50 protein-coding genes (1 of these 50 cut by a window edge) are annotated in these 56,746 nt (G+C 58.2%); 24 read left to right on the top strand and 26 right to left on the bottom strand.

The annotated features are described in order from the left end of the window. The 6 genes from ACH2ED_RS22145 to ACH2ED_RS22120 all read right to left on the bottom strand — a co-directional run. Positions 1-178, bottom strand: partial view of a winged helix-turn-helix domain-containing protein gene (locus ACH2ED_RS22145; RefSeq protein ID WP_395094909.1) — the 5' portion only. Its footprint begins 470 nt before the window's first position; only the first 178 of its 648 coding nucleotides appear in the window; it begins with the start codon at positions 176-178; the stop codon falls past the left edge of the window. Between the two features lie 150 nt (positions 179-328). Next, a complete protein-coding gene (locus ACH2ED_RS22140) occupies positions 329-1,867 on the bottom strand; it encodes a sulfate adenylyltransferase subunit 1 (protein WP_395094908.1) in 1,539 nt (512 codons plus the stop codon). Next, a complete protein-coding gene (gene cysD, locus ACH2ED_RS22135; RefSeq protein ID WP_395094907.1) occupies positions 1,868-2,764 on the bottom strand; it encodes a sulfate adenylyltransferase subunit CysD in 897 nt (298 codons plus the stop codon). A gap of 38 nt (positions 2,765-2,802) precedes the next feature. Beyond that, a complete protein-coding gene (locus ACH2ED_RS22130) occupies positions 2,803-4,380 on the bottom strand; it encodes a nitrite/sulfite reductase (RefSeq protein WP_395094906.1) in 1,578 nt (525 codons plus the stop codon). Between the two features lie 50 nt (positions 4,381-4,430). Further along, complete coding sequence (locus ACH2ED_RS22125) at positions 4,431-5,132, bottom strand: phosphoadenylyl-sulfate reductase (RefSeq protein WP_395094905.1); 702 nt, start codon at positions 5,130-5,132, stop codon at positions 4,431-4,433. Continuing rightward, entirely contained in the window at positions 5,125-5,406 is a 282-nt protein-coding gene (locus tag ACH2ED_RS22120; RefSeq protein WP_395094904.1) for a PQ-loop repeat-containing protein, read from the bottom strand. The genes ACH2ED_RS22125 and ACH2ED_RS22120 overlap by 8 nt, the downstream gene beginning before the upstream one ends. Before the next feature lie 408 nt (positions 5,407-5,814). On the opposite strand from ACH2ED_RS22120, the gene ACH2ED_RS22115 reads away from it, so the two are divergent. Beyond that, positions 5,815-7,650, top strand: a complete 1,836-nt coding sequence (locus tag ACH2ED_RS22115; protein WP_395094903.1) for a sigma-70 family RNA polymerase sigma factor — start codon at positions 5,815-5,817, stop codon at positions 7,648-7,650. Here the strand turns inward: ACH2ED_RS22115 and ACH2ED_RS22110 are convergent. Genes ACH2ED_RS22110 through ACH2ED_RS22095 form a run of 4 tightly spaced genes read right to left on the bottom strand, consistent with a single transcriptional unit; the run spans position 7,616 to position 14,254 of the window. After that, positions 7,616-9,631, bottom strand: a complete 2,016-nt coding sequence (locus ACH2ED_RS22110; RefSeq protein ID WP_395094902.1) for a tetratricopeptide repeat protein — start codon at positions 9,629-9,631, stop codon at positions 7,616-7,618. The two genes, ACH2ED_RS22115 and ACH2ED_RS22110, sit on opposite strands and share 35 nt — an antisense overlap. Positions 9,632-9,644: 13 nt before the next feature. Then, entirely contained in the window at positions 9,645-12,128 is a 2,484-nt protein-coding gene (locus ACH2ED_RS22105) for a PDZ domain-containing protein (protein WP_395094901.1), read from the bottom strand. Positions 12,129-12,158: 30 nt separating this feature from the next. Next, positions 12,159-13,013, bottom strand: a complete 855-nt coding sequence (locus tag ACH2ED_RS22100; RefSeq protein WP_395094900.1) for a hypothetical protein — start codon at positions 13,011-13,013, stop codon at positions 12,159-12,161. Next, a complete protein-coding gene (locus ACH2ED_RS22095; RefSeq protein WP_395094899.1) occupies positions 13,010-14,254 on the bottom strand; it encodes a hypothetical protein in 1,245 nt (414 codons plus the stop codon). Before ACH2ED_RS22095 ends, ACH2ED_RS22100 begins: the two co-directional genes overlap by 4 nt. Before the next feature lie 95 nt (positions 14,255-14,349). Between ACH2ED_RS22095 and ACH2ED_RS22090 the strand changes: the two genes are divergently transcribed. Together ACH2ED_RS22090 and ACH2ED_RS22085 are read left to right on the top strand one after the other, a co-directional pair. Then, positions 14,350-15,093 carry an SDR family NAD(P)-dependent oxidoreductase gene (locus ACH2ED_RS22090; protein ID WP_395094898.1) on the top strand — a complete coding sequence of 248 codons (744 nt, stop codon included), beginning with the start codon at positions 14,350-14,352 and terminating at the stop codon, positions 15,091-15,093. A 42-nt stretch (positions 15,094-15,135) separates the two neighbouring features. Next, complete coding sequence (locus ACH2ED_RS22085) at positions 15,136-16,089, top strand: ribose-phosphate diphosphokinase (RefSeq protein ID WP_395094897.1); 954 nt, start codon at positions 15,136-15,138, stop codon at positions 16,087-16,089. On the opposite strand, the gene ACH2ED_RS22080 is transcribed toward ACH2ED_RS22085, so the two are convergent. The 3 genes from ACH2ED_RS22080 to ACH2ED_RS22070 all read right to left on the bottom strand — a co-directional run bounded on the left by ACH2ED_RS22080 (position 16,079) and on the right by ACH2ED_RS22070 (position 20,470). Further along, a complete protein-coding gene (locus tag ACH2ED_RS22080) occupies positions 16,079-17,410 on the bottom strand; it encodes an ATPase, T2SS/T4P/T4SS family (RefSeq protein WP_395094896.1) in 1,332 nt (443 codons plus the stop codon). The genes ACH2ED_RS22085 and ACH2ED_RS22080 overlap by 11 nt on opposite strands. Before the next feature lie 62 nt (positions 17,411-17,472). Beyond that, complete coding sequence (locus ACH2ED_RS22075; protein WP_395094895.1) at positions 17,473-18,063, bottom strand: cytochrome P460 family protein; 591 nt, start codon at positions 18,061-18,063, stop codon at positions 17,473-17,475. 19 nt (positions 18,064-18,082) lie between these two features. Further along, positions 18,083-20,470: an ATP-dependent RecD-like DNA helicase gene (locus ACH2ED_RS22070; protein WP_395094894.1), complete on the bottom strand. Its 2,388-nt coding sequence runs from the start codon at positions 20,468-20,470 to the stop codon at positions 18,083-18,085. A 70-nt stretch (positions 20,471-20,540) separates the two neighbouring features. On the opposite strand from ACH2ED_RS22070, the gene ACH2ED_RS22065 reads away from it, so the two are divergent. From ACH2ED_RS22065 to ACH2ED_RS22055, 3 genes are read left to right on the top strand one after another with little or no spacing between them, the layout of a single operon-like run. Beyond that, positions 20,541-21,296, top strand: a complete 756-nt coding sequence (locus ACH2ED_RS22065; protein WP_395094893.1) for a DUF4058 family protein — start codon at positions 20,541-20,543, stop codon at positions 21,294-21,296. 26 nt (positions 21,297-21,322) lie between these two features. Then, the gene (locus tag ACH2ED_RS22060; protein ID WP_395094892.1) at positions 21,323-22,264 is read left to right on the top strand and encodes a hypothetical protein; all 942 of its coding nucleotides are present in this window, start codon (positions 21,323-21,325) and stop codon (positions 22,262-22,264) included. A gap of 28 nt (positions 22,265-22,292) precedes the next feature. Continuing rightward, entirely contained in the window at positions 22,293-22,661 is a 369-nt protein-coding gene (locus ACH2ED_RS22055) for a hypothetical protein (RefSeq protein WP_395094891.1), read from the top strand. Here ACH2ED_RS22055 and ACH2ED_RS22050 read toward each other — a convergent pair. Together ACH2ED_RS22050 and ACH2ED_RS22045 are read right to left on the bottom strand one after the other, a co-directional pair. Beyond that, a complete protein-coding gene (locus tag ACH2ED_RS22050; protein ID WP_395094890.1) occupies positions 22,646-23,059 on the bottom strand; it encodes a DUF2721 domain-containing protein in 414 nt (137 codons plus the stop codon). The genes ACH2ED_RS22055 and ACH2ED_RS22050 overlap by 16 nt on opposite strands. A 4-nt stretch (positions 23,060-23,063) precedes the next feature. Further along, positions 23,064-24,974 carry a putative bifunctional diguanylate cyclase/phosphodiesterase gene (locus ACH2ED_RS22045; RefSeq protein ID WP_395094889.1) on the bottom strand — a complete coding sequence of 637 codons (1,911 nt, stop codon included), beginning with the start codon at positions 24,972-24,974 and terminating at the stop codon, positions 23,064-23,066. Positions 24,975-25,078: 104 nt separating this feature from the next. Between ACH2ED_RS22045 and ACH2ED_RS22040 the strand changes: the two genes are divergently transcribed. Together ACH2ED_RS22040 and ACH2ED_RS22035 are read left to right on the top strand one after the other, a co-directional pair. Beyond that, a complete protein-coding gene (locus tag ACH2ED_RS22040) occupies positions 25,079-25,417 on the top strand; it encodes a hypothetical protein (protein WP_395094888.1) in 339 nt (112 codons plus the stop codon). A gap of 27 nt (positions 25,418-25,444) precedes the next feature. Continuing rightward, positions 25,445-27,388 (top strand): DUF6785 family protein, encoded by a 1,944-nt coding sequence (locus tag ACH2ED_RS22035; protein ID WP_395094887.1) that lies wholly within the window; start codon positions 25,445-25,447, stop codon positions 27,386-27,388. Positions 27,389-27,411: 23 nt separating this feature from the next. Here the strand turns inward: ACH2ED_RS22035 and galB are convergent, their stop codons facing one another. The 3 genes from galB to ACH2ED_RS22020 form a co-directional block, all read right to left on the bottom strand. Continuing rightward, entirely contained in the window at positions 27,412-29,793 is a 2,382-nt protein-coding gene (galB, locus tag ACH2ED_RS22030; RefSeq protein ID WP_395094886.1) for a beta-galactosidase GalB, read from the bottom strand. A 50-nt stretch (positions 29,794-29,843) separates the two neighbouring features. Continuing rightward, entirely contained in the window at positions 29,844-31,880 is a 2,037-nt protein-coding gene (locus ACH2ED_RS22025; protein ID WP_395094885.1) for a serine hydrolase domain-containing protein, read from the bottom strand. 141 nt (positions 31,881-32,021) lie between these two features. Beyond that, positions 32,022-32,918 carry a universal stress protein gene (locus ACH2ED_RS22020; RefSeq protein WP_395094884.1) on the bottom strand — a complete coding sequence of 299 codons (897 nt, stop codon included), beginning with the start codon at positions 32,916-32,918 and terminating at the stop codon, positions 32,022-32,024. 69 nt (positions 32,919-32,987) lie between these two features. On the opposite strand from ACH2ED_RS22020, the gene ACH2ED_RS22015 reads away from it, so the two are divergent. From ACH2ED_RS22015 to ACH2ED_RS22000, 4 genes are read left to right on the top strand one after another with little or no spacing between them, the layout of a single operon-like run. Beyond that, positions 32,988-33,392, top strand: a complete 405-nt coding sequence (locus ACH2ED_RS22015; RefSeq protein WP_395094883.1) for an OsmC family protein — start codon at positions 32,988-32,990, stop codon at positions 33,390-33,392. Between the two features lie 51 nt (positions 33,393-33,443). Beyond that, positions 33,444-35,279, top strand: a complete 1,836-nt coding sequence (locus ACH2ED_RS22010; RefSeq protein WP_395094882.1) for a redoxin family protein — start codon at positions 33,444-33,446, stop codon at positions 35,277-35,279. 18 nt (positions 35,280-35,297) lie between these two features. After that, positions 35,298-35,795: a S26 family signal peptidase gene (locus ACH2ED_RS22005; protein WP_395094881.1), complete on the top strand. Its 498-nt coding sequence runs from the start codon at positions 35,298-35,300 to the stop codon at positions 35,793-35,795. Further along, positions 35,792-36,688: a phosphoribosylaminoimidazolesuccinocarboxamide synthase gene (locus ACH2ED_RS22000; protein WP_395094880.1), complete on the top strand. Its 897-nt coding sequence runs from the start codon at positions 35,792-35,794 to the stop codon at positions 36,686-36,688. Before ACH2ED_RS22005 ends, ACH2ED_RS22000 begins: the two co-directional genes overlap by 4 nt. A 72-nt stretch (positions 36,689-36,760) precedes the next feature. Here ACH2ED_RS22000 and ACH2ED_RS21995 read toward each other — a convergent pair whose 3' ends face one another. After that, positions 36,761-37,111 (bottom strand): hypothetical protein, encoded by a 351-nt coding sequence (locus ACH2ED_RS21995; protein ID WP_395094879.1) that lies wholly within the window; start codon positions 37,109-37,111, stop codon positions 36,761-36,763. Between the two features lie 110 nt (positions 37,112-37,221). After that, entirely contained in the window at positions 37,222-38,307 is a 1,086-nt protein-coding gene (gene tdh, locus ACH2ED_RS21990) for an L-threonine 3-dehydrogenase (protein WP_395094878.1), read from the bottom strand. 390 nt (positions 38,308-38,697) lie between these two features. Between tdh and ACH2ED_RS21985 the strand changes: the two genes are divergently transcribed. The 5 genes from ACH2ED_RS21985 to ACH2ED_RS21965 all read left to right on the top strand — a co-directional run bounded on the left by ACH2ED_RS21985 (position 38,698) and on the right by ACH2ED_RS21965 (position 41,923). After that, positions 38,698-39,045, top strand: coding sequence for a hypothetical protein (locus tag ACH2ED_RS21985; RefSeq protein ID WP_395094877.1), 348 nt, complete (start codon positions 38,698-38,700; stop codon positions 39,043-39,045). A gap of 63 nt (positions 39,046-39,108) precedes the next feature. Continuing rightward, positions 39,109-39,396, top strand: a complete 288-nt coding sequence (locus ACH2ED_RS21980; RefSeq protein WP_395094876.1) for a hypothetical protein — start codon at positions 39,109-39,111, stop codon at positions 39,394-39,396. Then, complete coding sequence (locus ACH2ED_RS21975; RefSeq protein ID WP_395094875.1) at positions 39,393-39,833, top strand: hypothetical protein; 441 nt, start codon at positions 39,393-39,395, stop codon at positions 39,831-39,833. The genes ACH2ED_RS21980 and ACH2ED_RS21975 overlap by 4 nt, the downstream gene beginning before the upstream one ends. 65 nt (positions 39,834-39,898) lie before the next feature. After that, positions 39,899-41,497 carry a pyridoxal phosphate-dependent decarboxylase family protein gene (locus ACH2ED_RS21970; protein ID WP_395094874.1) on the top strand — a complete coding sequence of 533 codons (1,599 nt, stop codon included), beginning with the start codon at positions 39,899-39,901 and terminating at the stop codon, positions 41,495-41,497. A gap of 138 nt (positions 41,498-41,635) precedes the next feature. Next, positions 41,636-41,923 (top strand): hypothetical protein, encoded by a 288-nt coding sequence (locus tag ACH2ED_RS21965; RefSeq protein ID WP_395094873.1) that lies wholly within the window; start codon positions 41,636-41,638, stop codon positions 41,921-41,923. A 4-nt stretch (positions 41,924-41,927) separates the two neighbouring features. Here ACH2ED_RS21965 and ACH2ED_RS21960 read toward each other — a convergent pair whose 3' ends face one another. Further along, positions 41,928-44,639, bottom strand: coding sequence for a glycoside hydrolase (locus tag ACH2ED_RS21960; RefSeq protein WP_395094872.1), 2,712 nt, complete (start codon positions 44,637-44,639; stop codon positions 41,928-41,930). 29 nt (positions 44,640-44,668) lie between these two features. Between ACH2ED_RS21960 and ACH2ED_RS21955 the strand changes: the two genes are divergently transcribed. The 6 genes from ACH2ED_RS21955 (at position 44,669) to ACH2ED_RS21930 (ending at position 50,143) form a co-directional block, all read left to right on the top strand. Then, positions 44,669-45,418, top strand: a complete 750-nt coding sequence (locus ACH2ED_RS21955; RefSeq protein ID WP_395094871.1) for a hypothetical protein — start codon at positions 44,669-44,671, stop codon at positions 45,416-45,418. Positions 45,419-45,743: 325 nt separating this feature from the next. Further along, entirely contained in the window at positions 45,744-45,974 is a 231-nt protein-coding gene (locus ACH2ED_RS21950) for a hypothetical protein (protein ID WP_395094870.1), read from the top strand. A 34-nt stretch (positions 45,975-46,008) separates the two neighbouring features. Beyond that, entirely contained in the window at positions 46,009-46,746 is a 738-nt protein-coding gene (locus ACH2ED_RS21945) for an FkbM family methyltransferase (protein WP_395094869.1), read from the top strand. A gap of 20 nt (positions 46,747-46,766) precedes the next feature. Continuing rightward, positions 46,767-47,591 (top strand): MBL fold metallo-hydrolase, encoded by an 825-nt coding sequence (locus ACH2ED_RS21940; RefSeq protein WP_395094868.1) that lies wholly within the window; start codon positions 46,767-46,769, stop codon positions 47,589-47,591. Between the two features lie 82 nt (positions 47,592-47,673). Beyond that, positions 47,674-48,552 (top strand): DUF1559 domain-containing protein, encoded by an 879-nt coding sequence (locus tag ACH2ED_RS21935; protein WP_395094867.1) that lies wholly within the window; start codon positions 47,674-47,676, stop codon positions 48,550-48,552. Positions 48,553-48,604: 52 nt separating this feature from the next. Beyond that, a complete protein-coding gene (locus ACH2ED_RS21930) occupies positions 48,605-50,143 on the top strand; it encodes an FAD-dependent oxidoreductase (protein ID WP_395094866.1) in 1,539 nt (512 codons plus the stop codon). Here the strand turns inward: ACH2ED_RS21930 and ACH2ED_RS21925 are convergent, their stop codons facing one another. The 3 genes from ACH2ED_RS21925 to ACH2ED_RS21915 all read right to left on the bottom strand — a co-directional run bounded on the left by ACH2ED_RS21925 (position 50,144) and on the right by ACH2ED_RS21915 (position 53,333). Continuing rightward, entirely contained in the window at positions 50,144-50,338 is a 195-nt protein-coding gene (locus ACH2ED_RS21925) for a hypothetical protein (RefSeq protein ID WP_309687845.1), read from the bottom strand. 30 nt (positions 50,339-50,368) lie between these two features. Continuing rightward, positions 50,369-51,499 carry a DNA-processing protein DprA gene (gene dprA / locus ACH2ED_RS21920; RefSeq protein WP_395094865.1) on the bottom strand — a complete coding sequence of 377 codons (1,131 nt, stop codon included), beginning with the start codon at positions 51,497-51,499 and terminating at the stop codon, positions 50,369-50,371. Positions 51,500-51,563: 64 nt separating this feature from the next. After that, entirely contained in the window at positions 51,564-53,333 is a 1,770-nt protein-coding gene (locus tag ACH2ED_RS21915; RefSeq protein WP_395094864.1) for a PQQ-binding-like beta-propeller repeat protein, read from the bottom strand. A gap of 88 nt (positions 53,334-53,421) precedes the next feature. Between ACH2ED_RS21915 and ACH2ED_RS21910 the strand changes: the two genes are divergently transcribed. Continuing rightward, positions 53,422-54,147 carry a hypothetical protein gene (locus tag ACH2ED_RS21910; RefSeq protein ID WP_395094863.1) on the top strand — a complete coding sequence of 242 codons (726 nt, stop codon included), beginning with the start codon at positions 53,422-53,424 and terminating at the stop codon, positions 54,145-54,147. A 15-nt stretch (positions 54,148-54,162) separates the two neighbouring features. On the opposite strand, the gene ACH2ED_RS21905 is transcribed toward ACH2ED_RS21910, so the two are convergent. Beyond that, a complete protein-coding gene (locus tag ACH2ED_RS21905) occupies positions 54,163-55,173 on the bottom strand; it encodes an agmatine/peptidylarginine deiminase (RefSeq protein WP_395094862.1) in 1,011 nt (336 codons plus the stop codon). Between the two features lie 10 nt (positions 55,174-55,183). Continuing rightward, complete coding sequence (uxaC, locus tag ACH2ED_RS21900) at positions 55,184-56,590, bottom strand: glucuronate isomerase (RefSeq protein WP_395094861.1); 1,407 nt, start codon at positions 56,588-56,590, stop codon at positions 55,184-55,186. Positions 56,591-56,746 lie beyond the last annotated feature (156 nt).

Genomic DNA, 56,746 nt, shown 5'->3' with positions numbered 1-56,746 from the left:
CACCCCAGGTATCTTTCATCACTTGGCGGTGATGACGGAGCGCGAAGAGATCCACCGAGCCGCCCATATCGGCGACAACCAGATCCGGCATCCCGTGCGGAAACGCCTGACAGAGCTCCGCTGCGGTGGCGTTGAAGGGCAAGGAACAGGTCATAAACCCGGCAGAGGTGAGGGGCACGCCGATATGAGCGGGAAGCAGTCCCTCCGCAGATCGGTATAAAATTAGTACGGACGGCACGTCTACTCTCCCTTCCCGGCAACCTAAACTTAGGGGCAGCAGCGCGTTAGGCTCAGGTTATCCGAGAATTGTTTCGTCCGTATTTCGGAATTAGATCCCCTCTGCAAAACCGATCATATCTGAGTTGGGGAGTCGCAGAGGATCAAGCTGTGCTTCCAGGGAGAGAGGTGGTTCACCAAGCATGAGGGCTATAATCCCATTCTCGACAAATGCATCAAGCAGCCCATTCTCGATACGCTCAATAAAAGCGGTGTGCCAGCCCTGCGCCGCCAGCCGTCGCTCAAGCGCCGCCGCCGCCGCTCGGTCTTGAACCACGATAACGCCACCACGGTGCCCGTGACGTTGCTCACGCTCCGCGCGGCTCCAGGGCTCGGCGGAAGTTTCATGGTTGGTCTCGGGCAGAACCTGGGTCACCATCCCCGCCGCAATCGGCACGCTGGTCGCCGGATCAAGAAGTAGGAAGCCTCCCAGCTCGCGGCTCTGGGAGTAGGGATCCAGAAAGAGTGGCTGCGAGAGCGCAATCGTCACCTGTCCGAGCTCGTTGAGCGCCAGCCGATGCGTCTCCTCTTTTTCGAGCGTTTCGACCGCCAGCCGGAAGTCTATTTTCTCGATGGTGGCGGCCGCCTGGCGCGTGGTCTGGATGGCGATGTAGGGCCGCCCCGGCGCAAGGCCTGCTTCACTGAGCACACAAACCGTCGCCGCAAAGCGCCGCGCGATCGCGGGGGGACTGTGGGGCGTGGTGAGCAAATCGCCCCGACTGATATCCAGCTCATCGGTGAGAGTCAGCACCACGGACTCACCCAAGCGTGCCTCGGGGAGCGTGCCGTCCGCCGTCACTATTTCCTTGACAACCGAGCACTTCCCCGACGGCAAAGCCAGAATCGGATCACCGGGGCGGATGCTCCCTTCAGCGATCTTACCCGCAAAGCCTCGGAAGTTCTGGTGGGGACGAATGACGCACTGAACCGGAAAGCGAAACGCCGCCGCTGCGCTGTGACCCTCCGCGAGGGGCAGACCCTCCAGCCACTCCAGCAGCGAGGGGCCCCTGTAAAATGGCGTGTTCTGACTGCGCTCCACCACATTGTCGCCCGCCAGCGCCGAGAGCGGAATCGCGGTTGCCGTGACCCCGAGCTTGGCTGCAAACGCCGCAAATTCTGCCTCAATTCTGCGGTAGATGCCTTCGTCGAAGCCGACCAAGTCCATTTTATTGATCGCCACGGCCAAGTGCGGCACGCGTAGTAGCGCCGAGAGCGCCGCGTGGCGGCGCGACTGCTCCAGCAATCCGTTGCGTGCATCTACCAGAATCACGGCAGCGTGCGCTGTCGAAGCCCCGGTGACCATGTTGCGCGTGTACTGGGCATGGCCCGGCGTGTCGGCGATGATAAACCGGCGGCGTGGCGTGGCAAAGTAGCGGTACGCCACATCTATCGTGATCTTCTGCTCCCGCTCCGCCCGTAGCCCATCGGTCAGAAGCGCGAGATCCACCGTGCCCGCATCGCCGCCACTGGCACGCTTTATCGCCTCGTACTGGTCGTCGGGGATGGCTTTGGAGTCAAAAAGTAGCCGCCCGATAAGCGTTGATTTGCCATCGTCCACGCTCCCCGCGGTCGAAAATCGTAGGAGTTCCATCTAAAAATACCCCGCGCGTTTGCGGTCTTCCATGGCGGCTTCAGAGCGCTTGTCGTCACCGCGCCCGCTGCGCTCGGTTACTCGGAACGTGCGTACTTCCTCAATAATCGCATCGAGTGAGCTGGCGTCGGAAAAGACCGCGCCGGTGACCGTGATGTCGCCCATCGTCCGAAAGCGCACTTGATGGGTTTCGATTTTTTCTCCAGGAAGGAGTGGGAGCAGCTCGGACTCCGCCAGCCACGTTCCCCGGCGGTTGAATACCCGGCGCTCGTGCGCAAAGTACAGCGACGGCAGGGCGATACGGCGCGCCTTGACGTAGCTCCAGATGTCCAGCTCGGTCCAGTTGGAGAGAGGAAAGATGCGGAAGTGCTCACCGGGCGTTTTTCGTCCGTTGTAGAGGTTCCACAGCTCAGGCCGCTGGTTTTTCGGGTCCCACTGTCCGTATCTGTCGCGGTGCGAGAAGAAGCGCTCTTTGGCCCGGGCTTTTTCCTCATCGCGCCGCGCTCCGCCAAGCGCGGCATCCGCGCGTAGCTCCTCCAGTGCATCTAGGAGCGTCCGGGTCTGGAGAGCGTTCCGTGTCCCTTCCGGGCCATGCTCTTCCGTCACGCGCCCCGCCTGGATGCTCTCCTCCACATAGCGTACGAGTAAGTCCGCACGGAGCTCTCGCGCTAGGTTGTCGCGGAACGTCAGTGTTTCTTCAAAGTTATGGCCGGTGTCAATGTGCAGCAGCTTAAACGGAATCCGAGCGGGCGCAAACGCACGTGCCGCCAGGTGCGCAAGCACGATGGAGTCCTTGCCGCCTGAGAAGAGCAGCACGGGACGCTCAAACTGTCCGAAGGTCTCCCGCAAGACGTAGATGGCTTCCGATTCAAGGGTAGCAAGTGCAGGTTCTAGCATGGTTGTTGTCTCGCTCCCATGAACCGGGGCGGTGCTTTCTACGCCGCTTCCACGAACGCGGTGCGCATCAGTGAGCCGAGTTCCTCGTCGCTGGCACGATCCACGAAGCTGGGAAAATCCTCGTCCTCGGCGCGCTCGTTGAGATAGCCATTGAGCAGATTCTCCAGCGCAATCGGAATATCCGTGGCAGGGACTTTGCGCCAGATCGGTCGCACGAACTTCGCATCGCGGCCGAGGCGACCGCCCAGCGAGATATCGTAGCCGTCCACTTTATCACCGCCGGGGAGCTTGACCACGCAGCCTTGGAGTCCAATATCGCCGATATGGTGCTGGCCGCAACCGTTGGGGCAGCCATTGAGGTTGATACGCAGTGGCTCATCCAGGGAGACGGTCTTATCTAAGTGCCGGACGATCTGCCACATCAGATTCTTAGTCTCGGTGAGCGCTAAGTTGCAGAACTCGCTGCCGGTGCAGGCCACGGCGGCGCGGCGAATCGGGGATGCCACAACCGGGAAGCCAATCGCCTCCAGCGCTGCCACAACCGTCGGGACATCCGCCTCTTTTATATTGGGAATGAGCAGATTTTGCTGATTGGTCGTGCGTGTGTCTCCGGTGCCAAACTCTTTGGCGAGCCGGGCCACTTCAAAGAGCTGCTCGCTGTTCATGCGGCCGGTGAGCACATTTGCGCCCACCCAGAACAGACCTGGCTGGCTCTGTGGATGCACCCCCACATGGTCGCGGAAGTTATTGGTCGGCTCGGGCCACTCTGTCTCAGTGAGCGCAGGGTCGGGAACCCAGCTCAGGCGCTTAAGCACTTCCTCTTCGTACTTGGCCGCGCCCCAGTCGGCGACCAAAAACTTAATGCGCGCCTTCTTTCTATTTTCTCGGTAGCCTGAGTCGCGGTAGACCTCGGTGACGGCGCGAAACGCATCTACCAGCTTGTCGGCGGGGATAAAGAAGTTGAGTTTTTGTGCTAAGAACGGACGTGTTGAGAGGCCGCCTCCCACACGAATATGAAAGCCACGCTCGCTGTTCTTAATCACGGCTGTTGCGGCAATATCATTGATCTCCGGCTGGGAGCAGTGCTCACAGCAGCCGGTGATGGAGATTTTATACTTGCGTGGCAGGTCCGCGAACTCCGGGTTGCCTAAAAAATACTCATGGATTGCCTGAGCGTAGGGCTGGGCATCAAATGTCTCGTTGGGATCAAGGCCCGCCACGGGGCAGCCGGTGACGTTGCGGGGGATATCACCACACGCCCCGAGCGTGCTGATGCCGACCGCACTAAAGATGTCGAAGATCGCTCGGAAATCAGCGGGAGCCATCCAGTGGAACTGAAAATTTTGGCGTGTGGTGATGTCGGCGATATTGCGGGCATAGTCGCGGGTGACTTCGGCCACGGCGATAAGCTGCTCATACGTAAGCTGGCCACCAGGCACTTTGATGCGGAGCATAAAATAGCCGTCTTTGGGTTTCTGCTCGTAGAGCCCCAGCCAGCGCAGGCGAAACATATCGTCCGCGTCAATTCCAGCGTAGCCTTCGATCGCGATGCGCTGAAGATCGTTCCATACCTCCAGACCGCCTTTTTCTTTTTTAAGTCGTTCAACGTCGTTCATAATTTTGTCTTTCGCCCCCGATAAACCGGGGCGGTTCTCCTCGCGGCGATCTACTTATGCAGACCGCACTCTTTCTGCTGTGGGTTTTCCCACCACCAGCGCCCGGCGCGTAGATCCTCGCCTGGCTGGGTGGCGCGGGTACAGGGGGCGCAGCCGATACTCGGGAAGCCCTTGTCGTGGAGCTGGTTGTAGGGGACGTGGTGGGTTTTGATATACTCCCACACCTGCGCCTCGGTCCAGTCGGCGAGGGGATTGAGCTTGGCGATATTGCCGTGCGTCGTGTCTGTTTCTCGCTTTGGCAAGCTCGCGCGGGTCACGGACTGCTCACGGCGCTGGCCGGTTACCCAGCCACTTGCACCTGCAAGTGCGCGAGCGAGCGGCTCCACCTTTCGCACGTAGCAGCACTCTCGTCGGTTCTCAATCGAGTAATAGAAACTTCCGGGGCCTTTGAGCTGAAGCAGCGCTTGGAGCGGCTCGGTCTGGGGCGTGTAGGCGGCAATCGGGATGCCATAGCGCTCCGTCAGCCGCTCCCAGAGGGTGTAGGTCTCTTGATGGAGGCGGCCTGTATCGAGCACAAACACTGAGATGGGAAGCTTAGATTGCCCTATCAGATCCAGTAGCACCACATCTTCTGCACCAAAGCTACAGGCGAGCTTCAGAGTGTTGCCATAGACGGCGACGGCTTCTTTCAGCACTGCGCCCGCATCAAGTGACTCCCAGTGGATATCAGGCATGCGAGAGCTTTCAGACATGCGAGAGCTTTCGGGAGCGGGAGCGGTAGTAGAGCACCTGCGAGAGGAGCAGCGCACGCACGACAATTCCCACCAGGAAGAACCCGGAGAAGACCGTGCTGTGCTGCAAGATCGCCGCGCTCAGGCCCGCCAGCCGCCCAATAAGATTGAGCAGCGGGAAGAGCAAGCTGAACTCGTCCGCATGTTTGAGCTGGTGGAGCCGCCAGAGCTGCGGGAGATAGGATCCCTCAACCAGCCCGGTGGCGAGGAGACCTAGAAGTACAGGCCAAGACATTATGAAAGTAGTGTACTGGCATTATTCTACTTTTGCAATCGGAAAAGTAGAAATTAAAGAAAGTATACATCTCGGAGCGGCACTAGGGCCGAAGGCCAGCTAGCTCCCGACCTCTACGTCTACGTCGGGAGGCCGGGAAAAAGCGTGCTGGCGTGGCAAAGTGCGCCTCCTGTCACTCTCCACCGGAGGCAAACATGCCGATGTGGGTGTGGTACGACCCGTGACCGTAGCCTTTGTTGGCATCTCCAAGTCCAGCACAAGTAACTTATTCTTTCCTTTTTTGAGCCAGCAGCCGGGCGGGAAGACATAGCCTGAATTATGCACCGCGCATGAAAACCGCCCACACGAACGCATCCGCCCACTAGGGGACACCATTTCATGGCTATGCCTGATAAAATTTGAAAGACAATGCCTGCCAACGATGCCAACTGGGACGAAGGGATACTCCTGCGCCGTGCCCATCAGGGCGATGCCACTGCGTTTGACCAGCTTTGGCAGCAACAGCTCCCTGCGCTCACCCGCTTCTGCCGGAGTCTACATCGCCCCTCTGGTAGTGATGCCACTTTCGATGCGGATGATCTGGTCGCCGAAACCTTTATCCGCGCTCTGCACCATCTCAACCGCTACCGCCCGGCGCTAGGTGGCCTGGATGCCTGGCTCCGGGAGATCGCACGAAATCTCTTTTTGAACCGCTGCACCCGTGAGCAGCGTCGTACTCGCTTGCTGGCGGTTCCTCTACGCAGTACACACACCGCTCTGGCCCACACGGATCCTACCTGGAGCCACGCGCTCTTGCAGAGTGCGATCCAGGAGATCAATGCGCTCCCTTCCCCGCTCCGTGCTGTCTTCCAGCTCCATCTAGACGAATTTTCCCATCAGGAGATTGCCCAAAGACTCCAGCTCAGCACCGGAAACGCCTCAAAACGTCTGGAGCGTGCCCGCCTTCGGCTCCGGCAGCGCCTCACGCTCCTACTCGATGAGCTCCCGTTGCTCGAAGATCAGCTCAGTGCTATTGTTCGCAACTTCCACGTGGTCGAGGTGAGGCTCGAAACGGGGGGAATTGTCCAGATATGCCTGAGTGCGCCCGCCTCACCCCGTACGCTCCCTTCGCGCCGAGGCGGGAACTCGTGGCTCCAGCGGGCTCATGCCCTCTACCAGCGAGGCGACTGGGAAGCTGCCGAGAGCGAATACCGCACTCTCCTCAAAAAACATCCCCCTACCATTGGAGCAATCCGTGCTCTCGTACCGATTCTACGTGAACAGCAGCGCCTTCCCGAGCTTCTCACCGCACTTCCAACCGAGATCCTTCCCGGCACTCCCCCAGCCCTCCAAACAGAGATCAGGGGCTATGCAGCCCTCGCTCGCGGGGACACGGATACAGCCCGTGCGGCTCTCTATGAGGCGATAGCGCTCGCCCCGGAGGACCCTGAGCTCCATGTGGCACTGGATCAGCTTCTCGCAGACCAAAGCCGCTACGAGGAGCAGCTTGCCAATCTAGCGGTTCTACGTCGTCTCCTGCCCCACGATAGCCGGGGCTACGTCGCTGTGGCTCATCCCTACGCTCGCCTTCAGCGGGATGCGGAAGCACTTCCGCTCCTCGAGCAGGCAGTGGTTCTGAATCCAAACTCTCCCGAAGCGATCAAGGAGCTTTTCCAGGTGCGGATGCGGATGAAACTCCACGATCACACCACTGAGTCTCTCGCCCGTCGGCTTGTCTATCTTGCCCCCGAGCTTCTGGATAGTTGGCACAGCCTCGCCTGGTTCTGGAGGGAGCAAGGACGGCCCGCACCGGGTGCTGCTCTGCTGACACGCTTTGTACAGGATCATCCCCATCACGCTCTGGCCCATGCAGCGCTTGCCTGGGCACAGCTTTACGCCAACTCTCCCCTCGCCTGCGCTCACCATGCCCGCTGTGCCTATCAGCTTGCTCCCCGTCGCCCGTATGTTGCCTGGACTATGGCGATGGCCTGTGGCTGCACACCAAGCGTGATCTCCGTGCAAGAAGCCCAGGCACACCTTACCGAGATTGCCAGAAACTTCCCCCGAGACTCTTTTCTTCAATTAGAGGTCGCCGAGCGTTTCGTAAGCCGTGGGCTACCCTTGAAAGCGCTTCGCTCAGCACGTCGCGCCTTTCGCCTCAACCCGAAAACGAATGAAGCGGCTCTGCTACAGTCGATCTACCAGGAGCTTGGCCACGACGGACGGCGGCTCAGAGTCCCAGCAACGAGTAGACCCAGTGATTAGCCAAGCCGAGACGCTTCGCTTCCCGCGCCGCAACGAGCGCCTCTGACTGCCGATTCTGCACCGACAGTGCGCCCGCAAGGTTCGCATGAAAGATTCCCTCGCTTGGGTTGAGCCGTACCGCTTCCCGGAAGTACTTCTCAGCTCCTGCACCGTCACTCTTTGCCAGTAAGCTCCCCCCGACGCCGTTGTGGCCCGCCGCCAGCTTCGGGTCAAGCCGAACGGATTCACGATAGGCAGACTCAGCCTCCCCCCACTTCCCTTGAAAGGCGAGGGCATCGCCCAGGAACTGGTGATGTGACGCCACGCTCGCCGCAGATCGAACGGCAATCCGGGCAGAGTCCTCTGCCTCCCGGAAGCGATTCAGCTGGAGCAGAACAAACGCAAGCCCACCGTGGTGGTTTCCTTGGCTGGGCTCCAGCCGTATTGCCTCGCGGTACTCCTTCTCCGCGAGGGAGAAATTGCGGAGCCAGGCATAACAGAGCCCTAGCGTCGCGCGAAAAGCTCCCTTCTTCGGCTGAAGTTCCACCGCCTTTGCCGCCTCACACTGCGCCTCATCAAAGCGACCTTGTGCGATGAGCGTCCCGGCTTGGGCAGCATGAGCGTTCGCGGTGGAAGGATTCGTGATAAGTGGAGGAGTAGGGATATTGGGAATCAGGGGTCTGTTTTCCGGTGGCGTGACACGACTCTCTCCACCCACGCCGTTGTCTAGGGGGGTCAGCCCTTTTGGTAGCTCGTCTATCGAGATGAAGCGGTCACGGGCAGATGTCTCCACAGCCCGTACATTCACCCGTCGCATCGCCTCCATCAATGCGTAGCTTTCCGTGAAGGGACCAGATGCCTGATCGTAGGTGTAGCCGAAGGTTCCACCTGCCCCATCGGGCTTCGTGAAGGTCTTCTTTTCCGCGTTCAGTCCCGTAGCAACCATCAACCAGAGGTCGTCTTTAACGCCACCATCGTAGGTGCCGTGACCGGTTGCGTGCACCAGCCACTGCGGGGGGAACGTCTTACGGGGAGTCAGTGCGGGAATAATAGAGCGAAGTACTGCCAGAGTCTCGCCCCCCTTGTAGTACTGGTTCGCATTGCCACTTAGGTCTGGATAGACCGCTCTGCCCTGAACCTGTGCCTGGATAAACTCTTTTGGGCGAGTCAGGGGAGAGTACACCCACATCAGGCTAGAGAGGTTCTTCACGACGGCACGAAGCGCCGCATCACGACTGGGAAACTCGCTGCCCTCGGACAGAGTGACCAAGCTCTTTTGTGCAGGACTGGAGGAGCCTCCTGCAAAGAGCACGTCGGACTGCGGGGTAGGACGCTCATACTCCTCGCGTGATCCAATAAACAGCCAGCGCGTGTTCGCATCCGCATCAATCGTGTACACCACCCAGCTCCCACTCGAATTTTGTGGCTTGCGCCAGAGCTGAATTGTCTTGTTGAGATAAGGATAGGCATAGGTCACGCTCCGGGCACCATTGAGTTCACCGTCCGAGCGAGATACCTTACTAAAGAGCCGTGAGAGAGTCCACCCTCTCTCTTCAACGAAGAAATTCGGAAGCAAAACAAGCCGTTCTGGGCGATAAGCAACGCCAGACTGACCAGCAGTCTGAACAAAGTGCTCAATCCATCCACTCTTCCCCACGATCCCCGAGTGATCTTCCCCGATAATCAGAACATCACCCGAAAGCAAGCGTACAGGCTCCGTGCTCCCAGGCTCAGTGGCTCGAAAAGAAATCTGTAGATTCTTCGTATCAACCTCGACTCCACGAGGCTGAGGACGCTGGGGGAGAGCGGTCACGTTAAAACAGTGCTCATACTTCTCCTCTCGCAAGACAGACTGGAGTCGGTCGGGGTCACAACGATTACTGTCTTTGCCTGTCACCCGCAAAAACGTGTAGTCGTGACACCACGTGATCCCCTGAGCAGGCATCTGGAGCGACAACGCTCCGATAATAAAAACCAAAACACGAATCCATAGGCGAAACATATCAGCTCTCCTCTCACTGCTTGGGAATGATAGTGACGGTCACGGTGTAGCCACCGGTTTTCTCCAGCAACAGGATCACAACCTGCGCTTGGTCGTGTCCTCTCAAAAACGTGATCCTTTGTGGTGCGCGAAGAGGCGCATGGGCCAGTGCTTGGAGCTCGGCTGCCGTCAGTCCCTCCAAACTCTTGTCACCGATCTGGAGGATCCGATCCCCGCTACGCAGTCCCACGCTCTCACTAGGCGAGCCGCGCACCACATCGGTGAGCACGAGCCTGCCCTCGCGGACTAGGGCATGGGTGCCAAAGTTCTCCGCGACGACATTGCCCACCGAGCCAAGGGGCGGAAGGTCTTTGTCCTGCTTTGGCATGGGAGGTAAAGGAATCTTGCCTGCCTTAGTTCCACCTCGGGGAAGCGTACTCGGTTTGGGAGATAGCTTTGGAACCGTCTTTGTCGCCACCTGTGGCGTTTTGGAGGCCGTATTAGACTTAAGACTGGGAGCATCATCGGCAAAAACCGGATCGGGTAATCGTTTCCACTTATATCCGGGACCGCTGGAGGGGGCAGAGGCAGCTAACGGGGCTAACGCAGCAACCAGGCTACGCATTGCCGCCTCACCTTGCCCCTCCATGTCCCCTTTGGACACCGGTGCCGTCTCAGGTGCAGGAAACACTTTCAGTAAATCGAGAAACGTCGTCCCATTGAGGACAAGGGCATACTCAATAAAGCCGAAGCAATATGCCTGCCCCCCTACTGTCTGCCGAGTGAAGAGGTTGAAATACTCCGCTTCCTTGCTAAAGTACCAGCGCCGTGCAGTCACATTGGTGCCGAACTGGGACAGGCTCCCCAGTGATCTCCGAGCAGCCTCTGACAGCTCTGGTCCAAAGGAGCGTCGTAAGTGTTCCTCGACAGCGGCAGGGGAGGCAAACGCAACAACGGTAACACTGCTCGCATCAAGCGCACCTTGTGCTGCACTATAGGCAGTAAATCCTGTAGGGCTCTCTCCAGTGATACGCGCAAAACCTGCCTGAGTCACCGCCTGCCGCAACTGCGATAGGTCATTGCCCTTCGGGGCAGTGATGAGTTGATGCCGCCGCCACTGTGGTTCCATTCCAGCAACGTGCACTCCAAGCGTTAGGATGACACGATTTTGTTCACAATCCTCCTTGGGCACATTACACTCAAAGACACGGTGAACCTTATAATTATAGAGAGTATTCTCCTCCACCAAATGCATCCGATAGCGATGCGGATCATTGTATTGGCTTGGACGGTTAGAAAAACCCACCTCAATCAACTCGGCAACGGGAAGTGAACCAATCGCAGGCGCCACATCTTTCACTTGATACACGAATTCGATTCGGATTTTACGAACACCTTGATCCGGTTTGGGAATTTCAACTTGGACGGTTGGCTCCTCTATTTGAAGTTGCAGATTCTCCACGGCGAAACTGCCATCCTCAGTCGCACGCCCCTCCGGACTGAAGGCGTATTGTCTCCATCTCACAGGGAGTTGCGGGGTGACCAATACCTTTTCTTGCCCTATGAGCCCTTGTGCAATGAACATATCCCCGGTTTTTGATTCCTGCTGCAGGAAATACGTGTGCGGAAATTTCTTGAAGCGCCCCGATTGATACTTTTTCAGCATCGCGCCATTAATGACAGCCAAGGAGGTTTCCAACACTGGCTGAGCAAGTAGTTCGTTAATCAGCCCAAGTTCACGTTCAAAATTAAGTTCATTAACAGGTGGGGCCAGAGGATCCCTTGCGGCACGTGCAAAATCTCTCGATTCAGGAGAGGTAAGTCGTGGCAGCAAAAAATTATCAATAACATTCCTCTGTGTGAGAGGTTCGTTAAAACTGAGCGGTAACGGATTTGCACGGATCAGATTCTCAAGATCAACCCAGATTTGGGGATCGATAGAGATTGGAGTCGTGATGCCCATCACTTCCTTACGGAACTTGAGCAGGGCCGCGATGGTATCTTGCGTCATCGCCTTAGCCCGCCGATGGTCGGGATAGTCATGGCTAAGAAAGTCGGGGAGGTGCCCGGCGAAACCATGTCCGCGAACATCGTCCCAGCCACTATGCGCCTGCACATCTTGGATGAAGTGAATATAGGGGCCCGGATTGCGTTGCTCAACGGCGAGCCTCCACAGGCGCTCTGCCGCCTGGTTTTTCGCGATCTGCGCTGGCCCTGGCTGCAACTGATTCAGGGTAAAGGCATGGAACTCCGTCCACTTGCGCTGATGAACGGTGGGTACTCCCTTCGCGATGAGATACCATTGAGTAACCCCCTCGGGCATCGGCCCCGTATTGGGATCCCAGTCAATTGCGTACGCTGCACTGGCAATCTGAAACGCCTGTCGGTGTGTGTAACCACAGTGTCGCGCCAAATAGTACGTCCAGACATAGTGATCCCCTTCATAGGCACGAGCGGGCATCTGGATCGACAATGCTCCGATGATAAAAACCAAAACACGGAACCATAGACGCGACATTCTCTTTTCCTTTCAGCTCTGCCGACTACGCTATGGCACAGGCTCGTACGAAACAAGGACGTTGGCAGCAAAGCCGGTTCCACCGCCCCCATTGCTCGGAAGAATTTGGACATTAACACTATAGAAGATAGAGGGAGCAGTATTATAAAACTCGGTGACCGTCACTGTTCGCGTCCCTTGAAACAAAACAGGAGGGGACATTCCATTTGGAACACTCCCTACCGTTTTCTTCTCCTCCCAGGAGCCAACGCCAACACCAATGACACTCATCTCCGCTGTCGTGGCCGCAGGCCAATCGCGTCCCGCAAGCAGAGTCAGCTCCCAGCGTGGCTTGAGCTCAAAGGGCACCCCCACCACGATCTCGTCGGGTATGCCGACCAGCTCAAGCCGCGATGTAAACCGATCCGGGAACCCACTTGTCGGAAGAATATCCTGAATGAGTGGATTCGCAGTAACCTGCACGGCTTTCTTACGGAAGCGCTTACCGACAATGGGGACACTCAGTTCTAAATCTATGGCTTTCACTTCATCGGGGATGAGTTCAAAGCTCGTACTGCCACTTGCCAGAACGAAGCCACCGCCCTCGGCTTGGGAGTACGCTTTCGCGGAGAGGCTCAGGCTTCCACTAGGCAGCAGGAGCTGCACTCGGACGGTATCGGTGAAGTTGGGACGATTGATCGTCTTAGTGTAGACCTTGTCTAACAGGATGCCGGAGACGCTCACCACCACGGACTGAGTCGCACTGGGAATGGCTCGCGTGCTTGCCCGGGGGAACTGAATCACCAGCTCCGCGGTTCCCGTGCTACGTGTGCTGGGCACGACTTGACGTCCACCGCTACACCCGACCAGAAGGCACGTGAGCAGAAGAACAAGAAGGGTTTTCATCGGATCGTTCCTTTCACATGACCACTAGCGTCTTGTAAGTAGGCTGGGTTGCTTGCCAAGGCCGGATCAGGATCAATAATCGCGTCGACATAGCCAAGGGAGGTGGGAAAATAGAAGTAATGTGGGGTCCAGGTAGGACGGCCGAAGGCGCTAAAGAACCCGGACTCTTTCTGGGAGAAATAAGCGGCATCCGGTGCGGCAAGAAACACGGGACCTTGGTTGTCCTTATTGAGAATCATGAGGGGGGCGACGCTCCCCACAACCCCAACGTGCGGTATTTTCCCATCCTCCGTAAAGAAGGCAACGTAGTCTCCTTTTCGGACGGCACTCACACTCCCACGCTCCACCATTCCTGCATCTAAGAGGCGCTCGTGGAGACTCTGGGTATCGTAGTTTCCACGAATCCCAAAGAGTTTGTAGAGCACAAAGCCCGCGCAGTTCGTGTACTTTGATGGTGCCCCATTGAGGGGATCAATAGGGAAACCATCAAAGCTGCTGACAAGGGTTCCCCCTTTGCTGGTGGTATCGCTGACCTTTGACTGTGCAGTTCCTGCGGGAACATCGAGGGTCCCGAACCGGGTCACCTCAAAAGTGATGTCGAAAGGCACAGTATCGATACGAAGACGATAGCGCGTCTTTGCACTCTGCCCGTCGAAGCGCGCTTGGGCACGCGGGGTGGAGACATGTCGTTGAGCGATGCTGGGGTTGGCGGCAAGCCAAGCACGCGCCGCCGCCACGTTCGCCTGCATGGTGACGGCTTCAGAGAAGGTCAGCCCTCCAGCCATCGGCTGATCCGTTAGTCGCCGTAGGACATAGGTAGCCGTAGACAGACTGTAGAGCAGGCTACCATTGAGATTGCGCTCCACGAAATCAGCCAGAGCGCGAACCGCCGAGCGATCCTGCGTCCGATCCAACACGGCACAAAGCGCGATCAGCCGGGAATCGTCTTCAAAAGCAGGTGTGCCTGCAAATTTAGCCAGCACCTCACCCGTGGCGCTTGTCCCAGCCGCCACCAGTTTCCCAATTTCGGGAAACAGAAGCGATGCCGCATCAAAGCGCGTGTTGAGCGAGTCGCCCACGAAGCTCATGCCCAGCTCCGCCTTGGCCGGCTCGATCCGCGTGAGTAAGTCGGTGGTGCTGCTCCCACCACTTCCCCCGCTGCCTCCGCTTCCACAGCCCGCCGCCAGCCCGGTGAGCCAGCCCCCGGTGGTCATCAAAAAAGTCCGTCGTGTCTGCTGCATCTTCCTGATTCTCCTATCTTTCTAAAAAGAAAACAGCACAAACCACCGATTCTGGACAGCCTTGGAAAATATTTTTTCCAGGGTAAACTGAACCCATGAGTGAGAAGAAAATCGCCGTCGTCACCGGTGCCTCTAGTGGCATCGGGGCGGCGAGTGCACGGCAGCTTGCGGCAGCGGGCTATTTTGTCGTTTTAGGCGCACGACGGGAAGATCGGATCAATGCCCTCGCCGAGGAGCTAGGCGGTTCTGCCCATGTATTGGATGTCGCGGATCTAGCCTCCGTAGAAGCCTTCTGTGCCACGGTTCCCGACACGCTTCACGTTCTTGTCAACAACGCGGGCGGCGCGATTGGGCTGGAGCCGCTGGCCCAAGCCCGCGACGACGACTGGCTCCAGATGTACCAGACCAATGTCATGGGCCTGATGCGTGTCACCCGTGCGCTGCTTCCCAAGCTACAGAATGGAAAGGGCCATATCGTCAATATCACCAGCGTCGCGGGCCGGGAGACCTACCCCAACGGCGCGGGCTACTGCGCTGTCAAGCACGCCGCCCGTGCCGTCACCGAGACACTTCGGCTAGAGCTTAACGGCACCCCCGTTCGCATCACGGATATTGCGCCGGGCTTGGTGGAGACGGAGTTCTCTGAAGTCCGCTTCTTCGGCGACACGGAGCGGGCAAAGAAAGTCTACGACGGCCTCACGCCCCTCACCGCCGATGATGTCGCCGATGTGGTTGTCTTTGCTGTCACCCGCCCCTGGCACGTGAACTTAGACGAGATCGTGATGAAGCCTGTCGCACAGGCGCGCGCCACGGTCTCGGCGCGTGGGGTTGGGCTGTAGCGCGGGGGAAGATGGCCGCACTCACGGTACAATAGCCTCCGTATGTCTGTTCTTCGTCCCCCTATGGCGCTCTTCTCTGGAACCGCGCACCCCGAGCTCGCCGCCGCTGTCGCCCAGAACCTGGGTATCGAACTTGGCCCTCTCAAGATCACCCGCTTCCCCGACTCCGAGATCTACATCAAGTTCGAGGACTCGGTGCGCGGCACGGACGCTTTTGTGCTCCAGCCGACCTGCGCCCCGATTGACGCGAACTTATTAGAGCTGCTGATCTTGCTGGACGCGCTGAAGCGCGCTAGTGCCAACAGCATCTCCGTGGTGCTGCCCTACTACGGCTACGCCCGCCAGGAGAAAAAAGACCGCCCCCGTGAGCCGATTACCGCCAAGCTGATCGCCAACTTGCTCACGACGGCGGGCGCGGATCGGATTGTGGCGATGGATCTGCACGCGGATGCGATCCAGGGCTTCTTCGATATTCCCGTGGATCATCTCACGGCTATCGGAGCGATCACCGATTATTTAGCGACCAAGAACTTAGAGAACACCGTCGTGGTCTCGCCCGACGAGGGCCGGGTCAAGAAAGTGCGCAAGATCGCGTCGCGCCTGCACTGCCCACTCGCCGTGGGCTACAAGTTCCGCCCCAGCCACGGGATCGCGGAAATTAGCGGCCTGGCGGGTGATGTGAAGGGCAAGACGTGTATTGTCTACGACGACATGATCTCCACGGGCGGCTCGATCAACGAGATTATTGACATGCTGATTGCCAGCGGAGCCAACCCCGAGATCTATGTCGCCTGCACCCACGCCGTGCTGGCCGGGCCTGCTGTCGAGCGCCTCTCCCGCCCGGAGATCAAGGAGCTGATCGTCACCGACACCATCCCTATCTCCCTCGAGAAGCGCACCGAAAAAACCACCGTCATCTCTGTGGCGCATCTCTTCGCCGAAGCCATCCGTCGCATCTGGACCGGCGACTCCGTCAGCGAGCTGTTTAATGATTAGCGGGGTACTCGCCAGCAGCGAGCTGCTCCTCTAGCGGCGGGGAAAAAGCGTAGCGCCGTATCGCCTTTTCCAGCTTCTCGTGGGGTGCTCTTTGCTCAATTAAATCCTGTAGCTCCAAGGCACCACCGATCCAAGCCACCTCAAAAAATCCCCTCACTGCCTCCGTGCGCGGGGGATGAACCAGGCGCTGATTCAGAACCGCCTGGATCAGCCGGGCTTGGGTCTGCGGCGCAATCCCGTAGCGCTCCAGTAGCGTGAAAACCGTGGCAATACTGGTGCAGCGAACCGTAGCCAGTACGGTAATGCCCGCCTCGGCGGCTTCAAGGGCAGCGCGGGCGGTCTCGGCGTTTTCGATACTTCCCAGAAAGAGTACCTGAGGCTGGGAGCGCAGGACGGTCTTAAGCGCTTTTTCGAGCGTGTGCCCACAGAACGGATTGAGCTGAATCTGCGTCGCGCCCAGAAGCTCGTACTCGATAGGCTGCTCAATGGTGTAGACCGCGCACTCAATCTTATTGAGATAGCGCAGACACGTTGCCGCCGTTGTGGTTGTCCCGCTCCCACTTGGCCCGGCAAAAAGAAAGAGTCCTCCGGCAGAATCGAGCTGGTCTTCCAGTGGCACCAGAAGCTCTGGCAGCATCCCAAGTTCTTGTAAGCCGCCGTCCAGAAGTGCCTGATTGACCAGCCGCGCCGTAATCGTATGACCATAGAGCGACGCAATCACGGTCACCCGCACGCCCCAGTCCAGCGTATTGTGCTTCACCCGAATCATCCCCACTTGTGGCACAAAGAGCCGTGCCAGATCAAGCTCCGCCATGACCATCACACGACGAACGAGCTGATCTTGAAGGAGCTTCGGGATCGGCAGGACTTCTTGCAGCAGGCCATTGATGCGAAACCGAACGCGCATGAGCCGTTGCGACGGCTCAAAATGAACATCCGATGCCCCCAGATCAATGGCCTTGGAGAAAATGGCATTGACCATCTTGATCATCGAGGGCGCATCGTAGTCGGCACCTTCACTTTCTCCCTCCTCCGCAAGCTGGCGTTGTTCAAGTTCTTTGATAGCCTTTAGAATCTCACCGAAGTTCGATTGCCCTGTGTTTTCCGGGGCGTGTTGCGGCTCGGCAGGCGAGGGCTCCTGTCCCTCAAAATACCCGATCACCGACGCCGACGAGAACCGCCAGCCGCGCGGCCAGCGCTTCGTCGCGCTCAGCCTACCTTCTTGCCGTAGCACCTCCACCTCACGCACGGAGAGTTTTAGAAACCGAGCGACTTCACCGACGCTCCACAGCTCATTTCCAACCGTTTTCTCATCGTCCATAGATGATTTTATCGCTAAAACAGCCGCCGTGAGCATAGACAATTCGGCTCATGACAGAGCCTCTATCGCGCCGTAGTTACCTTATGCTTAAGCCAGGGAACAAAGAGATGATCTGGCCCCGGTGCTTTCTGGTGGCAGCCGATACAAGTCACAATCTTCCCCTTCTCCAAAGGCATACCTGCTTCTTGAATGAAGTACTCCCAATCCCCGTTCTGGGGGGCGTAGCCAGGCGCTCGCTTGATCATTCCTGTCACGCCACTGAATCGTCGTGGCGGATTCTCCAGATACGGATACTGATGCGCCACCTTTTCCTTTACCACCACAGCCCCGACCGGAAAGACTTTTGCCTTGGACTTCAGTGCGGACTCGGCAGTTTTATCCATCAAGACTCGTACTTCGGCATAGGCATGAGGCCCTGTGGCCTTTTCTGCTTGCTTCACATCCTCCTGATTTGCTCCCCGACAGAGCATAAGCAAGCCCTCATCCACCTGGTAGTTTTTAGGAGTAAGGCAGACATAGCGGGCATAGTTGCTGAGAACCTTCTCGGGTGTCAGTACCTCCTCAGATAGTCTCTCGGAGCGTGATCGAGTTACCCAAACCCCCATAATCACTCCTAAAACCAGCGCCAGCATGTACGGCAGAAAACGTTTCATCAGATTCCCTTCCCCGGTATCAAAACAGCCGACCGGGCATCGGTGGTGTGGGCAGCTCGCGCGACTCCTTGCCCGCCTTCGCCGTACCCGGAAGCCCACTTGTTCCCAGTCCTTCCACCAAGTTTTGTAGCCGCTGCGCCAATCTGGTGTAGCGCGGCTGGACATGCTTGTTCGAGACCGAGCGCTTCAGCGCCCACTTTGTCCCGATAATCACCGCGAATTTCTTCGCTCTTGTCAGAGCTGTATAGACTAAATTACGCTGCAACATCATATAGTGCGTGTTATGAACGATAATCACACAAGCGGGGTATTCTGATCCCTGTGCTTTGTGCGTTGTTAAGCTGAAGGCATGATTTAGTTCGTCTGTTTCGGCAAATTCATATTCCACAGGCCCTTCTGGATAGTTTACAATCAGTATTTGATCTTCTGTGTTGATAATTTCAATATGCCCAACATCGCCGTTGAAGATGTTTTTATCGTAGTTGTTGCGTCGCTGCATCACACGGTCGCCTTCGCGCAAGATTATCCCGCCACGGGGATGCTCAGATTTACTGGGGTGCGCCGGATTGACAATTTTCTGAAGCTCCTCGTTTAAGTTACGCACCCCGACCATGCCGCGCTGCATCGGGGAGAGCACCGTGATCTCCTCGGCCTTGAACCCCAGATTGGGCAGGCTCTTGGCGACAATGCCCTTGATCTTCTGGAGTAGCTCCTCGGTCTCGTCCACCTCGATAAAGACACAGTCCGCGCCGTTTTTGGCCTCGCTGGGCGGGAGCAGCTCAGGGACTTTACCCTTGTTGATGGCGTGGGCACTGGTGATAATCTTGCTGGCCGCTGCCTGCCGGAACACTTGCGTGAGGCGCGCCACGGGGACGCGGCCCGAGTGAATGAGATCATGCAGCACATTGCCCGGCCCGACACTCGGGAGCTGATCCACGTCGCCCACAAAGATAATCTGCGCCCCGTCGGGGATGGCGCGGATAGTGTTATGCGTAAGCATCAAGTCCAGCATCGAGGACTCATCAATGACCAGAACGTCAAGCTCCAGCGGCTCGCCCGGCCCATGTTTAAAACCCTTCTTCTCCGGATCAAAGACCAAGAGCCGGTGGATCGTCTTCGCCTCCCGCCCCGAGACTTCCGCCGCCCGCTTGGCCGCCCGCCCCGTCGGCGCCGCAATCTGAATCCGCCGTCCCAGCTTGTCGAGGGCTTGCACAATAAAATTTGTGGTGTGCGTCTTTCCTGTGCCAGGGCCACCCGTGAGCACCAGTACGCTCTCACTCAAAGCGCGGCGCACGGCCATGTCTTGCTCCTCGGAGAGCGTTTCGTGGCCGGGGAGACTCTCGACGATTTTATCAATCTCAGCGGGCTTGGGACGGTTGCGCCAAGGGGAGTTCAGAAGCTGGTGGACTCTATCCGCGACGGCTTTCTCCGTCGTGTGAAAACTCGGGGTGTAGATGGCGACCTCTTCGTGGCCCATCAGCTCCACGGTCTCGGCGACTAAGAGACCACGGGCGATGAGATCGGCGAGAACGGGTTCGAGCTTCTGCCCAAGCTGGGCTTTTTCGTGGGCCTGGTCGTGCTCCGGCAAGTCATCGGCGGACTTGATGTAGAGGTTCTCCGCCGCCTTGCTCACCAGCTCGTTTTGGGGCAAGTAACAGTGCCCGCCGCTCTCCATCTCACTATTGAGCACATAGACCAGCCCGGCCTCCAGGCGCTGCGGGGCGTCGTAGGTGACCCCAAGATTCAGCGCGATCTTATCAGCGCTACGAAACCCGATTCCCCAGATATCGGTGGCGAGCTGGTACGGGTTCTTCTCGACTTGCTCGATGGCGCGCTCTTTGTAGTACTTGTAGATCTTGACGGCGTAGGTGGGCGTGATTCCATGGCCGATCAAAAACTCCATAATAGCCGCGATCTCTTTTTGCGCGATAAAGCCCGCCTGGATCATCAGGGCCTTCTTCTCCCCGATGCCCTTCACTTCTTGTAGTTTGTCTGGGTGGTGCTCGATCACCTCCAGGGTCTTGACCCCGAACTTCTTCACCATCCACTCGGCGGCTTTTGGCCCGATACCCTTGATCATCCCCGAACCGAGATACTTCTCAATGGCTGCCGCCGTCGCGGGGCGGATCACCTCATAGCGCACGGCCTTGAACTGCTTGCCGTGCTGCGGGTGCTTGTCCCACCAGCCAAAAATGCGCAGGCTCTCGCCCACCACGGGATTGGAGAAGCTGCCCAGCACCGCGATCACGTCCGCCTTCACTTTGTCGCGTGTATCCATCGGCAGGACTTTAAGCACCGCGTAGCCATTCTCTTCATTGTGGAACGTCACACGCTCAATCGTGCACTCCAGTACTTCAGTCGGATGGTAGCTCTCGGCCTCTTCTCGGGTTCGTGGGGTAAATGCCATACGCAGGCATTATACTTCCCTCTCAGCCACTCAGCCGGAAAGCGGTAGAATAGTTTAAGGAGTGTTTGCCATGCCCTCACCATTTCCCGGAATGGACCCGTATCTCGAAAACCAGAACCTGTGGCCTGCTTTTCATAATGCCTTTATCTACTGCCTCAACGCCGCCATCAACCGTCAGCTCCCGGCAGGCTTCGCTTCTCGACTGGAAGAGCGTCTTGTCGTCGAAGAGGGCATCCGTCACTTTGTCGCGGATGTCTCCGTGGGTCAGAATGGGCCACCCTCGGGAGGCATGGCAGTCGCAGAGTCTCCCTCGAAGATGGAGATGGAGTGGGCTATAGAGGAGAGCGAGCCGTTTCGGGAGACCTTTATCGAGATTCAGACCCGAGCAGGCTCGCAGCGGCGCGTGGTCGCGGTTGTCGAGCTGCTGAGCCACTCTAATAAATCCACAGGACGTGGTCGCGACGAGTATCTTAGCAAGCAAAAAACGCTTCTGGAGAGCGAGGTGCATCTTCTGGAAATTGACTTGTTGCGAGCAGGCGAGCATACTCTGGCCGCTTCCCGCAGTGGCATCCAGGCACGATTCGGACCGTTCGACTATGCGGTGAGCCTGCACCGGGGCGGCTACGGGTCGCGCTTCCAAGCGATTGGCTGGACACTTCAAGAAGTGCTTCCCACGGTTCTGGTACCCCTCGACGAGCATCATCCCGATCTGGAAGTTGATCTTCGGCCCGTCTTTGAGCGCACCTATGACGAGTGCGGCTTCGCCCGGATGGTGGACTACAGCAAAGTCCCCGAACCGGTTCTGCCCGGCGCACTTGCCGCCTAGACAAGAACTCTGCTACAATCCCAGGCATGACGCAGCGTACCGGCCAACTTCTGGATCACACCGGTCAGCTCCTGGAAGATGACCGTGAGTTTTCAGAGCCCGCTCCGCCAACGATTGGCAGAGTGCAGAGTGCTTTTTCCACGCTGCGCCACGGGGAGACCCCCTCTTTTTCAAAGAAATCTATCGCACGAGCAACTATTTACGGAGCTCTGGTAGTGGTTCTGTTGGGAACACTGATCTACTTCTCTCCCCAGTTTGGAAAAGATACGGGGATAGTCTGGGGAGCAGGTGGCTTTTTCTCCTTGATTTTACTTGTTATGGGTATAGTAGCACTTCGCCCACATGAATATAGCTATACCGGGGAGAAAGGAATCGCACGATTTTATTTCTCCGGCTCTGGCCTGGCAAACCTGCTGGCTCGGGAGATGAAAGGCACCACCAGAAGTACCGGGGTGTTTCTCTTCGAGCAAGCAAGGGTACTCTACAACGGCTCGATACGCCACTATACCAATGGCATCTACACCGGCACCGATACCCGCTTTACCTGGATGGACGGCGATGGCAAGCCCCTCTATACACTGGCAAGCCACTACTACTCCTACAAAGAAAATCCCGGCCCCGAGGCAAGTATCCACTTTTTCCGCGCCGCTGAGAAAGTCTGGACGGCCTGGGTGATGGAGAAGCACCGCGAGGAGCTGGAACGCCAGGGAAAGACCGGTTTCCCCCTTCGCACAGGCGGCGCGATCTTCCTCACCCGTCACGGCATCACGGTGCGTGAGGGTAAGAACGAGACCGAGTTTCTTGGCGACAGCCTCAAGGGAGTCACTCTGCAACAAGGCCAGCTCTGTCTTCACCGTGACGGGGAAAAGGCGGGGTTATTTGGAAAAGGCCCTTACACAATCGCCTACGAACAAATAGGCAATGTCCAGGCACTCTTCACTCTAGCGAGTGAAACCCTCAAATTTTAGACATGCTACGAAAGAGACAACGATAACAATGTTCGCAAGTAATGATATTGACAAACCGGCACAGCCAAAAACCAACCCTCGCGTTGTGGGAGCATTTATTCTCGTCGTGGGCCTCGCAATGGCCTATTGGCAAATCTGGATGCCGCTACAGGCTGCAAAAGAGCACGCGGAGAACATTAGCTTCTCCATGAAGGGGCAGTTCCTTGGAACAGCAGGCCCTCTTCTCGGACTAGCCCTGCTGATTTTGGGAGATAAGCTCAACCTGGCGCGGCATGGAAACTCGCAGAAAATGACCTGGCAGAGTGTCGTGGTAATGCTCCTGCTCGTTGGACTAGGAATCGGTGTCAATGTCTGGGTCAAAGACGAGCTGTCGAAGTACGGCTACTCGACGCGCTGAGATTTATCAGGGGCTTCCATGTCGGCGAGCTGCATGTCTAAGGCGCGACCGGAGAGCTGGATTTCGTGGAGAGAGACGGTCAGCGAGAGGCTGAGGGTGATGAGGCTTGCGCCGAAGACCCATGCACCCGCGCGGGGCCAGTTCACAAACAGGCAAAACATCGCCACGACGCACAGAAGAATCGCGCTGACACCCAGGGTCTGCATGCGGCGGATCAGACGGACTCGGTAGCGCAAGCTCTCAATTTGGGGCGGGATTTTCGGGTCATGAGTCTCGCCCCAGCGCTCGTGCAGACTACGGGTGAGCGCGGCGAGTGCCAGAAAACGATTGGTGTAGGCCAGCAGAATCAGGGAGACGGCGGGAAAGAGCAGTGCGGGTGTGGTGAGTGAGATGTCCATGGGCTCAACGGGCAGTGAGCAGACGCGGGATGTCCAGGGGCAGGGACGGTTTACCAAACAGATAGCCCTGGATGATGTCGCAGCCCATGGCGGTGAGCTTCTCAAACTGCTCCAGGGTCTCGACTCCCTCAGCGACCACTTTCATCCCGAGCGTTCGCGAGATGTCCACCATCGCCTTCACCACGGCTTCGTCGGCAGCGTTTTCACAAATATTGGTGACAAAGCTTCGGTCAATCTTAATGCGATCCACGGGGAGCTTGGCCAGCCGCCCGAAGTTGGTGTAGCCCATCCCGAAATCGTCCACGGAGAGCTGGAGCCCCATGTCCTTAATCCGAAAAAGAACGTCTTTCACCTGGGCCTCGTCTTGCTGCATGAGATCCGTCTCCGTGATCTCCAAGTCCATGTGCTCCGGGTTCGCACGGGAAGCGGCGAGTAGCTCTTTGATCTGATCGGTTAGGTGAGGCTGGGCAAGCTGCCGTCCTGAAAGGTTGACCGAGACTCCCAACCCGGAGAGAACTTGCTGCCAGCGTGCGGCCTGCCCAAAAGCCTCACGCATCACCCAGTGCCCTAGCGGGACAATCAGACCAGAGTCTTCGGCCATGGGGATGAAAGTGTCGGGCGGGATCATGCCTAGCTGCTGGTGGTTCCAGCGCGCCAGTGCCTCATACCCCACGAGCTGCCCTGTGCCCGCCGCCACCTGCGGCTGGTAGTGCAGGAGCATCTCGCCTCGGTCTACGGCTTGCGACAGCCGGGATTCCAGCGCCAGACGCTCGATCCCACTGAGGGTCATTCCATCGCGCCAGAGTGTGACGTGGCCACGCGATGCTTTCTTGGCCTGGTACATCGCAGTATCGGCGCGCTCTAGTAGGGTCTTCGGGTCGGTGCCATGAAAAGGAGCAATGACCATCCCGATACAGGCGGTCAAACGAATATCAATGCCTCGTAGTGAGAACGGGGACTGCACTGCATCCAGGACTTTCTGCGCCACGGAGTTGACATCGGCTTCCGTCGCGACCCCAGGCAGCAGTGCGACAAAGACATCGCCCTCCAGCCGCCCGATCACATCCTCGGCGCGGAGCGCTGCCCCCAGTCGCCGCGCAATGATTAGAAGTGCCTGGTCGCCGCCTTCCTGGCCCAGCGCCTCATTGACCCACTTGAAGCGATCCAGTGCCAGCTCTAAAACGCCAAACGCACCGTGTGCGCCCGACGTGAGCATCCTCAGGATAGCTTCCTCGATCGCCTTGCGGTTCAGAAGATCAGTGAGGGCATCACGGTGCGTTTGGCGACGGATCTCCAGCTCGACCGCACGTGTCCGGGTGATGTCCCGCGCGGCTGCATAGACCAGTCCCCCTTCTTTGCCGGGTGCGATGCTCCACTGCAAATAATGAAACTCCCCCGAGGCCGCCAGAAATCGGCACCCAAAGCGTGCGATGGAGCCTTGTGACACCTGCGCCAGCGCCGCAGTCACCTCAAGACGATCCTCATCGGGAATCAGCTCAAAGAGCTTGTGACCATCGAGGCTTTGTTGCGTGTAGCCCAGTGCTTTTTGCCAGGCAGGGTTTACCCGTACCAGGGTGCCCGAGAATATCTCCAGCAGGCAGAGCATCTCCGCCGACTGCTGGAAAAACTCATCGGCGTTGCCGGAGGAAAAGACCACTTGAGGCTGAATAGAGACGGTGATTCCGGCTATATCAGGCACGATCTCGATCACTTGATGTCCTAGCTCAGGAAGCTCAGCCTTATAGGAAAACGCCTTACGCGTGGCCAGTGCTTGCAGGAGTCCATCGTGAATCGCCTCCCAAACCGGAGCGCTACAGATCGAGCGCAGGCTCTCGCCCAGACGCGCCGCACCTGCCTCTCCCTCAATGGAAGTAAAGCGAAGCTGATGGTCCAGTTGGAATCGTCTAGGCAGCATATAGGAAACAATCAAAAAACAGGTAGCAAATTGTACCAGAAACCAGTAATTCCTGTAGTACAGGATTATCGGTAACTGCGTCATAACTAATTAGTAGTTACGCAATGGAAGAAAGACTAGTTGAACTTGAGCGAGAATCGGAGCGGCTGCGACAAGATGTCGCAGCGCTGCGCTCGCATTTCACCGAGCGCCAGCAACTGGATGTCCTCAAAGCCGAGAATCAGTTTCTGCGCCAGGCGATCCTTCGCTACGCCCTTGCCTGCGGCGCCGCCGATCTGCAGATGGCGCTTGTCCGCTCCCGTCACGAGCGCACGGGTGAGAGCGTCAATCAGCTCAAGCAAGCCACCGAGGAAGAAGAAGCGTCGTCCCGCGCCCTCCGCGATATCGCGCAGAGTCTTCAGATCGCGTCACAAGAGCGTGACACACAAACAGAGCCGCAATGAACACATTTCGGGCTACAATAAGAGCCCATGCGAAAGACGGTTCTCTACGGCTTAGGGTTTTTACTTTTGCTCGTCAACGCCTACTTCGGCACCTACGCCTATGTCGTAACGCAGGCACTCCTCTGGACACAAACAGCGCTTCAGCGGGGCCCACTGGTCATGCTCTTTGCATTGGTGTGCGTAAATTTGGGCTTTTTAAAGTTCGCGAAGAAGTGGGCACTGAGTCAGAAAGAGCTGATCACCCTCTACGCCATGCTCTGCGTGGGCACCTGCGCGGCAGGCTATGGCTTTGTGCAGATTCTGATCAATCAAATCCCCGCACCGTTCTATGAGAACTATGCCACGGGCGGCAGTAAGTTTAAAGACTATATCTGGCCCAATATCCCCGAGTGGCTCGTCCCCCGCGACCCCGATGTCCTCAATGGCTTCTTCCGGGGCAATACGACGCTCTGGACACTCGCGAATCTCAAGGGCTGGGCGGTGCCCGTGCTGGCCTGGAGCGCGTTTATTATCGCCGTGTTCTGGACACTACTTTGCGCCATGTCGCTTTTTCGCAAGCAGTGGATCGAGGAAGAGCGCCTGACGTTTCCTCTGGTGCTGCTCCCGCTGGAGATCACGCAGAGCGGCGGGCGCGCCCCGATCTTCCAAAACCCACTCTTCTGGGCAGGTGTGGTGATAGCCGGGCTACTGGAGAGTGTCAACTACCTGAACTTTCTGTACCCGTCGGTGCCGAGCATTCCGCTCAAGCCTGGGATGGGCTTCAATGAGATCGGCCCGCTGCTCACGGAGCGCCCCTGGAACACCCTGGGCCGCTTCACCCTGGCGTTCTATCCCTCTATTATTGGGATCGCCTATCTGCTCTCACTGGAGGTCAATTTCTCATGCTGGAGCATGTATCTGGTGCAGAAAGCCATGATCATCAGCAGTGCCTGGCTCGGGCTCTCGGAGAGTGGAGGCAGCGGCCCGACCAACCGGATGCCGTTTATTAAAGAACAAGGGCTCGGGGCCTTTGCCGGGATCGCGCTCTTCTCGCTCTGGATGGCTCGTAAGCCGCTAAAAAAAGCCATGGAGGCGCTTGAAAAACCTGTCACGAATGACACGCACGAGGAGCTGATGTCTGCGCGAATGGCGCTCCTGGGCGGTATAGGCGGTCTGCTCTTTATGACGCTCTTTATGACGGCAGCAGGAGCGAGTTTCTGGCAGTCGCTGACCTACGTACTGATCTACACCTGCTGCGCCATCACGCTGGCCCGCATTGTGAGCGAGGCGGGCGCGGGCTGGGCGTGGGCACCAATGTGGGGAAACGGTCAGTTTGTGGCGGATGTTTTTGGACAAAATCACCTCTCGGGCAAAGAGGCAACCCTACTCATCGGCTACACAAGCTGGATGAACGACATGCGCGACAACCCTATGCCCCACTCCGCAGAGGCACTGAAGATGGCCCAAGGCGGCGGGCTCTCGCCGCGTGCGCTGCTCAAACCGCTACTCTTCGCGATTATTGTCGGCACACTGGCGGCGTTCTGGGCGCACCTGGATATCTACTACACCTACGGCGCCGCGACCGCAAAAGTGCGCCCCGCACTTCAGAACGGCGCAACGGGCCCCGCGCGCCAGGCTGTCTCTCTTCTCGTCTCCCCCACCCTCGCAGATATTCCTGGCCTACTAGGGATGGGCTTTGGCGCACTGGTCGCCCTTGTGATCTCCGTGATCCGACAGCGTGTGAATGGTTTCCCCCTGCACCCGCTGGGCTACGCCATCGGGATGACCAACACGATGGAGTACATGTGGTGCCCGTTTCTCATCGCCTGGGTCATGAAAACCATCACGTTGCGCTATGCCGGAATCAGGGGCTACCGTAAGCTGCTCCCGTTTTTTCTGGGCCTCATTCTCGGCGACTACGTGATCCCGACGCTCTGGGGAATCTTCGGAATGCTCACTGGCTACCAGATGTACCTGGTCTTTCCGCATTAAACCGCCGGTTGAAAATTGGGCGGCTACCCCACCCGCACCCGTACCTCGGCTCCCTTCAAACCCGCCGCCTCGGCACGCAAAATCACCTCGCCTTTTGTGTCGTGCTTGGCGCGGATGATGGCAAGCGCAAGACCGTGGAACGCGGGGTACTCGCCCGTCTGAAAGCTTCGCGGGTTGGTGGCATCGCCATTGCCCACGGCGGCGAGCGTGGCGGCGGAGCCCGTGAGCGTGAAGTGGATCAGGTGATCCGCACTGGGTACTTGCTCACCCTTTGCATCCACGATTTTCACCGTGATAAAGCTCAGATCGTGGCCACCCGTCAGTGACTTTCGATCCATGTCGAGCTTTAAGGCGACGGCGGAACCCATCGTGCGCTGGACAGCCTCTGCCCAGTGCTTGCCGTTTTTGTAGGCGACCGCCTTAAGCTCACCCGGTGCATAGAGCACGTCGTCCCAGACAAGCCGGTAGGTGAGCGGGGCGCGTTTCTTACGCCCCAGCGACTTGCCATTCAGAAATAGCTCGGCCTCATCACCGCTGGTGTAGAGATGTACCGGGGTGACTTGGCCGTCACGGCCCGGCCAGCTCCAGTGCGGCAGCAGGTGCGCCATGGGCAGCTCGGGCCGCCAGCGGGCCTGGTAGAGATAGAAACGATCTTTCTTGAAGCCGCACAAGTCCACAATCCCAAAGTACGAGCTACGAGACGGCGAGTGGTTGCCCAGCTTCTCAAAGAGCGCCATCGCTTTCTCACGCTCCTTGGGATCGGAGAAGTTCAGCGCGTTGCTCCGGTCCTGGTTGTAGGGAGTCGGCTCACCCAGATAGTCAAAGCCTGTCCAGACAAACTCGCCCGCGACACTCGGGTTCTTATCAAGACCCTCCCACTCGATATCTGGCTTCATTGCCCAGGGCGGGGCGTAAAGATCGTAGGAGCTGACCTGAAAATTGTAAAAACCCTTGCTCTTGTCTTGCTCCACGGGAAAGAAGTACTCGCCGTAGCTGCTCACACACGAGCTGGTCTCGCTTCCAAAGAGCGGCTGGCGGGGATACCGGGCACGAAATGCGCCGTAGAGATGCGGTTTGTAGTTATATCCAAACATATCCACCGTCTCGGAGAAGCCATTACTGCCTGCATTTGCATTGTTACAGCCCGCTGAGACCAGACGCGTGGGGTCTTCGCGGTGAAAGAGCGCCGTAAGCTCGCGGGAGAGCGCGGCTCCGGCGGCGTTGCCCTGCTCGGGGATCTCGTTGCCACTGCTCCAGGCGATGACACACGGGTGATTCCGGTCGCGGTGAACAAAGCTCACAATATCGCGCTCGTGCCAGGCATCGAAATCTAAGTGGTAGTCATTGGGTTTCTTCCCGCGCCGCCAGCAGTCAAATGCTTCGTCAATGACCAGAAAGCCCATTCGATCACAGGCATCCAATAGCTCTGGCGCGGGCGGATTATGGCTGGTGCGAATAGCATTGCAGCCCATTTCTTTGAGAATTTCAAGCTGGCGCTCAATAGCGCGCTCGTGCACCGCGCCGCCCAGAAGGCCTAGATCATGGTGGTTACAGACGCCGTTAAGCGTGACGCGCTGCCCGTTGAGCAGGAAGCCCTTTGCGCCGTCCCAAGCAATGCTGCGAATGCCAAAGGTCGTGAGCTGGGTATCGGAGAGCCGACCTGAAAACCAGACGCTGGTGCGTAGCGTGTAGAGCTGAGGCTTCTCAATGCTCCAGAGCTGCGGGCGGACAAGCGTGACACTTGCCTTGCGTCCCTCGGCCTTGGCGACCACCTTTCCTTTCCACAGAATCTCATGGCGCACGTCAGCATGAACCAGAACCTCGCCTCCCTCCAGTTCCGTCTCGATGGCTACCGTAGCACGCTCTACTGTCGCCTCGGGCGTATGGACAAAGATCCCATTGTGAGCAACATGCTCTGGATCGCCCGTCACCAGCCAGACGTGGCGGTAGAGCCCCCCACCCGGATACCAGCGCGACGAGTCGGGCGGGTTATCGAGGCGCACCGCAATCAAATTTGTGCCCGTGTGGGCTAAGTGCGGCGTGAGATCCACCCGAAAACTGGCGTAGCCGTAGGCCCACTCGCCCGCAAGAGCACCATTCACATAGACTTTCGGGTGGCTCATCGCACCATCGAAGTCTAAGTAAACGCGCTTCCCAGCCGCCTGTTGCGGCAGCATTTTCCGATACCAGCCGATCCCTGCCCAAGGGAGCTTTCCCGTTTCGTTGGGCAGATCCCCTCGAAACGGCCCCTCGATCCCCCAGTCGTGCGGCAAGTCCAGTGCTCGCCACGCGCCGTCGTCGAAGCCCGGCTTCTCCATGCCTTCCGGCTCAGGCCGCGAGCCTCCCTCAGGCATCAGCCCAAAACGCGCAAACTTCCAGCCCCGGTCAAAAGAAAGACGATTCATAGAGACATTATACGCCGCCTACGTTCGTGTGGGCGGACAAAACGGGGCGGTTATTTGGGCGCGTTAAATACTTTGCTATCCACAGGCACGTCCCAGCGCGTGCTCTGGATAGTAGTGACAATACTGCCCATGCTGGGGTTCTTCTGGACGCTTCTATGTGGCACGATCACGCCCCCGCTCTCGCGAAAGTCGGAGTAGAACTCGGGGGTGTCGGTGTCGCGACGCAGCACGAAAAAGCTCTTGGTGGAGACATAATCGGTCATGCGCTCACCGGATTTGGTGGTCTTGACGAGTACATAGCACTCCTCGCCCTCCACTTTGTCTGTGCCCGTAATCGCAAATTTCTCGAAGAGCGCCTTAGGCTCCAACAGCCCCATCGCCAGATCGGCCTCGGCGCGGAAGCGCTCGCTGTTTCGGGTGGGCTGAGGCGGAAGGAAGCTGAAGCTAATCCAGACGGCTTTGCCATCGTAGCCATTTGCGATCCAGCCGATCTTCTTGCCAATCGCGGTAACATCCAGCCGCTGTGCCTGCTTGCCCTGGCTCTGGTAGTTCTCGCCGGTTGCCTGCATTCCCTGGTTCTCAAAGTCCACCATGAGGGTATCTACGCGGCTTTTATGCTTGCTCCAGGCCACTTTTCCGCCCACAGCCTCCAGCATCTTAGCGAGAAGCCCGTCCACGGTCAGCGGGGCTTTGTAGACGTTGGTCGTCTCTTTTGCCAGCAGCATCTTCACACCGGGCTGCTCCCAGAGCATGCCTTTTTCATCAAATGTCGCTTTGAACCCCTCAGGCAGTGGCGGCGCAAGCCGATAGGCGCGGCCTCCAGCGTGCTGCATGGCATACGGCGGCTGGCCAGGGACGTTGAGTACGAGGTGATCTTTGTCAAACGTCACTTTCATTGTCATGGCGGGCGTGGTGCTCACATAGCTCCCGGCTTCGTCTTTGGTGGGCACCGACGGCGCGGCAGGCTTGACGGAATCTGATGGGGTGGGCTTCTTCTGCGCCGACTTCTCGCCGCTTAGGTTGCGCCAGACAATCTCCTGAATCTCAGCGGCCATCGGGCTCTGGCTGACATTGCTGAGCATAACCAGCCCCCATTTTTTCTCAGGGATAAAAGCCACTTCCGCATTGAAGCCATCTATATTGCCGCCATGCTCAACGACCGAAATCCCTCGCCACTTTGGCAAGAACCAGCCGTAGCCGTAGCCGATTGTCGGGCTCATTGCCATCTGCTGCGTTGTCATCGCGGCGTAGCTCTCGGTGCTCAGAAGGGGCTTGGCTCCTTGCAGCAGCGCCTCCACCCACTTAGCCATGTCTACCACAGACGAGTTAATCGCTCCGGCGGGGGCGGTGGCCGCAATATCGCGCCAGACAAGCGGTTTCTGAGTGGCGGGATCGTAGCCGGTGGCGTGGTCTTTGTCGGCGAGGGCTTTTGCTACCGAGAGCGTGCTGCGTGTCATGCCCAGCGGTGCAAAGATCTTTGTCTCAATAACTTGCTCATAGGGCATCGCGAACGCAGTGGCGGCGATCTCTCCGGCGGCGGCAAAGAGAATGTTCTGGTACTGAAACTTCTCTCCAAGCTTGGCCGTGGGCTTCGCCTGTCCGACCGCCTGGATCAGCTCTTTCCGGCTAAGCGTGCCCTCAGCCGCCAGCATCATAAAGTCCGTGCGCGGCAGGCCCGAGCGGTGGCAGAGCAGATCGGAGACAGTGATCTGTGCGCTGGCTTCCGGGTCGCGGAGCTTGAAGTAGGGCAGGTAGGTCACAGGCCGCTCCGTGAGCTTGACTTTTCCGGCATCCACAGCCATCAGCACCGAAGCGGCGGTGAAGGCTTTTGTGGACGAGCCAATGGAGTAGAGCGTCTCAGGAGTCGCCGGGAGCTTCTTTGCCACATTGCGCAGACCAAAGCCGTGGGTGTAGACCAGCTTGCCGTCTTTGAGCACCGCGAGCGAGAGGCCCGGAATTTTGAACTTTATCCGCGCTGCCTCCACCTCTTTTTCCAAAGCCGAAAACTCTGAGGTTTGCGTCGGTTGGGCAGAGGCGAGCGCGGGGAGAGCGAGCGCGAGAAGCGAGGCGAGAAAATAGCGTTTCATCGCCTTTAAGAGCACGCTCAGTGGTTTTTAGTTACAGCTTAGCGCTCAACATTGTGAGTGGCAGCCACGAGAGTAAATATCGTGGTCGCACTTGAGAGAGTAACTCCTCTATCCTATTTTTTAGAAGAGTTCTTTAAATATTCAGGAAGGCCGCAAAAGCAACACGGAGTACGGCGAGCTAAGAGCTTGACGAAACGACACACTGCCTGTAATGAGCCGCTCGACCAGGCTATGGCCGTGCGCCCCGAGGATAAGCAGATCCGCGTGTGTCTCCGCCATCGTGTCAGCGATGGCTGTGTCTATGGGCTTGTCTACGACGCGGGACTGCATCACAGGCGCGGACTCACCAAATGCGGCATCCAGCCGTGCAATCGTGTCGGCGTTGCGGCTCATCAGCCCGTGCTCAATCTGCTCACTCGCCACGGCTCCTGCCTCGCCTCGTGCCAGAAGCTGCCCACGCATGGCGGCAATCGGAAAGGCAGTGAGAACCGTCAGCTCCGAAACCCCACGCGGAAAGAGCTCCCCCAGAAGCGCGGCACACTTGTCGGCATAGGGCGAGTGATCGGTGGCAAAAACCACATGCAACGGTCTATCGGGCAGGGCAGGGCGCGCAAGCAGGAGGCTCTCTTTCGCCCCCAGAACGGCGGCGCGGGCGACACTACCCACAAAGGCGCTCTTCCATACCGGATCGTGCGAGGCATTTAGGGCCAGCAGCTTTGCTCCCGAGCGCTCCGCCGTGGTCAGAAGCGTGTGCGACGGGCTACCGTTCACAACTGTCTCCGTTGTCGGATAGACCGTCCGTAGCTCGTCGGCGACATGCGCCACCACCTGCCCCGCATCGGGCCACTCATGGGTCTCATAGTACGACGCGGCGAGTCCCGAGAGCACAGGAAGCAGCTCACCGCCCGGGAAGACCAGGGGGGCGACGATATGCACGACTTCAACCTCGCTGCCCACAAACGCGAGCCGCTTCAGCAACGAGACCACCGGCGCATTGGCCTCCGGCATCCGACTATCCACACCCAGAACGATTTTCATGTCCCTATCTTAGGAGCAATACGTCTCCCTTGGCTCAGCGATTCGGCAGATTTGAAGTACAATAATGACATGGTCTCTCTTTCGGTTCGCTACGAAGGCAATAAGAAGTGCCACCTAACACATCAGGAAGGCATGACTCTCAACACCGATGCCCCCAAAGACCTCGGTGGGGACGCATCGGCGTTCTCTCCCACGGATTTAATTGCGGCGGGGCTGGCCTCTTGCATCCTCACCACGATTGGGATGTGGGGCGAGCGCCATCAGCTGAACCTGAGCGGGATGCGCGCCACGGTGGACAAAGAGATGAGCACGCCTCCCCGACGTATCGGACGGCTCTCTGTGACGATTACTGTGCCTGCCGCCGGTGTGCCCGAAGCGCTACGCGCCCGTTTGGAGGTGATCGGCCATAGCTGCCCCGTGCATGCTAGCCTCCACCCCGAGATTGACGCACCGATAATTTATCAATACGTGTAAAATCTGTGAACCAAAACGCACTCTGAGTTGTCTCTAGGAATTATGATGAAAATGCTCCCCCTTGCCTTGACAGTCCCCTCGGTTCTGGTTGCCGCTGCTCTTGCCTTACCGCACAAGGCGGAAGCCCCTCTCGTGGGCACGCGCCTGCCTGACTTCCGCACGACCACGCTGGAGGGCAAAGAGTTTCACTTCTATGGACTTGCCGGAAAAAAGGCGGTCGTTTTTTACTTTCTCGGAGCGGACTGCCCTATTGCCAAGCTCTCCTTGCCCAAGCTGGCAACTCTGGCTAAGAAGTACGAAGCCAAAGGGGTGGCGTTTGTTGGCATCAACCCCAACGGCAGCGAGACCACTGCCCAGACTCTGGCGGCGGCCAAAGCAGCTGGGGTGAATTTCCCAATTATTGCCGACCGTCAGCAGAAGTTCGCGGACTTTGCAAAGGTAACCCGGACGTGCGAAGCGCTTATCGTGGATGATAAAGCCACTCTTCGTTATCGTGGCAGCGTAGACGATCAGTACGGACTGGGGAGCCGCAAGCCCAATGCGAGCAAGCACTACCTCACCGATGCCCTTGATGCGATCCTGGCCAGTAAGCCCGTGACGACCGCCAGTAGCGCCGTTCCAGGCTGTCTGCTGGATCGCAACCTGCCGGAGCCAGCCGCTGATGCGGAGCCTGAGGCTATTGCGGCACTGACGCTTCCCGACGTGGGGAAAGTGAGCTACGCCGAGCATGTCGCCCCGATCCTTCAGGAGAAGTGTGAGAGCTGCCACCGCCCCGGACAAGTGGGGCCGTTCCCGCTTCAGAGCTACGCCAACGCCAAGCGCTGGAGCGCGATGATTGGGGAGACGGTGACCAACAGCCGCATGCCCCCATGGCACGCCGACCCGCGCCACGGTAACTTCGTCAACGACCGCAGCCTCAGTGCCAAAGAGAAGGCCACCGTGCTGGCCTGGGTAAAGCAAGGCACCCCAGAGGGCGATCCTAAAAAGCTTCCCGCACCTAAGACATTCGCATCGGACTGGAATATCGGCAAACCCGATAGGGTGCTCAAGATGGACAAGCCCTACACCATTCAGGCAACGGGTGTCCTGCCCTACCAGTGGTTCCGCGTCCCGACAGGCTTCACGGAGGATAAGTGGATCCAGGCCGCCGAAGTCAAGCCCGGTGCTCGAAGTGCGGTGCACCATGTTCTGGTGTTCTTGGACGATAAAAGAGGCGGTGTTCCCAACGGCCTGGATGGTTTTGTCGCGGAGTATGTCCCGGGCGAGAGCCCTATGGTCTTCCCCGCAGGCATCGCTAAGAAGATCCCCAAAAACACGGATCTGATGTTCCAGGTGCACTACACGCCCAATGGCACGGAGCAGAAAGACCTGAGCGAGCTCGGACTTATCTTCTCCAAAGAGCCCCCCAAAGAGATCGTGGACACCATTGGGATTCTTAGCCTAAATCTACGCATTCCCCCAGGCGCGGAGAGTTATAAGTCGTCACGGAGCTTCACGGTTCCGGTTAGCTCCACGATCTACTCCTACTCGCCGCACATGCATGTTCGCGGCAAGGCATTTCGAATGAGCGCGGCCTACCCGGATGGCAAAGAGGAGACACTGCTCTCGGTGCCTAAATACGACTTCAACTGGCAGACGCGCTACATGCTCAAAGAGCCCAAGAAAGTTCCTGCGGGCACGAAAATCCTTATTGAGGCATGGTACGACAACTCCACCAAGAACCCACACAACCCCGATCCCACCAAGACCGTCACCTGGGGCATACAGACTTTTGAGGAGATGATGATCGGCTTCATTGATGTTGTCTCCGAGGGTAATAAGACAGAACAGCTCCGGATGCAGAACCTGCTAGGAGGCTTCGGGGGGCGAAGACGGAATCAGCAGTAGGGTATAGTAAGGCCACGCATGCCTGATGATGAAACCCCTAAACAGCGCCTCGAACGTATCAAGCTCATTGAGCGTCTCATTCTCATCCCCTTACTGCTCCTGGCTGTGGGGGGATTTTTCACCTTTGGTCGGGCCATTGTGGTCGGGCAGTCCATGCTCCCCACACTCAAGCCCGGTCAGCGCCTGACCATTCTCAAGGCATGGAAGCTCTTCTCACCGCTCAAAGCAGGCGATATTGTCGTGGTTGGAGTGAAAGCGGGCCAGAAAAACCGGGACGAAGAGATCGTCAAGCGGGTTATCTTCATCCAGAATGACGCCGGTACCCGCCCTTGGCCGGAGATCGTGAAAACGCCCACCGGCACCTACCCAACCGCAGCCCTCTTCAGCCGAGAGAGGTTTTCAGGCAACGCCCGTAGTGGCATCTACATCCTAGGCGATAACATCAACAACTCCACCGACTCCCGCGACTTCGGCGCGGTCTTTGAGTCTGAGATTATTGGAAAGGTTTGGCGTTGAGCGCAGTTTTAACAACGAATATTTTGGGTCTGACGAAGCTCGGGCAGGGGAAAGTGCGCGATCTCTATGCCGTGGGCGAGGACAGGCTCCTGCTGGTGGCTTCGGATCGGATCTCGGCCTTTGATGTGGTGATGGCCCAAGGCATTCCGGGTAAGGGACGCATTCTCACACAGCTCTCAGTGTTTTGGTTTGGGATCACACAAGAGGTGATTGCCAATCACTTGATCACTGCCGACGACACGGAGATCGCCGCCGCGCTTACCGCTGTCGGGGGTGTCTGGGACGAGACGCTCACGGGCCGGGCGATGCTCTGCAAACGCACACACCCTCTCAAAATCGAGGCCGTGATTCGGGGCTATCTCTCCGGCTCGGGCTGGAAAGCATACAAGACCGACGGCCCCAATCTCTGGGGCAACCCGCTACCGGCAGGCTTAGTCGAGTCCGACCGGCTGCCCGCCCCGATCTTCACGCCCAGCACCAAGGCCGACGCGGGCCACGACGAGCCAATGACTCCCAGTGAGGCCAAGGCACTTCTCGGCGAACACTACGACGTCGTGGTAAACGCCGCGCAGGGGCTCTACAGCTTCGCCCTCGCCCACGCCGAAAAGCGCGGGATCATTCTGGCAGACACCAAGTTCGAGTTCGGGCTCAACGAAAACAACGAGGTGATTCTAATTGACGAAGCCCTCACTCCGGACTCGTCGCGCTTCTGGCCCGCCGACACCTACCAGCCGGGCGGTGCACAGCCCAGCTTCGATAAACAGTTCCTGCGCGACTTTCTAGAGTCCGTCCCCGGCTGGAACAAGCAAGCCCCGCCGCCCGATCTGCCCGAGGCCATCATCGCCAAGACCGCCGAAAAGTACGAAGAAGCCTGGCGACGGCTCACCGAGTAGCCCCCCCAGCCCCCGTCCAACGGGGGAGATGAGAGGAATCGGATTCCTTGTTGTTCCCCCGCCGGGCGGGGGTTAGGGGGGAACTTGTAAGGCGATTGCCAATGTCCAATATTTGCCGCCCTCTTCGATACCGTAGTCCCAGTGGCCAGACTCTGCCATGGGGCCTGGCGTGGGGAGTGTTTTCTTTTCTTCCTCTAGCTCCTCTAGCTTCGCAAGGGGCTTTTTATGCTGCTTTTCGTAGGCACGGATCGCGGCGATCACCGGCTGGGCATTAGCGACGACCTGGCGCATTCCGATCTGGCGCTGCTGTTCGTAGCGGGCACGACGGTTTGTCTGGTAGCCTTGGAAGAGTGCTCCCGCGCAGAGAAAGACACCGATGCCAGAGAGGACATTGAGCCAGAGAGTCGGGATGTTGCGCAACATGCTTTATGATACCGCAAACGTCTTCCCACCCGTTCCAGAACCCACCCCGGCTCCGTTCGTTCCTCACTGTGCCAACCCTCCCTTGCAGCAAGGGAGGGTGGACGCGAGTTTTACGAGTGGCCGGGTGGGTTCGAGTGGCCGGGTGGGTTCGAGTGGCCAACGGTGCCCATGTCCAGCACGACTTTGCCGCACTGGCCGGAGCGCATCAGATCCATCCCGTGCTCGAAGTCCGCGAATGGCAGGTGGTGCGTGAGAATCGGCTCGATGTTAATGCGGTTGTTGGCGAGCAGGCTCTGCATCGTAATCCAGGTGTCGTAGAGGCGCCGCCCGACGACGCCGTGGAGCGTCAGGCCCTTGAAGATAATGTCCTCGGAGATGCGCAGCTCAACGGGGCGCGAGGGAATACCCATGAGCGAGACGCGGCCACCGGGGCGGGCGAGGCGCATGGCCTGCTGGATGGCGGGAGGCGCGCCGCTCATCTCTAAAACCACGTCCACTCCCTGGCCATCGGTGGTGTCTAAGACGGCGGCTTCGATGTCATCGCCGGGGATCTGGAACAGGTGATCCGCCCCCACTTTTTCGGCAAGCTCCAGACGGTAGCGCGAGGTATCGGACGCAAAGACCACGCCCGCGCCCAGTGCCCGGCAGACCGCCACGCCAAACAGCCCGATGGGGCCACAGCCCAGCACGGCCACACTGCGCCCCGCCAGCTCACCCTGCATCGCGGCGTGAACCGCGTTTCCGAGAGGATCTTGCAGGCAGGCGATATGCGGTGGGATGCGCGGGTCGTTCTTAATCACACTGGCCTCAGGGACGGCGAAGAACTCGCGGAAGCAGCCGTCGGTGTCCACCCCGAAGATCTGGGTATTACGGCAGACATGGCCTTGGCCCGTGCGGCACTGGAGGCAGTGGCCACAGATTTTATGCGACTCGCCAGAGACAAAATCCCCGACTTTGAGGCTCGTCACGCCCTCCCCCACTTCGACCACCGTCCCCGAGAACTCATGGCCCATGATGACCGGCGGCTTGACGCGCCCAGCGGCCCAGGCATCCCAGCTATAAACATGAAAGTCCGTGCCACAGATGGCAACGGACTGCACTTTGATCAGGACATGACCGAACGGCGCGGTCGTGAGGGTAGGGACGTCTTGTAGCATGGCTCCCTCCCCGGCGAGGGACTTAACAATTGCTTTCATACAGTCCTAATTTTACTACACAGGGCACCTATCCTGCCATCGCCCTGCTCCTGAAGGGTGATTTGTATTATTTCCCTGAGGACGCTAGAATACCTTGACACCATGACCCGATCAAAGAAAATCATTTTTGCGACCCTGGGTATCGCGGCCTCTGTAGGCATAGCATCTGCGCTTTGCTTGGGGAGCCGGATGGCCTCACCCTACCAGGTTCCAGGACAACATAGATACACTATCCATCGCTCTGGTGGAGGATCTATTCCAGATCACTTGACGCTCCCAGAATTACCCTCTGTCTGCCCGACCCCTGCGTCCAAGAAGCCACTGTCACCGTGGGACATTCGGATCAAGTGCAAGCGTTAAACTTCTTGGTGAGGCACTCAAGAAAAAGTAATGAACCTACCCCAAAAAATTATCCTGACGCTTTTGCGCATTGCGACCTCGGTAGGTTGCGCGAGCTTGATCGTCACACCACCGCGAGGGTATCACGTAGCATTATCGGAGAAAGAATTCAGACGCTTGCAGGTGCCACTGCCTAAGCAGGGAGACGAATTTAGTCATGATGTTTTCCTCTATCGCATCTTAGGAACACTTCCCTCACATAATCTTGAAGCGGAGCTTATGATGAGCTGCGGGTTGGGTTTAACAGAGAAACAGATTAAAGCCGAGCATGAGACCATAAAAGCCAAACGGCGAGCCGCGAAAGAGCGCGATGCCCGCGTGATCGCTGAAGTAAAATGAATCGCTGAAGTAAAACGACAAGAAGCCCGAGAAGCGGTTTTGTGACAGGAAATAAGGCACACCATGACATTGACACTTGAAAAACCAGAGACCGGGGCGCGTCTGCTTCGCTTTGCCCAAAAGCGCGGGATGCCTCTTGACGATCTGATAGATGATCTTCTCGACGGCGCAGAAGAGAAAGATGACGAAGACTGGAAAGAAGACCTCTCTACCATCCCAGACATTCTCAAGTATCCAGAACCGGATGCTCTCAAGAGGGCGTTGGAAGACATGGACGCAGGCAAGGGGATTTCGGGGGCAGACTTCCTAGCGGAACTACGCAGACCAGTGGAAGAAATCCCTGCTTTGTGAAGCCTCTCACTCTGATGATCGCACCAGATGCTCTGGCAGAGATCCGTTCTGCTAGGCGCTGGCTTGCCAGCCTTGACACGCGCTCAGAAGTGCGCTTTACCCGTCGTCTAGAGGCTCTGCTTACTCAGCTCTGTGAGGAGCTGCCTGCTAAGATCACTTCAGCTCGCCCACCACTGCTTGACGAAAAAGCCAGCATGGGTATGGTGCGTCCGGTCTTCCAGGAGCGTTTCTACACCAGCGCAAAGAAACCAGCACGCCGAAGCAATGCGAGCACATGGCGCGTCTTCTACGCCCTCCACGATGCCGACAGAGACAAGCAGCCTGAAACCTTAGAACTGCTTCATATCTTCCATGCGGCATCTTCTCTTCCCTGGGATCAGATAGAGGCACTTGAGTTAAACCAGGAGCAAGATGATTCCCCACAGGAGACGGGGTAGATAAAGCCCACTCTAGCCCCCCCAAGCCAAGCCGGACTGCTAGGTAGCGGTAGAATAACCTCATTATGGACACACCGCAGTACCGGCATCTTATCGAGACATTTTTCACGTCGCAGCCCGAGGCGATCACTCAGATATTTCAAGAACTGCTGTCAGCGCTGGAGGCCGAGGGCCAGCACCTGCCCTCGTCGCCCATGTCCCAGAACTACGAGACGGCATCGGTGAATCCCGAGATTCATGTGCTGCCGGGGAACTTAAAAGATGCGCGCGATGCGATCTTTCCGTATTTTTGGGGCACCGATAGCTGGTCGTCGCCGCTGCATCTGGAGAACGTGAAAGGCCCCGCCAGTAACGCGTCGCTGATCGGGGCACTGGCGTGCCTCCTCAAGAACCCCAATCTCTGCACCGACACTTACAGCCAGCGCTCCAATGAGCTGGAAGTAAAAGCGGTGACGGCACTGGCGAACTTACTCTTTTATCACACCGACGATCCCTGGGGCGTCTTTACGATGGGTGGGACGATCTCGAATCTCTACGGCGCGAAGATTGGCATTGAGAAAGTGCTGCCCGGCGCGATGCACCACGGGCTTCAGGGCGCAAAAATAGCGGGGATCGTCAGTGAGGCCAGCCACTACTCCAACCAGAGTGTGGCCGGCTGGCTCGGGATGGGCACGGCGCAGCTCCACTCTATCCCGACGGATGCGAGCTTGGCCATGCGCCTTGACTTACTAGAGGAAAAACTCGAAGCGCTCTACACCGACGGCGTAAAAGTTGCCTACGTGGTCGCGACTTTTGGCACCACGGATACGTTTGGCGTGGACGATGTCGCGGAGATTCGCCGCATCACAGAGACACAGGCACAGAAATTTGGCCAGCCGCGTCCGCAGGTTCACGTGGACGGTGCCGTGGGCTGGGTCTTGTGCTTCTTCAGCGAGTACGACTTAGAGAAAAACCCCCTCGACTTCCCTGAGACACTTCTACCGATCATTGCGCGTGCCAAGACCTGCGCTCACGGCCTGCGAGTCGCAGATAGTATTACCATAGACTTTCATAAGATGGGCTGGGGGCACTATCCAGGTAGCGCGTTTCTCGTGAACCAGCGCTCGGATCTGCGCTACCTCTCACGCAGTGTGGAGCAGATGCCCTACTTCTCCGAGGCCGATGGCCGCCGCGATCCGGCGCTCTTCACGCTTGAGTGCTCTCGCCCCGCGCTCGGCCCCTACACCGTGATGGCTTCGCTCAATGGGATTGGCCTCACCGGCTGGCAAGTTTTAGTGGCACATGCCTTGGAGCAAGCCCAGCGGCTCAAGAATAAGCTCTCGGCGCTAGAGTACTGTCATGTGCTGAACCAGGACACGATTGGGCCGTCGGTGGCGTGGTGGGTGCTCCCCAAGGGCCGCAACGCTCATGAAATTTTCGCAAAACTGGAGGCGGGCCAGCTCACCGACGAAGAGTTTGTACGCTACACCGCCGAAGTACGCCGTCTTTATGAAAAACGAGATCGCACCAAAGACCCGCGTTTAGATGCCCGCCTCTCGTTCACGACAAGCATCGGCTACTGCCCCAGTGGCCGTTCACTTCCCGCCTGGAAAGCCGTCTTTTTCAACCCACGCACTGGCCCGGAGATCGTGGACCGCGTGATTGCAAGCATCGAGGAGCTTTAGATTTGCCCCGATCTATCGCCCCGATGAACGGGGCGACTCATACAGGGCGATTTTTGCGTCATTGAACTTTTTGTTGCCCTCAGTTGTTGATTGAGCAGACGGGATATCCCCGAACTCTTTAGGAGACAAGAAACAACGATGAAACAACTACTCACCCTGGCCACTGCGGCCTTGATCGCGGGAACGATGCTGACCCCTGGCTTTGCTCAAGACAAGATGGGCAAGATGGATAAAATGGGCGGCGAGAAGAAAATGACCGGCAAGATGGACAAGATGGCCGGCAAGATGCAGTGCGCCGAGTGTGCCAAGCTAACCAAAAAAGTGGGTAAGCCCACCGAGTGTACGGCATGTAAAAAGATGCACGCGGCAATGAAGGCAAAGATGTCTAGCGGGAACAAAATGTCGGGCGACAAGAAAAAAATGTAACCCGTCACCGGATCAGCCACTCTAGCCAGGCGTGTAATAGACCTACCCCGCAAATCGCACGCTTCAGGCCTGAGGGCTGATCCCCCAAACCACCGTAGGGGCGCAGAGTCGTGAGCAGAAGCCTTCCCGCTCCGACCTGCGCCTCACACACATAGGCATGGAGTAGCGAGCTACGCGCATCTACACGGGTTAGAATGGGCGTGAGAGGTACTCCGAGAACTTGCTGCATGGCCTCAGGCTCGAAAGCGCAGTCGCTGGCGAGGCCGTAAAGAAGGAAGTCTGTGGACTTCTCATGGGGGAAGTTTCCCCAGCTCGGGTGATCCTCGAAGAGCCGCATGGCTTCCCGAAAGAACGGCAGCTCGGCAGCGGGCAGTCCCCCAAAGGCGGAGGGCTGAAGGTAGAGCACCCGCCCGCCGTTGCGTGTAAAGGCCAGTAGCTCCGGGCTCCAGGCCGTGGCGATGATGACTCCTGGCCCTCCTAATCCCAGTGGCCCCTGGGTAAGTGCAATCATCTTCCAGCCCGTTGCCTCCTCAAACCCTGCTAGCAAGTTCGCTGGGTCGTAGAGGCTGACAGCGCCCCCTGTGCGGGGTGCCACAAATACCCAGAGCGGCCAGGAGTTTTTGGAGAGTGTCTTCCCCGCTGCCGTGAGCTCCACCGAGAGCGTGAGCTTCTGCGGTTGTGCAGGAGCAATAAACTCGATCAGTCCGAGTTCTTTCACCTCGCCGGGTTCCAGTGGCCCCAGAGCGAGCTCACCGCTCTGGCCCGTGCTAACGCTCCAGCGCAGCAGCGCACCGGGGCCGAGATGCTTGCCAAAATGCGAGATGCCCACATGGCGGCGAACACTTTCCCCCTCCTTCACGCCCCAGCGGTCTAGCCACGAAGGCCGATCCCCGCCTGCCGTCCAGGTGCGCCGCCGATCCGGCTCGATAAAGAGCACCGTGTCGGCGTTAAACGCAGACGGGTCGTAGCGTAGCGCCCCAAGATCATCGAAGAGTCCGGCGGTGGAGATGGGCGTGTCGGTGAGGCCGGTGACAACATAGCCCGATGTAAACGGGTAGGAGCGGGTGAGTTCCAGGGTGTGCTTGCGCGCAAGAAGTGCTTGCTTCGCACTCGATGCTTTTAGCTCCGCGAGTCGCGGGAGTAGGCCACTCCCCTCCAGCGTTTTTAGTTGTTCCGTAACACCGACCTCCCAGCGCACGCCCTTCGGGTTCGTCTGTGGGTCGGCGAGTGTCCACCACGGCGGGGTTTTCTGGCGTTTGAGAATTGCGGGCAGATCCCGGAGCGCGTCCTGGTCGTTGAACTCGCCAAAGAGAAAGGGCTGGCGCTCGCGCCAGCGCGGGGCGAAGGCGTCAAACGTCGGGCGGGCGAAGGGCAGATCACAGTAGAGATGAAAGTCCCCGTAGTCGGCGTGCTCGGGAAGCGGGCCACCGTAGCACTCCGCCGAGCCCGAATTATCTCTAATCAGCGGCGAGCCGGTCTGTTTTTTCAGCTCCGCGTAGAGCTTGCCTAGAAAACTCGCGTCCATGCCCTCCCCAATCTCACAGCCCAGTGTCCAGAGAAGAATAGACGGATGATCGCCAATCTGCCGAATGATGCGTGCGTACTCCTGTGGGGTTTGCTTGGTGAAAAAATCGCTTTTCTCGGGGAGCCACAGCGGTAGTTCCACCCAGAGCAACATGCCCAGCCGGTCGGCAAGCTCAAAGTAGACACGCGGCGGAATCCAAAGACAGAGCTTCATCCCATTGAAGCCCAGAGATTTGACACGCTTCAGTTCCTGCTCAAAGACCGAAAGCGATGGGTTCGGGGCCATCGTGCTCTCGTACCAGCCCCAGGAGAGGGGTGCGCGGAAGTAGATTGGCTGGTCGTTGAGAAGAATCCGCTCGCCCTCTACTTGAAGCTTGCGAAAGCCCACGGTTCGTGCCTGCTGATCCGAGAGCACGCCGCTCACTAAGGCAGTGAGCGTGAGTGTGTAGCAGTGCGGTGTCTCCGGGTTCCAGAGTTCTGGCCGGGCAACCTGCAGATCAAACGAGGCTTTCCCCGATTGTGGAACGCCCATCTGACGACCCGCAACCACCGCGCCGTCGTCTGTGCTCAGCCGCAGCTCCAGCACAACCTCCGCTCCCGAAGCCACATTCAGCTCCACATCGCCATGTAGTCGTCCGTCCGCTGCTCCTCTTGCAAACACGGAGGTGATCCGAACGGGGCCGGTAGTGCGCACTCGGACAGCTTGCCACGGGCCGCCCCAGGTTCCCCAAACGTAGGGCAGAAACCCAGCAAGAGTTTGTTTGACGGGAAAGCGCTCGCTGCCGGGCTTCTCCACTTTGAGAGTCAGCTCTCTTGCGTTCACGGGAAGCTCCCAGGCAAACGCATCCCAAAGCCCTGTGTGCTCCCCGATCTTCACCCCATCGGCGAAGCCCTCGCAGTGGTAGGAGACGGCATCCAGCTCCCAGAACAGCCTCTCCCCCTTCACGCTACCTCCCCCGCCGCTCCGCGCCACCCCCTCCGGCTTCGCGAAGGGGGATTTAGTTCGGTACCAGACCGGGCCACAGAGCGCACCGGGGATGCCGTCGCGCTCCCAGCAGCCGGGGACGGTGGCGGCTCGCCACTCTTTCGCACCGTCGCGGCGTAGCTCCCAGCCACTTGCCAGCGCCTCGTCCGGCTCACTCATTGCCCACACTCCCAGGGCCGTTGTCTGCAGAAAACTTCGACGATCCACATCTTGTCATTTTACCGGTAAAATAGACCATGTTGCGCCGTAACCGTCGCTTTCTCGTGCTCGTGAGTCTTCTGGCCTTAATCGCCAGTGCGCTCGCTCTGCGTACCGATCATGAGGTCGCGCGGATTCCGGGAGATTTGGTGCAGTGTGAAACAGACGCTCCCTGGCTCTACTCCAGCGATACCTACCCGCTCCCGGATAACTCAGAGCGCACACTCCAGCGAGAAGCCGACGGCGTGCTTCGGCTCACACGCCCCCCAGAGAATGTTGCCACACACTTTCATAAACCAATCGGTCGTCTGCTGGGCATCACGTCGGACTTTCGGGCAGTGGTTGCGGAGATCAGCTTCCCCAGCCCTCGGCCCCGCGACGGTAAAATCACGCTGAGCAGCACCGGAATCGGGGAGCACCTGTCGCCGAGTCAGTCCACGACATTGCTTCTCCCCAAGACAGTTCAAACCCTCGAAGACGCGGTGCTCTCGCCGGACAGTCAGCAGATTGCCTGGTACTTTACCAGTCGCTACGAGCGCCCGGGAATTGCCCTGCTGCGCCGGATTGCCCCCGGGCTGGCCGAGCGCTTCCCACCACACCGATTGCTAGAAGTCTGGGTCAGCGACACGAAAGGCGGGCAGCTACGCACCGTTGCCGCCCTGCCGGAGAGCCTCCCTGATGGCTGGCACGCCCCCCCGACTCCATCGTCCGTGCTTTACATTGGCTGGAGCCAGAAGACCAGCAAGTTGATGGTCGCCCACACCGGCAAGCACTACCGCCTCCCGTGAGCTACTCAGAGAAGTTCCCTTTGCCGCAACGCCCAGAGGGTACCCCAGGGGAACCGCATTTGTTTTCAGGAGGCAAGAATTGCCAGTAGATTTTTAGGATTCCAGGCAGCCATCTTCCGATAAGTTGGAATTCTACCTTCTGCCCATCACCGATGCCTGCCCTTTTGGCGAAGGTATTGTTAAAAGAGCCCCTTTGACTGTCCGATTTTATAGGACTATTATAAAACGGCTCCAACGATTTATCAGATTCTTTGAGCCAGATGAAGAAAGCCTGGCAAGAATGCTAGCCCGATTATGCAACGTTCTGCCTTCATGGAATCTGGCAATGGATCGAACGAACTGGAAATGGGGCATTGTACACCTCAATATTCTCATGCTCTGCATAGTCGAGGGCTACATCGGATTCCCTCTGACTTGGTTCAGTTTAGAGAAGCAAGGTAAGGGTAATACCAACTCTGATGAACGCATTACCTTGATGAAATCCTTCGTCAAAATCTTTGGGGCCAAGGACTGGCAATTCTTGTCTCCTAAAAACAAAAACGGTTCCCCTGGGTAGTAGACGGCATAGTTTATGCTAGCAACTTCCCTCAATGGCCATTTTAGAAGGACTTCAAACATTTTATCGCTACTGCCGAGGGATGGGCTGGTATCAAGGTCTACAACTGCAGCTTGCAGAACGTAAGGGTCAGGGAATGTTATCCCTGACAATTCCAGGGCTTAAGCATCCGGTTCTCTGTCGTGCGAACCGAGTGGATCGTCTTGCACTCGTTGAGGTTTTATTTGAAAAGCACAACGTGGTTACTCTGTCTGAGGCACCTCAGCTGATTTTTGATGTGGGAGCAAATGTTGGTTATGCAGCCGTGCTCTATGCCAATCTCTATCCCGAAGCACAAATTATTGCACTAGAACCCGCTCCGGAAAACTATCAAATCGCCTGTGAAAATGTTGCGCCGTACCCCAATATTACCCTGATTGCCGGAGCACTCTGGCCACTCCCCGTCACTCTGTCAATTGCGAACCGGGAGGACTGCTCCTGGGCCTATCAGATGCACGAGAAGGCGGGTAGTGAGAGCATTCGTGGCTGGACGATGCCTGAGCTTCTGGAGCAGTTTGCCGTAGAGCGAGTTGATTTCCTTAAAGTGGATATTATGGGGGCGGAGGAACTTGTATTTGCCCAGTCTGCTACCTGGCTCAAAGCAATTCAGGTGGCTCTCATCAAACCACACAGTGTAGCGGCTCGTAATGTACTTTGTGAGGTGTTTGATTCGGTTGGCTTCCCGAGGCAGAAACACGGTGACAAGCTGCTCTTCCGACGAGCTCCGGTCTAAAAGTCTGCTACAATTTCTCTATGGAACTGACTATTTTTGGAACCGCCGCCGCCGAGGGCTGGCCCGCTCCGTTTTGCCGCTGCCCCGCTTGCCAGGAAGCCCGTCGCCGAGGTGGCCCCAATCTCCGCGCACGCTCGGGGGCACTGGTGGGCAATGACCTCAAGATTGACTTTTCCGCCGACACTGTGATGCAGATGCTACGTACCGGGCGTGATCTGACTCAGGTGCGTGCGATTGTCTTCACCCACCAGCACTCGGATCATATTGTCCCTACCGAGCTGGAGTGGGCCTCCGGACCATTCACCAACACACCGCCCGCGCAGCCGATCGCGGTCTTTGGCAATGCGCAGGTGATGGAGATGCTGCACTCGGTTTTCCCCAACCCCACAAAGGCGAATCTGGATCTGCGCCCGGCGCTGGAGGCACTGGTTCCGGTCACTACGCCGATGGGTGATATGATCCTGCCGCTGCCCGCGGACCATGCACCAGGCGCGTTTGTCCTGCGCATCACCCGCAGCAATGGCAAGTCACTCTTCTACGGCCACGACTCCGGACTCTACCCCGAGGCGACGCTGGTGGCGCTAGCGGAGGGGGCGGCACTGGATATCGCGGTCTTTGACTGTACCTACGGCGGGGCAAAGAGCAGCAACAAGGGCCACATGGGCGTGGACGGCGTCGTCCAGATGGCGCAGGCCCTGCGCGACTGTGAAGCGGTAACGGCTAAGACCAAGCTTATCGCCACGCACTTTTCACACAACGGCGGCCTGATGCACGAGGAGTTGGTCGAGGCATTTCTGCCGCACGGAATCGCCGTCGCCTACGATGGCATTGTGGTTCGAGCCTAAGACATTAAAAAATAAACCGGTTGACTAACAGAGTCATCTGTTGTATAATCGGGTTTATCTTTGTTTTGGAGGCTGAACTCTATTGAAAAACCAACGTGGTTTCTCCCGTACAGTGGGCTTTACGTTAATTGAGCTATTAGTTGTCATCGCCATTATCGCGATTCTCGCCGCGATTCTCTTTCCCGTCTTCGCACAGGCCCGTGAAAAGGCCCGACAGACCGCCTGCCTCTCCAACGCGAAGCAGATCGGCGTTGGCCTCATGATGTACACCCAGGATTATGATGAAGTCCTGCCCGGCAACCATATTGGTGCTCCACATAATAACCAGGGCGATGCAGGACTGACCAACGCCGCTGGAACCACTAACCCTCTGGGTTTTATGACTCCTGAGATTCCTGTTGGTTCGACTGTCGTCCGCAACTGGCAGCGTGATATCCAGCCCTATATCAAGAACCTTCAGGTCTACCTCTGCCCCAACACAACCCCACGTTCCAGCTTCAGCGCGGGCAGCGCCTATGCGGAGACCAATGTGGCAGGTGGCGGCAATGGTAGCTACTTCCTTAATGGGATCGTTTCGACCAAATCCATCGCCGCTATTGATGCTCCTGCGGACATTATCTTCGCTCAGGAGTACAAGTTCAAGACCCGTGTTGGCCAGGTGCGTCCCTGCCTTGTGACAGGGCAGACCAATCGCTACTACCAGTTCAATCACCCCTTCTACGATGTGCAGCATGCGGGCGGTAGCACGGGCGGCGCGAACCTGCTCTACTGTGATGGCCATGCGAAGTTCAAGAAGAAGACTGCCATCACGTTCAAGGAGTTCGGAGCCGATGTGATTGCGGGAGTTGCGGCAGGCACTTTAACCAACGTGGATCAGAAGTTCACTGACGAGCTCACGGGCTGTTCCGCCGCAACGGGTGTTTGTGCGGATAACGGACGGCAGCTCAACGCGGCGTTCTAATCTAACCTCTAGCCCCCATAGTGGGAGAAATTACAGGTACACTGGGGACGTTATGACAAATGACATGACGTCCCTTTTCTATTGGAAACCCCCTACAGGCACACAAAAGCCCCACACACGCTACGCGGATCTTTGTGTCTATGGCGGTACGGCGAGCGGTGTGAGCGCGGCGGTGCAGGCGGCTCGGCTAGGGCTGCATGTCCTGCTCATCGTGCCCGAGCGCCATCTCGGTGGTTTGACTACAGGAGGGCTCTCGTTCACGGATACCGGGCGCAAGGAGGCGATTGGCGGGCTGTCACGGGAAGTGTATGCCCGGATCGGGACAAAGTACGGCAAGGCAGAGGAATGGAACTTCGAGCCGCATGTCGCCGAGGAGGTGCTCCGTGAGATGCTTGCCGAGGTGCGGGTCGTGCCCTACTTTGGGCAGTTTCTGGCGTCGGTAAAAAAAAGCCGAGGGCGGATTATCTCACTCACCACCGAAGAGGGCCTCACGGTTGAGGCAGCGGCATTCATTGATGCTACCTACGAGGGTGACTTAATGGCCAAGGCAGGCGTGAGCTACACTGTGGGCCGGGAGAGTAACAAAATCTATGGCGAGACTCTCAACGGGGTACAGATCCGAGACAAGCACCAATTTCTAAAACCCGTCTCACCGTATGTGATCGAAGGCGACCCGAAGAGTGGCCTGCTACCTGGAATTCAGAACCACACACTCCCCGCAGGCAGTGGCGATAAGAGCGTCCAAGCGTACTGTTTTCGCCTCTGCCTGACAAAAACTCCGGCCAACAAAGTTCTCTACCTCAAGCCCGATGGCTACGACTCCAGCAACTACGAGCTGCTCAGACGCTACATCAAGGCGGGTGCCGACGAGTTCTTTAATAAGTTCGATCCCCTCCAAAAAGGCAAGTTCGACAAAAACAACCACGGGGGCTTCTCAACGGACTTTATTGGAGCCAACCACAAGTACCCGGAGGCGAGCTATGCCGAGCGCGAGAAGATCTTCCAAGCGCACGTGCACTACCAGCAGGGTCTCATGTGGTACATGGGCAATGAGCCAACCGTCCCTGCCCCCCTACGCGAGCGCTGGAGTGAGTGGGGGCTATGCCGCGACGAGTTTGTCGAAACCGGCGGCTGGCCCTGGCAGCTCTATATCCGTGAGGCCCGCCGCATGGTCACGGACACCGTGATGACCGAGAAACACTGCAAGGGCAAGCTCAAGGTGGAGGACTCCGTGGGGCTGGGGAGCTACAATATGGATTCTCACAACTGCAACCGCATAATCGTGGAGGGCTTTGTGAAAAACGAGGGTGATGTTCAGACCAGCACTCCCCCGTACGCCATCTCATACCGCTCGATTGTTCCCCGTGAGCGCGAGTGCAGGAATCTTTTTGTGCCCGTGTGTCTTGCCTCCAGTCACATCGCCTACGGCTCAATCCGTATGGAACCGGTTTTCATGATTCTGGGGCAATCATCGGCGCTCGCGGCTTGGCTCTTCATTGAGGGAGGATTCGCCTCCGTTCAGGAGCTCCCCTATGCCCTCCTGGAATCGGCTTTGCGCCAGGCCAAGCAGGTGCTGGCCTGGCGTGCCTGATTATTTTCCGCGTCCGGAGGCCTTGGGAAGCCGGGCGGCGGCGGGTGGTGCCGAGGGAGTGGGTTTGGCGGAGCTCCCTTCCTCGCCGTTTGCGTTAGACGCGGCACCGGGCTTGGGCTGCCCCGCACTGCGGTACTGCTCCAGAATCTTTGCTGCTGCCGGCGAGAGTGCCGGTTTTTTCTTACTTGCTGCCATCGTATTCCCTCCTAGGATCCCATAAACGACTTAGGATCGTCTAAACTGGTTTCCGGGCTGACGCTGAATCAGGCCCTTCATCTCCAGCATTGTTGCGGCCACCATCGCTTGCGCGGGGGCCAGTGCCGCTGCCTCAGCGGCATCATCTAGGCTGACCGGCGTACCTGAAAGCTGTTCGAACAGTACCGCCTCGTCGGGTGGAAGCTCGGGCAGAGGCTTTTTAGGCTCCGGTATATTTTCTTCGACCTCCAGCAGCAGCGTTAAGTTCACTGGCAATATTGAGTTCACTCGCTGCGGGCTGACGGCCAGAACTTCTAAAATATCCTCGGGACAGTCCGCCAGCGATGCACCGTCTTGCACGAGCTTGTGCCCACCGCGCGAGCGCCCTGTATCCACCGGCCCAGGTACCACCCAGACATCGCGCCCGTACTCGGCGGCATTGCGCGCCGTGATCAGTGCGCCAGACTGCTCAGGAGATTCTATCACCAGAGTTGCTTGCGAGAGTGCGGCGATAATCCGGTTGCGTGCGGGAAAGCGCCAGGGCTCGGGTTTGGTACCGATCGGGAACTCACTGACAAGAGCGCCCCCCTTTGCGACAATCTGCTCAAAGAGGGAGCGGTTCTCGGCGGGGTAGACATAGTCTAGGCCACATGCTACCACGGCAACGGTTGCACCTCCGGCCTCCAGTGCTCCCCGGTGGGCCGCCGTGTCCACCCCAGCGGCTCCACCAGAGACCACACTGAAACCCGCTTCCGCAAAAGCGTGCGCAAAGCGCACTGCCTGCGTCTTGCCATAGGGAGTTGCCCGCCGAGAGCCAACAATCGCCAGGCCCGGAGTGGAGGGCAGGTGCCCCCGAACAAAAAGTATGGCAGGAGAATCGTCGAAGTGCCGCAGCTCTGCAGGATAGTCCAGATCGGTTGTTAGAAACGCCTGGATACCTAGGGTCTGCGCCTGATCCAGGAGGCTTGTGGGAACAACCGCCCGGGCAGCCCGCTCCAACCGGCTCTGCTGAGCGGGCGTCAGCCCCAGGGTCTGGCCCAGGGCAGCTTCGGGATCGCCGCCTGATGCCTCCAGCAGCAGCCGGAGACGGTGAGGGGGAAGCATCGCCTCGGTAAGACGATGGCACGCAAGAAATACAGCACTCTCAGCGGAAATAGGCATCTTATTGAATAACGAAGCGGGCGAAAGCTAGTGCTCTCGCCCGCGGGATAGAATGGGAAGGGAGCTAGCCGCCGCCGCCCGGGCGTGAGCCGCCACCACCACCGCGCGAGCTGCCACCACCACGCGAGCTGCCACCACCACCGCGCCCAACACCGCCCGCACCAGCTCCACCGCCTATGCCAGTTCCCGCTCCTGCTCCCGTGCGCGGGGGAGCAGCCAGGTCAGGAAGCCCCACACGCTCCGGTAGGCTATTATCTACCACGAACGACCAGGTCTCCACGGTCTCATTACCGCGCCAGTCTTTAGCGCGCATCGTCACCACGTGCCGTCCATTAGCAAGCGGGGGATCAACCAGGCGGCCACTAGATTGTGTTTTGTAAGATAACAGCCCACTCTTAAGACTATAAGTCGCAGTCACTTCTTTGCCATCCAGAGCCACCGACACGCTCTCACTGTTCAGCCCACTGCCAAAATCTTTCACCTTGGCGGCAACAAGAAACGGAGGTTTACCGTTCAGTGCACTACCGGCTTTGGGATAGTGCCCGGTAAAAAGAGGGCCGGTCGTGTCCGGCGCATCGGCACGAAACGCGGTCAGGGTGCCATCGCTAGAAAGTGCATAGAGTGTCCCGCCAGAGAGAGCCAGGGGAGCCGCGACAATGGTTTCCAAAGTGGGTGTGGTATTGGGCCGACTGGTAACGGGCTGGAGCTGATACGCCCAGAGCAAGCCACCCTCCGCTTTATCAATCCCCATGAGCGTCCCCCGCTGACCAGGGACATAGATTACCTCACCCGAGACAATCGGGGCACCTGCCGGTGCATAGGGAAGTTTCACCGGTTTTTTCCAGTGCTCACGCCCGTTATCTTTGAGAGCGTAGAGCAGGCCACCGTCCCCATTTGCGTCTTTGCATCCCACATAGGCGATTCCCTCTGAGAGTGCGGGGGCTGCCAAGATATCGTTAGGCAGGTTGCGGTACCACCGGACAGAGCCCGAAGCGGGGAGGACGGAGTACAGTGCGGGCCCGGTCGCGACGAAGATACTGTTGCCAGCGAAGGTCATTCCGTGCGGCAGAAACGTGTAAGGCAAGCGGGTTTTCCAGCGGAAATTTCCAGTGGCTTGCTTGATCCCGTGAATCTGGTTGTCCGTCGTCTGGAAGAGCATCATGTCGCCTGCGAGCAGAGGCGCGGAGCTGATTCCCTCCCCAGCCGCGTAGGCGTAGCCCACACTGCGGCGGTTGCGGGTGTCCATTTGGCTCCAGCGCTTCTCGCCGGTCTGGGCATCGAGGGCGTAGAACATGCCATCATTAGACCCAAAGTAGAGTGTCCCGTTCTCGATAATCGGAGCAGACTCAATGCGACGGCCTAGCTGGAACGGGCCACCGACCTCCGCACCGGTCTTGGCGTCCAGTATATAGAGCGTCCCACCTGAGGAGCCGACGTAGAGCTTGCCATTATCATGAGTGACAGTGGTCGTAAAGTACTTTCCCCCCGCCAGTCCGTTGGTGTCCTGAGGGTAGGACCACTTGCGTTCACCGGTCTTGGTGTCCAGTGCGTAGAGAATCCCGCCCTGCTGATTGCTGGCGCGGGTACTGAAGTAGACGGTATTACCGATGATCACAGGAGACGTAATGTTATTGTTCTGAACTCCCCCAGTAAAACGCCAGAGTACCGAGAGCGGTGGCTTGATCGCCTCAGCGGCGATGCCCGTTCGCTGCGTGTCGCCACGTAGCTGGGGCCAGTCCGCCGCCGCCGCTCCGAGCGCGGCAATTCCAGAGGTCAGCGCCAGCGCGGCGGCTGCGCCGACGCGGGCACGTTGAGTGCGACGAGAAATTCGCATGGTTTATCCTTCGACACGGCCTAGAGATGTCAGCTAATTATAGCGGTGTGTTTACTTTCTGTCAAACGAATTGCGATATAATCAGCCCATGAAGACAATAACTTTTCTTGCTCTGGCAGCAGTGATAGCCGCCATTGGTGCTCCCGTACGCGCCCAGGATGAGCGTCTTGCCCCCGAACAGCGCCTCACACGCCCCCGTCCCTTGGAGACCGTGCTCCAAACGCTTACCAAAAACTCGGGGATTCCCGTGGTCGCGGAGTCGTCACTTGCGGGTGCCCAGGCCGACTACCCACGTGAGAGCGCCACCCCTCAGAACCTCGAAACGCTTCTGGACAAAGTGGTAAAATCGCTCCCACCAGGCACTGTCTGGAAGAAAGCCATGCTCCCTGCCAGCACGCGCTTCTACCGGGGCGATGATGTGGCCGCGTTTCTGGATATCCAGACCCGCATGTTTGGCCGCTCCTCAGAGAAGCCCAGCGAGCCGGGAATCGTCGAGGTGCTGGGTCAGAAGCTCTCCCAGGAGAGAGCCTCTCCCGTCGTCACGACACTGGGTCTCAAGCCGGTTTATGTGCTGTTTAACCCCAACAACCGCCGCTCCGCCGACGGTATCACAGGAGCCAATGGGCAGACAGACTTCTCTCAGATTCTGGGGAATTTCACCAACATGGATCCAACAGCGCGCATGAAACTCATGCAGCAGTTCGGCCAGATGATGCAATACATGACACCAGAGCAGCGCCGCCAGATGTTAGGCGGCGGTGAGAATGTTACTTTCGCCGTCCCCATTCGCGGAGTCGCGATCCCCCTAAAATAAAGAAAACATACGCCATTAGACCTTGGGCTCTTGCTGGGTCGTGCAGTGGATGCTCCCACCTCCGGCTGCAATCGCGTCCACGTTGAGCTGGATAATTTCGCGTCCGGGGAATGCGCTCTTGAGCGCAGCTTTCGCGGCTTTGTCCGCCTTGTTATCGCCAAACTCCGGGGAGATCACAGCGCCGTTGCAGACATAGAATCCAATGTAGCCCGCGGCGAACTCATCGTTTTCGTAGGCTTTACGAACTTTCTCTGGCCCTTCCAGCGTGATAACTTTTAGCTTGTGCTCCTTGGCATCTTTGGCGCTGCGCAAAACACTCAGGTTTTTCTTTGTCACGGCATGATCATACGACTCAAGGTCGGGGTCATAGCCCGCCAAAACAACACCGGGGCTGGCAAAACGTGCATAGAAGTCCGTGTGACCGTCGGTGATGTCTTTGTTTTTAATGCCGGGAATCCAGATAATCTTGTCTAGGCCCAGCAGGCGCTTCAGCTCGATTTCGCACTTGGATTTCGAGACACCGGGATTACGGTTAGCATTAAGTACGCAGCTCTCGGAGATAATCGCAGTACCGTGCCCATCCACTTCGATGCCGCCGCCCTCCAGAATCAGCTCCGTTTCCAGAGCGTGGACATTCGCGTGCTCAGTGACAAATCCAGCGACTTCGGCATCTTTCTTGAAGGCTTGCTTCTCGCCCCAGCCATTGAAATTAAAGTCAATCCCACGAATCTCGCCGACTTTATTGACCACAAAAACGGGGCCAGTGTCGCGCATCCAGAGATCGTCGAGTGCGCACTCGACCAGCTCCACTTGCGCGGAGCCAATGAGCTTTTGAGCCGGCGCGTGCTCGTCTTTGCGCACCAGCATCGTCACGGGCTCGTACTTTGCAATCGTCCGAGCGATCAGCGCTAAGTTGCGCTGCACTTCGGGAAGGAGCTTCCCTCCCCAGACTTTCTTGCTCGCCCCAAACGCCATCCAGGTTCGCTTATGCGGCTCCGATTCATCGGGCATTCGCCAGTATTCCATAGGGCAAAGTTTACAGGCGATAGGCCATCTTAGCGAGATTATAGCAAAGTGCTCCTGCCATAGACACCGCCTCTTCTTCGTCTATGAGATGCTCGACGATAAGCCCGGCGAGCCAGTCAGACACCACGCGCCGCCAGACATCGTGGCGGGCGGGAATGGAGCAAAACGCGCGGGTGTCGTCGTTGAAGCCCGCGAGATTCCAGATGCCCGCGGTCTCGACCACGCTGTCCAGGAAGCGCCGCATCCCGAGGCGGCTATCAAAAAACCACCACGGCGGCCCCAGACGTAGCGCGGGGTAGTGCCCCGTCAGCGGCGCCATCTCTCGTGAGTAGAGTGTCTCATCGAGCGTGAACAGAACCAGTGAGAGGCGCGGGTCGCTGCCAAAGGCACTGAGCAGCGGCACTAAGTTACGTGTGAACTCCCCCGCGACAGGAATATCGGCACCTTTATCGGCCCCAAATTTTTCAAAGACCGAGGGGCTGTGATTACGGTAGCTCCCGATATGAAGCTGCATCGTCAGGCCATCCTCGGCGCTCATTCCGGCAAGCGTGAAGAGCATGTGCGCCATAAAGCGCGGCGCATCGCCGGGCTCACTCTTGCCCTGAAGGGCTCTCTCAAAGATCGCGCGGGCTTCTGACTCACGGAGCGGCGTGGTATCCGCAGTGACGGCGGCGTGGTCGGTCGCGGTGGCTCCCAGGCTCGCAAAAAACGCCCGGCGATTGCGAAGTGCCTCAAGAAAGCTTGCGTAGCCAGTGATGCTCACGCCACTTGCGCTCTCCAGTGCCGTGGTATTCTCGCGCCAGCCCAGCGCCTCCAGATTCACAACAGCATCGGGCCGAAATGTCGGCAGAATGCGCCCCGTCCAGCCCGAGTCACGGATGCTCTTGTGATGGTCTAGCAAGTCGCTCGCCGCATCTGTCGTGCAGAGAGCTTCGATCTTAAACTGCTCAAAGAGCGCACGGGGCCGAAAGTCAGGCATTTCGAGCTTGGCCGCGATCTGGTCGTAGAGGCGCATGGCGCTGGCGGCGCTGGGCTTCTCCGCTATTTCAAAGACCTCGACCAGCTCCTGAGTCAGCCACTGACCACTCGGAGTTCCTGCAAAGAGAGAGAAATGCTCGCAAAATACCTGCCAGATCTTCCGGTGGTCGCTCTCGGTCGGGCCGCCGTCGCGCCGTGGGATTCCCTGCGCCTCCAGCGAGACGCCCTGGGAGTAGAGCATCCGAAAGACATAGTGATCGGGGATGAGTAAAAGCTCCGTGGGGCTGCCAAAGCGATAATCCGGGTCAGAGAAGAGCGCCGGATCCACGTGGCCATGCGGACAGACGAGTGGCAGGTCTTTCACCGCCGCGTAGAGCATCCGGGCGACCCCACGGCGGGCGGGCTCCGGCGAAAAACAGCGATCAGGATGGAGAAACATACCCAGAGATTCTCTCCAAACCGGTTCATTTCCTTCAATCCAGCTCCTCCCTCCACGGTCATTCAGTTTTAACCTCCCCCTGCCTCGTTCCTCGGCTTCCCCCTCCGGCTCTCGGTCGTTCCTCCCTGCGAAGGGGGACAAAATAGGAATCTGACT

The organism is Armatimonas sp. (assembly GCF_043757465.1).
In the GTDB taxonomy this organism is placed as follows: domain Bacteria; phylum Armatimonadota; class Armatimonadia; order Armatimonadales; family Armatimonadaceae; genus Armatimonas.
This window is presented reverse-complemented; position numbering and strand designations above follow the sequence as displayed.

What these genes read in the sequence shown, in the direction of transcription:
- ACH2ED_RS22140 (WP_395094908.1), bottom strand. Translation starts at nt 1,867, where the DNA reads ATGGAACTCCTACGATTTTCGACCGCGGGGAGCGTGGACGATGGCAAA.
- cysD (WP_395094907.1), bottom strand. Translation starts at nt 2,764, where the DNA reads ATGCTAGAACCTGCACTTGCTACCCTTGAATCGGAAGCCATCTACGTC.
- ACH2ED_RS22130 (WP_395094906.1), bottom strand. Translation starts at nt 4,380, where the DNA reads ATGAACGACGTTGAACGACTTAAAAAAGAAAAAGGCGGTCTGGAGGTA.
- ACH2ED_RS22125 (WP_395094905.1), bottom strand. Translation starts at nt 5,132, where the DNA reads ATGTCTGAAAGCTCTCGCATGCCTGATATCCACTGGGAGTCACTTGAT.
- ACH2ED_RS22120 (WP_395094904.1), bottom strand. Translation starts at nt 5,406, where the DNA reads ATGTCTTGGCCTGTACTTCTAGGTCTCCTCGCCACCGGGCTGGTTGAG.
- ACH2ED_RS22115 (WP_395094903.1), top strand. Translation starts at nt 5,815, where the DNA reads ATGCCTGCCAACGATGCCAACTGGGACGAAGGGATACTCCTGCGCCGT.
- ACH2ED_RS22110 (WP_395094902.1), bottom strand. Translation starts at nt 9,631, where the DNA reads ATGTTTCGCCTATGGATTCGTGTTTTGGTTTTTATTATCGGAGCGTTG.
- ACH2ED_RS22105 (WP_395094901.1), bottom strand. Translation starts at nt 12,128, where the DNA reads ATGTCGCGTCTATGGTTCCGTGTTTTGGTTTTTATCATCGGAGCATTG.
- ACH2ED_RS22100 (WP_395094900.1), bottom strand. Translation starts at nt 13,013, where the DNA reads ATGAAAACCCTTCTTGTTCTTCTGCTCACGTGCCTTCTGGTCGGGTGT.
- ACH2ED_RS22095 (WP_395094899.1), bottom strand. Translation starts at nt 14,254, where the DNA reads ATGCAGCAGACACGACGGACTTTTTTGATGACCACCGGGGGCTGGCTC.
- ACH2ED_RS22090 (WP_395094898.1), top strand. Translation starts at nt 14,350, where the DNA reads ATGAGTGAGAAGAAAATCGCCGTCGTCACCGGTGCCTCTAGTGGCATC.
- ACH2ED_RS22085 (WP_395094897.1), top strand. Translation starts at nt 15,136, where the DNA reads ATGTCTGTTCTTCGTCCCCCTATGGCGCTCTTCTCTGGAACCGCGCAC.
- ACH2ED_RS22080 (WP_395094896.1), bottom strand. Translation starts at nt 17,410, where the DNA reads ATGGACGATGAGAAAACGGTTGGAAATGAGCTGTGGAGCGTCGGTGAA.
- ACH2ED_RS22075 (WP_395094895.1), bottom strand. Translation starts at nt 18,063, where the DNA reads ATGAAACGTTTTCTGCCGTACATGCTGGCGCTGGTTTTAGGAGTGATT.
- ACH2ED_RS22070 (WP_395094894.1), bottom strand. Translation starts at nt 20,470, where the DNA reads ATGGCATTTACCCCACGAACCCGAGAAGAGGCCGAGAGCTACCATCCG.
- ACH2ED_RS22065 (WP_395094893.1), top strand. Translation starts at nt 20,541, where the DNA reads ATGCCCTCACCATTTCCCGGAATGGACCCGTATCTCGAAAACCAGAAC.
- ACH2ED_RS22060 (WP_395094892.1), top strand. Translation starts at nt 21,323, where the DNA reads ATGACGCAGCGTACCGGCCAACTTCTGGATCACACCGGTCAGCTCCTG.
- ACH2ED_RS22055 (WP_395094891.1), top strand. Translation starts at nt 22,293, where the DNA reads ATGTTCGCAAGTAATGATATTGACAAACCGGCACAGCCAAAAACCAAC.
- ACH2ED_RS22050 (WP_395094890.1), bottom strand. Translation starts at nt 23,059, where the DNA reads ATGGACATCTCACTCACCACACCCGCACTGCTCTTTCCCGCCGTCTCC.
- ACH2ED_RS22045 (WP_395094889.1), bottom strand. Translation starts at nt 24,974, where the DNA reads ATGCTGCCTAGACGATTCCAACTGGACCATCAGCTTCGCTTTACTTCC.
- ACH2ED_RS22040 (WP_395094888.1), top strand. Translation starts at nt 25,079, where the DNA reads ATGGAAGAAAGACTAGTTGAACTTGAGCGAGAATCGGAGCGGCTGCGA.
- ACH2ED_RS22035 (WP_395094887.1), top strand. Translation starts at nt 25,445, where the DNA reads ATGCGAAAGACGGTTCTCTACGGCTTAGGGTTTTTACTTTTGCTCGTC.
- galB (WP_395094886.1), bottom strand. Translation starts at nt 29,793, where the DNA reads ATGAATCGTCTTTCTTTTGACCGGGGCTGGAAGTTTGCGCGTTTTGGG.
- ACH2ED_RS22025 (WP_395094885.1), bottom strand. Translation starts at nt 31,880, where the DNA reads ATGAAACGCTATTTTCTCGCCTCGCTTCTCGCGCTCGCTCTCCCCGCG.
- ACH2ED_RS22020 (WP_395094884.1), bottom strand. Translation starts at nt 32,918, where the DNA reads ATGAAAATCGTTCTGGGTGTGGATAGTCGGATGCCGGAGGCCAATGCG.
- ACH2ED_RS22015 (WP_395094883.1), top strand. Translation starts at nt 32,988, where the DNA reads ATGGTCTCTCTTTCGGTTCGCTACGAAGGCAATAAGAAGTGCCACCTA.
- ACH2ED_RS22010 (WP_395094882.1), top strand. Translation starts at nt 33,444, where the DNA reads ATGCTCCCCCTTGCCTTGACAGTCCCCTCGGTTCTGGTTGCCGCTGCT.
- ACH2ED_RS22005 (WP_395094881.1), top strand. Translation starts at nt 35,298, where the DNA reads ATGCCTGATGATGAAACCCCTAAACAGCGCCTCGAACGTATCAAGCTC.
- ACH2ED_RS21995 (WP_395094879.1), bottom strand. Translation starts at nt 37,111, where the DNA reads ATGTTGCGCAACATCCCGACTCTCTGGCTCAATGTCCTCTCTGGCATC.
- tdh (WP_395094878.1), bottom strand. Translation starts at nt 38,307, where the DNA reads ATGAAAGCAATTGTTAAGTCCCTCGCCGGGGAGGGAGCCATGCTACAA.
- ACH2ED_RS21985 (WP_395094877.1), top strand. Translation starts at nt 38,698, where the DNA reads ATGAACCTACCCCAAAAAATTATCCTGACGCTTTTGCGCATTGCGACC.
- ACH2ED_RS21980 (WP_395094876.1), top strand. Translation starts at nt 39,109, where the DNA reads ATGACATTGACACTTGAAAAACCAGAGACCGGGGCGCGTCTGCTTCGC.
- ACH2ED_RS21970 (WP_395094874.1), top strand. Translation starts at nt 39,899, where the DNA reads ATGGACACACCGCAGTACCGGCATCTTATCGAGACATTTTTCACGTCG.
- ACH2ED_RS21965 (WP_395094873.1), top strand. Translation starts at nt 41,636, where the DNA reads ATGAAACAACTACTCACCCTGGCCACTGCGGCCTTGATCGCGGGAACG.
- ACH2ED_RS21955 (WP_395094871.1), top strand. Translation starts at nt 44,669, where the DNA reads ATGTTGCGCCGTAACCGTCGCTTTCTCGTGCTCGTGAGTCTTCTGGCC.
- ACH2ED_RS21950 (WP_395094870.1), top strand. Translation starts at nt 45,744, where the DNA reads ATGGATCGAACGAACTGGAAATGGGGCATTGTACACCTCAATATTCTC.
- ACH2ED_RS21945 (WP_395094869.1), top strand. Translation starts at nt 46,009, where the DNA reads ATGGCCATTTTAGAAGGACTTCAAACATTTTATCGCTACTGCCGAGGG.
- ACH2ED_RS21940 (WP_395094868.1), top strand. Translation starts at nt 46,767, where the DNA reads ATGGAACTGACTATTTTTGGAACCGCCGCCGCCGAGGGCTGGCCCGCT.
- ACH2ED_RS21930 (WP_395094866.1), top strand. Translation starts at nt 48,605, where the DNA reads ATGACAAATGACATGACGTCCCTTTTCTATTGGAAACCCCCTACAGGC.
- ACH2ED_RS21925 (WP_309687845.1), bottom strand. Translation starts at nt 50,338, where the DNA reads ATGGCAGCAAGTAAGAAAAAACCGGCACTCTCGCCGGCAGCAGCAAAG.
- dprA (WP_395094865.1), bottom strand. Translation starts at nt 51,499, where the DNA reads ATGCCTATTTCCGCTGAGAGTGCTGTATTTCTTGCGTGCCATCGTCTT.
- ACH2ED_RS21915 (WP_395094864.1), bottom strand. Translation starts at nt 53,333, where the DNA reads ATGCGAATTTCTCGTCGCACTCAACGTGCCCGCGTCGGCGCAGCCGCC.
- ACH2ED_RS21910 (WP_395094863.1), top strand. Translation starts at nt 53,422, where the DNA reads ATGAAGACAATAACTTTTCTTGCTCTGGCAGCAGTGATAGCCGCCATT.
- ACH2ED_RS21905 (WP_395094862.1), bottom strand. Translation starts at nt 55,173, where the DNA reads ATGGAATACTGGCGAATGCCCGATGAATCGGAGCCGCATAAGCGAACC.
- uxaC (WP_395094861.1), bottom strand. Translation starts at nt 56,590, where the DNA reads ATGTTTCTCCATCCTGATCGCTGTTTTTCGCCGGAGCCCGCCCGCCGT.